The organism is Pseudomonas sp. FSL R10-2964 (assembly GCF_009600035.1).
Classification (GTDB): Bacteria; Pseudomonadota; Gammaproteobacteria; order Pseudomonadales; family Pseudomonadaceae; genus Aquipseudomonas; species Aquipseudomonas bubulae.
This window is the reverse complement of the sequence record NZ_WIWH01000003.1, coordinates 115,344-173,014: the sequence shown is the minus strand read 5'-3', so window position 1 is coordinate 173,014 and position 57,671 is coordinate 115,344. Positions and strand designations below refer to the sequence as shown.

Annotated in this window: 47 protein-coding genes (2 of these 47 cut by a window edge); 21 read left to right on the top strand and 26 right to left on the bottom strand. The window is 58.9% G+C overall.

What is annotated here, in order from left to right; all coding sequences use genetic code 11:
- From GHN92_RS03115 to GHN92_RS03080, 8 genes are all read left to right on the top strand, one after another.
- On the top strand, positions 1-292 hold the end of the coding sequence (locus GHN92_RS03115; protein ID WP_095000355.1) for an energy transducer TonB. 467 nt of this gene lie to the left of the window's left edge; only the last 292 of its 759 coding nucleotides appear in the window; the start codon falls outside the window, past its left edge; its stop codon occupies positions 290-292.
- A gap of 44 nt (positions 293-336) precedes the next feature.
- Positions 337-2,577 (top strand): TonB-dependent receptor, encoded by a 2,241-nt coding sequence (locus tag GHN92_RS03110; RefSeq protein WP_153379351.1) that lies wholly within the window; start codon positions 337-339, stop codon positions 2,575-2,577.
- A 65-nt stretch (positions 2,578-2,642) separates the two neighbouring features.
- The gene (locus GHN92_RS03105) at positions 2,643-3,290 is read left to right on the top strand and encodes a MotA/TolQ/ExbB proton channel family protein (protein WP_095000357.1); all 648 of its coding nucleotides are present in this window, start codon (positions 2,643-2,645) and stop codon (positions 3,288-3,290) included.
- A 19-nt stretch (positions 3,291-3,309) separates the two neighbouring features.
- Positions 3,310-5,043 (top strand): bifunctional UDP-sugar hydrolase/5'-nucleotidase, encoded by a 1,734-nt coding sequence (locus tag GHN92_RS03100; protein WP_153379349.1) that lies wholly within the window; start codon positions 3,310-3,312, stop codon positions 5,041-5,043.
- On the top strand, positions 5,040-5,456 hold the full coding sequence (locus tag GHN92_RS03095; RefSeq protein WP_153326205.1) for a cytidine deaminase: 417 nt from the start codon (positions 5,040-5,042) through the stop codon (positions 5,454-5,456). Before GHN92_RS03100 ends, GHN92_RS03095 begins: the two co-directional genes overlap by 4 nt.
- Before the next feature lie 41 nt (positions 5,457-5,497).
- A complete protein-coding gene (locus GHN92_RS03090) occupies positions 5,498-6,757 on the top strand; it encodes a NupC/NupG family nucleoside CNT transporter (protein WP_095020004.1) in 1,260 nt (419 codons plus the stop codon).
- A gap of 64 nt (positions 6,758-6,821) precedes the next feature.
- Positions 6,822-7,919 (top strand): endonuclease/exonuclease/phosphatase family protein, encoded by a 1,098-nt coding sequence (locus GHN92_RS03085; RefSeq protein WP_153326203.1) that lies wholly within the window; start codon positions 6,822-6,824, stop codon positions 7,917-7,919.
- Positions 7,920-7,974: 55 nt separating this feature from the next.
- On the top strand, positions 7,975-8,595 hold the full coding sequence (locus GHN92_RS03080; protein ID WP_095020006.1) for a TetR/AcrR family transcriptional regulator: 621 nt from the start codon (positions 7,975-7,977) through the stop codon (positions 8,593-8,595).
- A gap of 91 nt (positions 8,596-8,686) precedes the next feature.
- Here the strand turns inward: GHN92_RS03080 and GHN92_RS03075 are convergent, their stop codons facing one another.
- The 4 genes from GHN92_RS03075 to GHN92_RS03060 are packed head-to-tail and all read right to left on the bottom strand — an operon-like array spanning position 8,687 to position 12,379.
- On the bottom strand, positions 8,687-9,553 hold the full coding sequence (locus GHN92_RS03075; RefSeq protein WP_095000363.1) for an ABC transporter permease: 867 nt from the start codon (positions 9,551-9,553) through the stop codon (positions 8,687-8,689).
- Positions 9,554-9,571: 18 nt separating this feature from the next.
- Positions 9,572-10,432 (bottom strand): ABC transporter ATP-binding protein, encoded by an 861-nt coding sequence (locus GHN92_RS03070; protein ID WP_153326201.1) that lies wholly within the window; start codon positions 10,430-10,432, stop codon positions 9,572-9,574.
- Between the two features lie 5 nt (positions 10,433-10,437).
- On the bottom strand, positions 10,438-11,457 hold the full coding sequence (locus tag GHN92_RS03065) for an ABC transporter substrate-binding protein (protein ID WP_095024728.1): 1,020 nt from the start codon (positions 11,455-11,457) through the stop codon (positions 10,438-10,440).
- A 25-nt stretch (positions 11,458-11,482) separates the two neighbouring features.
- Positions 11,483-12,379, bottom strand: coding sequence for a TauD/TfdA family dioxygenase (locus tag GHN92_RS03060; RefSeq protein ID WP_095024729.1), 897 nt, complete (start codon positions 12,377-12,379; stop codon positions 11,483-11,485).
- Positions 12,380-12,644: 265 nt separating this feature from the next.
- Between GHN92_RS03060 and GHN92_RS03055 the strand changes: the two genes are divergently transcribed.
- The 3 genes from GHN92_RS03055 to GHN92_RS03045 all read left to right on the top strand — a co-directional run bounded on the left by GHN92_RS03055 (position 12,645) and on the right by GHN92_RS03045 (position 15,531).
- Entirely contained in the window at positions 12,645-13,082 is a 438-nt protein-coding gene (locus GHN92_RS03055; protein ID WP_153326199.1) for a hypothetical protein, read from the top strand.
- A gap of 375 nt (positions 13,083-13,457) precedes the next feature.
- Complete coding sequence (locus GHN92_RS03050) at positions 13,458-14,516, top strand: aromatic ring-hydroxylating dioxygenase subunit alpha (RefSeq protein WP_150629359.1); 1,059 nt, start codon at positions 13,458-13,460, stop codon at positions 14,514-14,516.
- A 64-nt stretch (positions 14,517-14,580) separates the two neighbouring features.
- Positions 14,581-15,531: a PDR/VanB family oxidoreductase gene (locus tag GHN92_RS03045; RefSeq protein ID WP_153379348.1), complete on the top strand. Its 951-nt coding sequence runs from the start codon at positions 14,581-14,583 to the stop codon at positions 15,529-15,531.
- Between the two features lie 3 nt (positions 15,532-15,534).
- On the opposite strand, the gene GHN92_RS03040 is transcribed toward GHN92_RS03045, so the two are convergent.
- The 8 genes from GHN92_RS03040 to GHN92_RS03005 form a co-directional block, all read right to left on the bottom strand.
- Positions 15,535-16,248, bottom strand: coding sequence for a GntR family transcriptional regulator (locus tag GHN92_RS03040; protein ID WP_095000370.1), 714 nt, complete (start codon positions 16,246-16,248; stop codon positions 15,535-15,537).
- Positions 16,249-16,482: 234 nt separating this feature from the next.
- Complete coding sequence (locus GHN92_RS03035) at positions 16,483-17,709, bottom strand: OprD family porin (protein ID WP_153379346.1); 1,227 nt, start codon at positions 17,707-17,709, stop codon at positions 16,483-16,485.
- Positions 17,710-17,828: 119 nt separating this feature from the next.
- A complete protein-coding gene (locus GHN92_RS03030) occupies positions 17,829-19,160 on the bottom strand; it encodes an MFS transporter (RefSeq protein WP_095026520.1) in 1,332 nt (443 codons plus the stop codon).
- Positions 19,161-19,603: 443 nt separating this feature from the next.
- Positions 19,604-21,361, bottom strand: a complete 1,758-nt coding sequence (locus tag GHN92_RS03025; RefSeq protein ID WP_153326191.1) for an acyl-CoA dehydrogenase — start codon at positions 21,359-21,361, stop codon at positions 19,604-19,606.
- A 9-nt stretch (positions 21,362-21,370) separates the two neighbouring features.
- On the bottom strand, positions 21,371-22,612 hold the full coding sequence (locus GHN92_RS03020) for a thiolase family protein (RefSeq protein ID WP_095023592.1): 1,242 nt from the start codon (positions 22,610-22,612) through the stop codon (positions 21,371-21,373).
- Positions 22,609-24,492: a feruloyl-CoA synthase gene (locus GHN92_RS03015; protein ID WP_095000374.1), complete on the bottom strand. Its 1,884-nt coding sequence runs from the start codon at positions 24,490-24,492 to the stop codon at positions 22,609-22,611. Before GHN92_RS03015 ends, GHN92_RS03020 begins: the two co-directional genes overlap by 4 nt.
- A gap of 97 nt (positions 24,493-24,589) precedes the next feature.
- Positions 24,590-26,038, bottom strand: a complete 1,449-nt coding sequence (locus tag GHN92_RS03010) for an aldehyde dehydrogenase (RefSeq protein WP_095000375.1) — start codon at positions 26,036-26,038, stop codon at positions 24,590-24,592.
- A gap of 72 nt (positions 26,039-26,110) precedes the next feature.
- Positions 26,111-26,941, bottom strand: a complete 831-nt coding sequence (locus tag GHN92_RS03005; RefSeq protein ID WP_019822412.1) for a p-hydroxycinnamoyl CoA hydratase/lyase — start codon at positions 26,939-26,941, stop codon at positions 26,111-26,113.
- A gap of 201 nt (positions 26,942-27,142) precedes the next feature.
- On the opposite strand from GHN92_RS03005, the gene GHN92_RS03000 reads away from it, so the two are divergent.
- Positions 27,143-27,631: a MarR family winged helix-turn-helix transcriptional regulator gene (locus tag GHN92_RS03000; RefSeq protein WP_095000376.1), complete on the top strand. Its 489-nt coding sequence runs from the start codon at positions 27,143-27,145 to the stop codon at positions 27,629-27,631.
- Between the two features lie 245 nt (positions 27,632-27,876).
- Here the strand turns inward: GHN92_RS03000 and GHN92_RS02995 are convergent, their stop codons facing one another.
- Complete coding sequence (locus GHN92_RS02995) at positions 27,877-29,160, bottom strand: OprD family porin (RefSeq protein WP_153326187.1); 1,284 nt, start codon at positions 29,158-29,160, stop codon at positions 27,877-27,879.
- A gap of 297 nt (positions 29,161-29,457) precedes the next feature.
- Between GHN92_RS02995 and mhpT the strand changes: the two genes are divergently transcribed.
- Positions 29,458-30,672, top strand: coding sequence for a 3-(3-hydroxy-phenyl)propionate transporter MhpT (mhpT, locus tag GHN92_RS02990; RefSeq protein ID WP_095000378.1), 1,215 nt, complete (start codon positions 29,458-29,460; stop codon positions 30,670-30,672).
- A 235-nt stretch (positions 30,673-30,907) separates the two neighbouring features.
- Here mhpT and GHN92_RS02985 read toward each other — a convergent pair whose 3' ends face one another.
- The gene (locus GHN92_RS02985; RefSeq protein ID WP_095000379.1) at positions 30,908-32,092 is read right to left on the bottom strand and encodes a sugar transporter; all 1,185 of its coding nucleotides are present in this window, start codon (positions 32,090-32,092) and stop codon (positions 30,908-30,910) included.
- A 290-nt stretch (positions 32,093-32,382) separates the two neighbouring features.
- Here GHN92_RS02985 and GHN92_RS02980 point away from each other — a divergent pair, with 290 nt between their 5' ends.
- Together GHN92_RS02980 and GHN92_RS02975 are read left to right on the top strand one after the other, a co-directional pair.
- Positions 32,383-34,497 (top strand): TonB-dependent siderophore receptor, encoded by a 2,115-nt coding sequence (locus GHN92_RS02980; RefSeq protein ID WP_153379344.1) that lies wholly within the window; start codon positions 32,383-32,385, stop codon positions 34,495-34,497.
- 157 nt (positions 34,498-34,654) lie between these two features.
- Positions 34,655-35,890 (top strand): alkaline phosphatase family protein, encoded by a 1,236-nt coding sequence (locus tag GHN92_RS02975; RefSeq protein ID WP_095018020.1) that lies wholly within the window; start codon positions 34,655-34,657, stop codon positions 35,888-35,890.
- A 49-nt stretch (positions 35,891-35,939) separates the two neighbouring features.
- On the opposite strand, the gene pepN is transcribed toward GHN92_RS02975, so the two are convergent.
- From pepN to GHN92_RS02945, 6 genes are all read right to left on the bottom strand, one after another.
- Positions 35,940-38,597: an aminopeptidase N gene (pepN, locus tag GHN92_RS02970; RefSeq protein ID WP_095018021.1), complete on the bottom strand. Its 2,658-nt coding sequence runs from the start codon at positions 38,595-38,597 to the stop codon at positions 35,940-35,942.
- Between the two features lie 12 nt (positions 38,598-38,609).
- Positions 38,610-39,440 (bottom strand): DUF2797 domain-containing protein, encoded by an 831-nt coding sequence (locus tag GHN92_RS02965; protein ID WP_095000383.1) that lies wholly within the window; start codon positions 39,438-39,440, stop codon positions 38,610-38,612.
- A complete protein-coding gene (locus GHN92_RS02960) occupies positions 39,437-39,697 on the bottom strand; it encodes a YeaC family protein (protein ID WP_016780738.1) in 261 nt (86 codons plus the stop codon). The genes GHN92_RS02965 and GHN92_RS02960 overlap by 4 nt, the downstream gene beginning before the upstream one ends.
- 144 nt (positions 39,698-39,841) lie before the next feature.
- The gene (locus GHN92_RS02955) at positions 39,842-40,714 is read right to left on the bottom strand and encodes a rhomboid family intramembrane serine protease (protein WP_095018023.1); all 873 of its coding nucleotides are present in this window, start codon (positions 40,712-40,714) and stop codon (positions 39,842-39,844) included.
- Positions 40,711-41,682 (bottom strand): metallophosphoesterase, encoded by a 972-nt coding sequence (locus tag GHN92_RS02950; protein ID WP_095000385.1) that lies wholly within the window; start codon positions 41,680-41,682, stop codon positions 40,711-40,713. The genes GHN92_RS02955 and GHN92_RS02950 overlap by 4 nt, the downstream gene beginning before the upstream one ends.
- Positions 41,682-42,572: an NAD(+) kinase gene (locus GHN92_RS02945; protein WP_095000386.1), complete on the bottom strand. Its 891-nt coding sequence runs from the start codon at positions 42,570-42,572 to the stop codon at positions 41,682-41,684. Before GHN92_RS02945 ends, GHN92_RS02950 begins: the two co-directional genes overlap by 1 nt.
- A gap of 101 nt (positions 42,573-42,673) precedes the next feature.
- Between GHN92_RS02945 and GHN92_RS02940 the strand changes: the two genes are divergently transcribed.
- Both GHN92_RS02940 and GHN92_RS02935 read left to right on the top strand, forming a co-directional pair.
- The gene (locus GHN92_RS02940; protein ID WP_153326183.1) at positions 42,674-43,630 is read left to right on the top strand and encodes a DUF1853 family protein; all 957 of its coding nucleotides are present in this window, start codon (positions 42,674-42,676) and stop codon (positions 43,628-43,630) included.
- Positions 43,631-43,724: 94 nt separating this feature from the next.
- Positions 43,725-44,273 carry a cytochrome b gene (locus GHN92_RS02935; RefSeq protein WP_095000388.1) on the top strand — a complete coding sequence of 183 codons (549 nt, stop codon included), beginning with the start codon at positions 43,725-43,727 and terminating at the stop codon, positions 44,271-44,273.
- Here the strand turns inward: GHN92_RS02935 and GHN92_RS02930 are convergent.
- A complete protein-coding gene (locus tag GHN92_RS02930; protein ID WP_095000389.1) occupies positions 44,270-45,193 on the bottom strand; it encodes a 1-aminocyclopropane-1-carboxylate deaminase/D-cysteine desulfhydrase in 924 nt (307 codons plus the stop codon). The genes GHN92_RS02935 and GHN92_RS02930 overlap by 4 nt on opposite strands.
- Before the next feature lie 250 nt (positions 45,194-45,443).
- On the opposite strand from GHN92_RS02930, the gene GHN92_RS02925 reads away from it, so the two are divergent.
- From GHN92_RS02925 to GHN92_RS02915, 3 genes are all read left to right on the top strand, one after another.
- Entirely contained in the window at positions 45,444-47,375 is a 1,932-nt protein-coding gene (locus GHN92_RS02925) for a M60 family metallopeptidase (protein ID WP_178102592.1), read from the top strand.
- Positions 47,376-47,649: 274 nt separating this feature from the next.
- Positions 47,650-49,545 carry a penicillin-binding protein 2 gene (gene mrdA / locus GHN92_RS02920; RefSeq protein WP_095000391.1) on the top strand — a complete coding sequence of 632 codons (1,896 nt, stop codon included), beginning with the start codon at positions 47,650-47,652 and terminating at the stop codon, positions 49,543-49,545.
- 106 nt (positions 49,546-49,651) lie between these two features.
- Positions 49,652-50,707: a tetratricopeptide repeat protein gene (locus GHN92_RS02915; RefSeq protein WP_153379340.1), complete on the top strand. Its 1,056-nt coding sequence runs from the start codon at positions 49,652-49,654 to the stop codon at positions 50,705-50,707.
- A gap of 120 nt (positions 50,708-50,827) precedes the next feature.
- On the opposite strand, the gene GHN92_RS02910 is transcribed toward GHN92_RS02915, so the two are convergent.
- The 5 genes from GHN92_RS02910 to GHN92_RS02890 form a co-directional block, all read right to left on the bottom strand.
- Positions 50,828-51,205, bottom strand: coding sequence for a response regulator (locus GHN92_RS02910; RefSeq protein ID WP_153379338.1), 378 nt, complete (start codon positions 51,203-51,205; stop codon positions 50,828-50,830).
- 66 nt (positions 51,206-51,271) lie between these two features.
- Complete coding sequence (locus GHN92_RS02905) at positions 51,272-52,465, bottom strand: hybrid sensor histidine kinase/response regulator (RefSeq protein WP_153326256.1); 1,194 nt, start codon at positions 52,463-52,465, stop codon at positions 51,272-51,274.
- Entirely contained in the window at positions 52,459-53,046 is a 588-nt protein-coding gene (locus GHN92_RS02900; RefSeq protein ID WP_095000639.1) for a chemotaxis protein CheB, read from the bottom strand. The genes GHN92_RS02905 and GHN92_RS02900 overlap by 7 nt, the downstream gene beginning before the upstream one ends.
- Before the next feature lie 17 nt (positions 53,047-53,063).
- Positions 53,064-53,879 carry a protein-glutamate O-methyltransferase CheR gene (locus GHN92_RS02895; protein WP_178102591.1) on the bottom strand — a complete coding sequence of 272 codons (816 nt, stop codon included), beginning with the start codon at positions 53,877-53,879 and terminating at the stop codon, positions 53,064-53,066.
- Positions 53,880-57,356, bottom strand: coding sequence for a response regulator (locus tag GHN92_RS02890; protein ID WP_153326177.1), 3,477 nt, complete (start codon positions 57,354-57,356; stop codon positions 53,880-53,882). It abuts the gene before it with no gap.
- A 164-nt stretch (positions 57,357-57,520) separates the two neighbouring features.
- Here GHN92_RS02890 and GHN92_RS02885 point away from each other — a divergent pair, with 164 nt between their 5' ends.
- A protein-coding gene (locus GHN92_RS02885) for a response regulator (RefSeq protein WP_095024740.1) crosses the window boundary here: on the top strand, positions 57,521-57,671 show its beginning. The gene runs 215 nt beyond the window's last position; the window shows 151 of its 366 coding nt (coding positions 1-151); the start codon lies at positions 57,521-57,523; its stop codon lies off the right edge, out of view.

The following is a 57,671-nucleotide window of genomic DNA, read 5'->3' as shown; positions in this document are numbered from 1 at the left end:
CTATATCGCCCGGCTGCTGGCGGAGCTGGAGAAATACAAGCAATACCCGCGAGGCCGCGAGGCTTCACTGCAACGCCCGCAAGGCAATGTGGTGGTGTGGTTGCTGGTTGACCGTAGCGGCAAGGTGCTCGACTCGGGCATTGAAAAGAAGGCGACCAACATGCTGCTCAATCGCGCCGCACAAACCAGCTTGCAACGCCTCGATAAAGTTGTGCCCTTCCCCGAGGAAAGTTTCTCGGGCAAGGATAAATACCGTTTCAGCGCCACGCTTGTATACAACACAGAGCCATAACTAAAGCACGTCAGCTCTGACACTTACGCTTAGGGGAAACTGTTTTGAAACTCAATACTTTATTCGCAACGCTACTGGCCGTTGGGGTTGGCGGCTGGACGTTATCAACGCTCGCAGAAGATACCGTTGATATAGGCAAGGTTAATGTCACCGGACAGAGTCTGGGTAATGGGCTTATGGTCGAAGAAGACAGCGCCAAAGGCCGTTCGACCGTAACCAAGGAAGCGATGGACGAAATGGCACCGACTGCCAACGCCATCGACAAGCTCAAGTACACCCCCGGCATCAACGTTTCCAGCACCGACGCATCAGGGGTAAGCGGCACCAGTTTCACCATGCGCGGGATGAACTCCGACCAGGTCGGCGTCTCCTCGGACGGTATCCCGATCAACGATTCCGGGGACTATGCGGTGTATGCCAACCTGCTCGGCGACCCGGAAAACCTCGGTGAGGTCTTCGTTACCCAAGGTTCTTCGGAAATCGACGGCCCGCATATCGGCTCCAGTGGCGGCAACATTGGCCTGGTGACCATGCGCCCGACCAAGGACTTCGGCGTCTATGTCAAACAGTCGGTCGGTTCCAACAGTTTGAACAAATCATTCGCGCGGATTAACACCGGCGATTTGAATGGTTTTAAAACCTTTGTCTCGGCGTCCCATACCGAAGGCGAAAAGTGGCGCGGCAAGGGCACCGTACGCGCCGACAGGGTTGAGTGGAACACCTTGTTCGAAGATGGCAATGGCAACTCGACCAATGCCATCTTCAAATACAGCACCCAGGAAAACTACAACTACAACACCCTGAGCAAGGCACAGTTTCAGAAGTCGGGCCGTGGCCTCGATTATGCCGAAATCCCGATCTACAACAGCAGCGGCAAGTTGACCCAGTACTACAAGATCAACCGCAACCCGTTTGAAAACGCATCAGCCACCCTGACCCAGCGCTTTCAGTTGCGTGACGACCTGGCGCTGACCATCGCACCCTACTACTTCTGGTCCAATGGCGGCAGCTTCAGCGGCCAATCGGCGACCGGGCTGTCTTCGACCAGCGACAAGGCCGGCAACTTTGACCTCAGCGGACTGGCCTACGACACCTACTACCGCCCATCATGGACCGAGAGCTGGCGCCCTGGCGTGACCACCAAACTGAAATGGGACTTCAACGAAGCCCACAGCATCGATGTCGGTTACTGGTATGAACGTGCCCGCCAGCGCCAGACCCAGCCTTTTATCAGCATCACCGAAAACGGTACGCCGGATGATATCTGGGGCGACTACAACAGTGGCAACCAGCTCACCGACAAAAATGGCGCCACGGTACAGGGCCGTCACCAGTACACCGTCACCCCGGCACAGAAAATCTGGGCCCAGGACGTGTGGACGGTCACCCCTGACCTGACCCTCACCGGCGGCATTGCCTACCAGTACGTCGAACGCGATGGCAACAACCTCGGCAGCCTGTACAGCGCCCCCGAGAAGCGTGATGCCAGGTACCACGAGTTTTTGCCCAACTTCAGTGCGCGCTACCAGATCAACGAGCAGCACCAGGCGTTCTACAACGTCACCCGCAATATGCGTACGCCGCCCAACTACGTGCTTTACAACGCCGGCGACTCCATCAGCCTGGCCCCGGAACTGAGCTGGAACCAGGAACTGGGTTGGCGTTTCACCCAGGACGACATGCTGCTGAGCGCCACCCTGTTCCATATCTCGTACAAGGATCGTCAGCTGTCGACCACCAATGCGGACGGTGACTACGAAATGCTCAACGTCGGCAGCGTGGTCAACAAGGGTCTGGAACTGGAGTGGAGCGGCCTGCTGCCCTACAACTTCAACTACTACACCTCTTACACCTATACCAGCGCCGAGCAGCAGGATGACGTGACCACACGCAACAAGGAACTGCCCACCTCCGGCAAGCAACTGGCCAACGTGCCGAAAAACATGCTCAACGCCAGCCTGGGTTACGACAACAAGCGCTACTACGGCAACGTGGCCGCCAAGTATGTGGGCAGCTACTACGGCGACCTGACCAACGACCAGGAAATCTCCGGGCGTACCACCTTCGATATCAACGCCGGGGTGCGCCTGCCGGTGGACAAGAAGATCCTCAAGTCGGCGGCCATTCGCGTTTCGATGCTCAACGTGTTTGACAAGGAGTACCTGTCATCGGCGCGCACCGTGGTGCTCAACGCTGCACCGGTCAACGGCGTCAGCGCCGCCACGCCTTACTACAACGTCGGTGAAGAACGCACTGCCATGGTCTCTTTCGAAGCCAGCTTCTGACCCCCGCACCCGGGCCTGCCAGCACGACAGGCCCGGGTCATGAACGTATTTAGAGGACACCCCGAATGAACATGAATCTGCTCCACGACATCACCTTCTACGTCATGTACGGCGCCGCAGCCCTGGCCGCTTTTGTGGTCGTCGAACGCTGCATCTTCTTCAGCTACTCGCTGCGCAAGGCGCGTCAGCTGGTGCCTGCGGTCAATGGCAAAGTCCGCAGCATCGCCGACCTGCCTGCCGGGCTGACCGCGCGCGACAGCCTGCCCCTGCAACTGCTCTCGCAGATCTACGACGGCCGTCGCCAACTGCATTCGCACCAGGAGCTTGAAGACCTAGGCCAGGCCATTTACATCTCCATGCGCGGCAAGCTGTCCCACAGCCTGTGGATCCTCGAAGCCGTGGTCGCCGGTGCGCCGCTGCTGGGCCTGCTCGGCACCATCATGGGCATCATCGACACCTTCAAGGCACTGGCCGAGGCCGGTGTTTCCGACCCGGGCGAAGTGTCCCGTGGCATCGGTACGGCGCTGTATGCCACCGCACTGGGGATCTCCATCGCGCTGGTGGGCATGGTCTTCAATAGCCATCTGCAAGATCGCCTTGAACTGATCAACGACCACCTCAAGATGCTTTTGCTGCGCGCAGGCCTGGGCACGCAATACGTCACCTCGTCAGCACCTGCCGCCGCCACTGCTGGCCAGCCACGTACCGCCTGACCGGCACCAAGGAGCTTGCATGTCGAATCTTCTCTCGCGTCTGCGCAGTGCCAGTATGGTCATCCCGGCAGCATTGGTGCTGGCCGCCTGCCAGCAACCGATCAAGCCGGTCGCTATCAATATTGCCGCGATCAACGATTTTCACGGCAATATGGCCGCCACCCCGTTCACCTACACCGATGCCACGGCACCGGCTGGCAAAGTGTCGCTCAAGGCGGGGGGTATCAACGCCCTGAGCGGCGTGGTTGGCGAACTGCGCAAACAGGACCCGCAACTGCTGTTGATTGGTGCGGGCGACATGATCGGCGGCAGCCCGCCGATGTCTTCGATGTGGGCCGATGAGCCGACGCTCGAAGCCCTCGGCGAACTGGGGCTCAAGTTCAGTGTGGTTGGCAACCATGAACTGGATCTGGGCAAACTGGAGTTGCAACGCCAGATCAATGGCGGCTGCGTGTCGCCGCGACCGGACAAGGCCTGCCAGTTTGACAACAACTACAGCGGCACGCGCTTCCCCTATATGGCGGCCAACCTGATCGACGCGCAAACCGGCAAACCACTGCTGCCTGCTTACCGTATCGAGCAGGCCAACGGCGCCAAAATCGCCTTTGTCGGCGCGGTGTTGCGCGACCTCCCGGCCTATGTAAGCCAGCAGAGCATGGACGGTCTGTACACCATTGACGAGGCCGAGGCGATCAACGCGCAACTGCCCGAACTGCGCAAACAAGGGGTGGATGCCGTGGTCGCGGTGATCCACCAGGGCGGTGAAACCACCGAACGCTTCGACCAGCAGGATTGCAGCCAGCTCAAGGGCGATATCGTCGATGTGGCCAGGCGTCTGGACCCGCAAATCAAAGTGGTGGTCACCGCTCACACCCACCAGGGCTACCTGTGCCGCCTGGGCGACAAGCTGATCACCCAGGGCAGCTCGTTCGGCCGCCTGCTGACCCATATCACCCTCACCGTGGACCCGGTCAACCACCAACTGCTCGATGCTAAGGCACAAAACATCGTGGTTGACCCCGCGCGCTACACGCCGCTGCCAGAAATTGCCGCGCTGCAGGCCGATATTGAAGCGCGCAGCAACGAACACCTGAACAAACCCGTGGCCCGTATCGCCACCCGCGAAATCAACCGCACCCTCAACGACGCTGGAGAATCGGCCATGGGCGACCTGATCGCCGATGCACAACTGCACGCCACCCGCGCGCTGGGTGCACAGGTGGCACTGACCAACCTGGGCGGCATCCGCACCGACCTGATGCTCGAACCCGGCCAGCAGCACCTGAGCTATGGCCAGGTAGCCTCCGTGCAACCGTTCAACAACACCCTGAACATCCTTACCCTCAGCGGTGCCCAGCTCAAGCAATTGCTGGAGCAGCAATGGCAGAACAACGGCTTCGGTTTTTATCCCCTGCAGCCATCGGCCACCCTCAGCTATCGCTGGGATGCCAGCAGGCCCCAGGGCCAGCGGATCATCGCCGACAGCCTGAAAATCGATGGCAAACCGGTGCTACCCGAGCAGACCTACCGGATCACGGTCAACTCGTTTATGGCCGGGGGCGGTGACAACTTCAGCGTACTCAACCAAGCCAGCCAGCGGGTGGATACCGGCCTCAACGATCTCCAGGCACTGGTCGATTATCTGCAAGCCCAGGACCGCGCCGGGCAGCCAGCGGGAGCAAGCACGCCACAACAACGGATTGAAAAAGTTGCCCAGACCCTGGCTGACGTCACCGCGAGCAACGCCCCATGAACCGCAGCCCCGAAGCTCAGGCGCAGTACGAGCGCCTGTTACCTGAAGCGATCGCCGCAGCCCGGGCAGCCTGGTGCCCGCACTCGAACTTCCCGGTGGGTGCGGCGCTGCTCACCGCCGATGACCGGATCATTCGCGGCTGCAACGTCGAGAACGCCTCATACGGCCTGACCAACTGTGCCGAACGCGGCGCCCTGTTCAGCGCCATTGCCCAGGGCCATGCACCTGCCAGCTTCAAGGCGATGCTGGTGTATGCCCCGAACGTGGCGCTGATCTCCCCGTGCGGCGCCTGCCGTCAGGTCATGCACGATCTGATGAGCCCTCACTGCGTGGTGTATTGCGTCGGCCACGAAGCGGCGGCGGCCCGCGAGTGGACGGTCGAGCAATTGCTGCCCGGTGCCTTCGGTTTCTGAACCGGTGCGATCTTGATGCGTGACATACGGGAATCTGGTCAATGAGTTTCGTTGGAGTGGTGGTATTGATTCTCCTGGCGGTGCTGCTGTCCAGCAACCGCCGGGCAATCAAGTTGCAGACCGTAGTCGGGGCATTTGTATTGCAGGCAGGCCTGGGTGCCTTCGCCCTCTATGTGCCATGGGGCCAGGCAACGCTGGCTGCGATCAGCGATTCGGTTGCCCTGCTGCAAGACTATGGCAATGAAGGCATCAGCTTTGTCTTCGGCCCTCTGGCAGGTAGCAAAATGAGCGAAGTGTTTGGCAGCCAGGGCTTTGTTTTTGCGATCAAGGTGCTGCCGCTGATTGTGTTTTTCAGCAGCTTTATCGCCATCCTTTACTACCTGGGCATCATGAGTGTGGTGATCCGCGTGATTGGCGGCGGCTTGCAGCGGGTGCTGGGCACCAGCCGTACCGAGTCGATGTCGGCCACGGCGAATATTTTTGTCAGCCAGTCCGAAGCGCCCATTGTGGTGCGCCCGTTTCTGGACGGTATGACCCGCTCTGAACTGTTCGCGGTGATGGTCGGCGGCATGGCTTCGGTCGCAGGTTCGGTGCTGATCGGCTATGCCAGCCTGGGCGTGGAGCTTAAATACCTGATTGCTGCCAGTTTTATGGCTGCCCCCGGCGGTTTGCTGATGGCCAAGCTGATGGAGCCGCAAACCGCTGAACCGCGCGACAACTTCAGTGACATCGAGGTATACCCCGACGATAAACCGGCGAATGTCATCGACGCCGCCGCACTGGGGGTCAGTAACGGCCTGCAACTGGCCCTTAATGTGGGCGCGATGCTGCTGGCCTTTATTGCCCTGATAGCCATGCTCAACGGCATCCTGGGCTGGGTGGGCAACTGGTTCGGTTTTGCCCACCTGAGCCTGCAACTGATTCTTGGCCATGTGTTTGCGCCACTGGCTTTTGTCCTCGGCGTACCGTGGAGCGAGGCCATGACGGCAGGCAGTTTTATCGGCGAAAAACTGGTGCTCAACGAGTTCGTCGCCTATGTCGATTTCGCGGCCTATCTTGACCCGGTCCAAGCCGCTGCCAAAGGCATCCAGGTACTGTCGGGGCCCACCCAGGTGATCGTCACCTTTGCCCTGTGCGGTTTTGCCAACCTGTCGTCGATCGGCATCCTGCTCGGCAGCCTGGGCGTCATGGCGCCCTCGCGGCGTCAGGATATCGCCCGCCTGGGCCTGCGCGCAGTAATTGCCGGAACCCTGTCCAATCTGATGAGTGCTGCGTTGGCGGGGGTGTTTATTTCCCTGTGAAGCCCGCCCCCATAAACAAGCCTGCATCCCCCCTCACAGACCTTTATGCCTGGATAGACTGCCAATGAAACTGCTGCGTACCCATTTACTGATCGTCGTCTGCACCCTGCTGCTGACCGCCTGCGCCAATCATGTCGAGCCTGAAGCTGGCCGGGTCTCGCTAATGACCTGGAACGTCGAAAACCTGTTCGACACCGAGCACGACAACGGCAAGGACGACTTCGCCTACCTGCCCTTGAGCGTCAAGCGCGCGCACCCGGAGTACCTGGCCAGCTGCGCAAAAATCCAGGTCCCGGCGTGGCGCAAGGAGTGTGAAGAAAACGACTGGACCCCGACTTTGCTCGATGAAAAACTCAAGCGCCTCAGCGCCATGATCAAACAGATCAATCAAGGCCGCGGGCCGGATATCCTGATGCTCAACGAAGTTGAGAACATCAAGGTTGTCGAGCAACTCAATGCCCGCCTGAACACGTCCGGCTACCAGACCCGCGTACTGATCGAGGGCTGGGACGAGCGCGGTATCGACACCGCAGTACTCAGCCGTTTGCCTCAATGGGACACCGCCCGCCTGCATCCAGTGCCCTACCAGGCGCTGGGGAATGATGACCCGGCACGGGTGAGCAAAACCCGGGGCATTCTCGAAGTTCGCCTGTTGTTGCCTGATGGCCAGAAAGCGGCGATTTTCTCCCTGCACCTGCCCTCAGGCGGTGCGCCGGGCTACCTGCGCCAGCAGGCCGTCGCCTACCTGGCCCGGCTCAAGCGCGAACTGCCGGACGATGTGCTGCCCATTGTCGGCGGCGACTTCAATATCAATGCCGGCGAAGAACAGCAGCACGGCTATATCGCCAAAGACCTGGCCAGCACCTGGGCGGTGTCCCAGTTCATCGGCTGCGCGGGCTGCAAAGGCAGTTACTACTACCACAGCAAACGCGAGTGGTCGTTCTTCGACATGCTTCTGTTCCCGCCACAGATGACCGCTGCCAGCGGTTTCAATGGCTGGCAGGTTGATCCGCAGAGCATTCGCCTGGTGTACAGCAGCCCTTATCAGGTCAACCGCTGGGGCACCCCGGCACGCTTCGATGGCGCCCGTCATGCCCAGGGCGTATCGGATCACTGGCCGTTGTACGCCGAGATTTTCCGCACAGCGCCCCCTGGCAATTGACCTATGCTGTGTCGTCAGCCGCAGCCCTCTCCTGTCGTGATAAATCAGGTACTCGATGAGCAACCCGAAAGTAAAGATCCGCCGCAAAAACGTCGAAAAAATCCTTTTGGCCGCAGAGAAAGTCTTCGCCGAACAAGGCTATGCCGGGACCAAGATGGCCGATATCGCCCTGCAAGCCGCACTGCCGCGCTCCAACCTGCACTACTACTTTTCCACCAAGGACGAGCTGTACCGCGAAGTTCTGGTCAACCTGCTGGACACCTGGGGGCTGGAAGGTGCCTGTTTCGAAAAGTTCGACGACCCGCGGGTGGTGCTCACCAGCTACATCATGGAAAAGATGAACCATTCACGCACCCGTCCCCACGGCTCCAAACTGTGGGCCAACGAAATCATGCGTGGTGCACCGATGTTCCAGGACATGCTCGATGAGCATATGGCCAAGGGTGCCAAACTCATGGAGCAGAAAATACGCCAGTGGGTGGACGAAAAACGCATCAACCCGGTGGAGCCTTCAGCGTTGTTGTACATGATCTGGGCCTCGACCCAGCACTATGCCGACTTCGACTATCAGGTCTGCGCACTCAACGGCCATCAGCCGCTGTCCGACCAGCAATACCATCAGGCGGTACAGACCATCACCTCGGTAATATTGCGCGGGGTGGGGCTGAGCCTGTAGAAACTCGGTTGACGATCAGGCCCTCCTGTGGGAGCGAGCCTGCTCGCGAAGGTCGTTCGCGAGCAGGCTCGCTCCCACTCGGTTTTGCTGGTCAGCGTTGCATGCCCCAGCGCTTGACCGTGACGCGCTCCAGGGTATCGAACACCAGGTTCTCCACCAGCAGGCCGATCAGAATCACCACCGCCAGCCCGGCGAACACCTTGTCGGTGTACAGCTCGTTGCGGTTCTGGAAGATATACCAGCCCAGGCCGCCCTTGCCGCTGGTGGCACCAAACACCAGCTCGGCGGCGATCAGCGTGCGCCAGGCAAAGGCCCAGCCGATTTTCAGACCGGCAAGGATCGAAGGCAGCGCCGCCGGAATAAGAATAAACAGCACAAAGCGAATTCCCTTCAGCCCGTAATTGCGCCCGGCCATGCGCAGGGTCTCCGACACCCCGAGAAACCCGGCATAGGTGTTCAGGGCCAGGGCCCAGAGCACCGAATGCACCAGCACGAAAATCAGGCTGTTCTGCCCCAGGCCGAACCACAGCAGCGCCAGCGGCAACAGGGCAATCGCCGGCAGCGGGTTGAACATCGAAGTCAGGGTACTCAGCAGATCACGGCCCAACTGAGTCGAAACCGCCAGCGTGGTCAGGGCAAACGCCAGCACGATGCCGATCAGATAGCCCTTGAGCAGTACCACCAGGGAAATACCCACCTTGCTCAGCAACTCGCCGCTGATCAGGCCGTCATACAGCGCACTGGCTGTTTGCAAAAACGTCGGCAGCAGCAGGTCGTTGTCCTGATAGCGCGCCACCAGTTGCCAAAGCACAGCCAGCACAATCAGGATCAGACTTTTACGTAACCAGCCCTGCTGCCACAGACGCTGGCTCAACGGCAATTGGCGCTCCAGCGGCACACTTAGCAGCGGCTCCAGGACCACTTCATATTCCTGGCGTACAGATGATGATTGATTCATCGGACAATCCTCCACAGCTCAATAAGCGATACAGATATCGGCGAAATTCAGCGGTTGTTCGTCGGTACCGGCGTGCGCTTCATCAAACAGCAGCCGATGGATGCGCTGCGCCGTGTGCTGAAATTGCGCACCGCCAAGGCTGTGCAGGTTGTACTGATGGCTGTTGATCTCGGCCCGCACCCGCCCCGGATGCGGCGACAGCAGCAGGATACGGTTGCCGACCACCAGCGCCTCTTCGATGGAGTGGGTGACAAACAGCAAGGTAAAGCGCACCTCCTCCCAGAGCAGCAGCAATTCTTCCTGCATCTTGCGTCGGGTCAGGGCGTCGAGAGCTGCAAAGGGTTCGTCCATCAACAGGATTTTCGGCTGCATGGCCAGGGCACGGGCAATCGCCACCCGGGCCTTCATGCCACCGGACAAGGTGTGCGGGTAAGCATCGGCAAATGCCGCCAGACCGACCTTGTCCAGATAATGCAGAGCCCGCTCCTCGGCCTCGCGCCGAGGCAAGGTTTTCGACGCCAGCAACGGGAACATCACGTTTTGCTTGAGCGTTTTCCAGGGTGGCAGCTGGTCGAACTCCTGGAACACCACCATGCGGTCTGGCCCCGGGGCGGTGACGGGTTGGCCCTGCAGGCGGATCTGCCCTTCACAGGGGGCATGAAAACCGGCCACAGCCTTGAGCAAGGTCGACTTGCCGCATCCCGAAGGTCCAAGCAGGATGAAACGGTCGGCCGGATCGATTTCAAAGCTGACCTGATGAGTCGCCCGCACCACACGCTGCGGCGTGCGGTATTCAAGACTGACCTGGTCGACCGACAACAGGGCTGGCCCTGTTGCATTCAAGTGGCTGGCCGTGTGGCCTTGCACCGAGGCATTCATTATTGTCAGCTCCCCTGCAACGGTTTTGCGTCCTGGAAGAAGTAATCCTTCCAGGAGTCAGGTTTATTTTTGATCGCACCCACGCGGTACAAGAACTCGGCCAGCGGATAGGTATTTTTCGGCGTTACGCTGAACTCGTACTGCGGGTTGTCGATGATTTTAAGCAACTCGGCGCGGTCGATATTGGCCTTGGTCACGCGGATATAAGTGTCAGCGGCCGCGCCCTTGTCGTTCTGGGCAAACTCGGCGGCTTCAGCCAGGGCCTCGATAAAGGCCTTGTAGGTTTTCGGGTTGTCGCTACGGAACTTCTCGGTGGCAAACAGCACCGTTGGGGAATTGGGGCCGAGCAAGTCGTAGGTGTTGAGCACCACATGCACATTTGGATTTTTCAGCGCCTGATCCTGGAACGGCGGGTTGGAAAAATGCCCGCTCAGCTCCGTACCACCGGCGATCAGCGCAGCGGTGGCATCCGGATGCGGGACGGCGATGGTGTACTTGTCCAGCCGGTTGAAGTCCTTGTCGCCCCACTGTTTGGCAGCGGCGTATTGCAGGAAGCGCGACTGCACCGAAACGCCCACGGCCGGTACCGCGATACGGTCTTTTTCGGTGAAGTCGGCGATGGTTTTGACCTGCGGGTTATTGCTCAGCAGGTAGTACGGGAAGTTGCCCAGCGAGGCCACGGCCTTGACGTTCTGCCTGCCATGAGTGCGGTCCCAGATGGTCAACAGCGGGCCGACGCCGGCCCCGGCAATATCGATGGAGCCGGACAACAAGGCATCATTGACTGCCGCGCCACCTGACAACTGAGTCCAGTCGACCTTGATATCGATGCCCTCCTCCTTACCGTGCTTCTCGATCAGGTTTTGATCGCGCACCACGTTGAGCAACAGGTAAACAATGCCGAACTGCTCGGCGATACGGATTTCGCCTTCGGCATGGGCGACGTTCGGTGCCACAAGGCTGCCGGCAAGCAGACTAAGGCTCAGGCCCAGACTTGCGGCCACGGTTTTGATGGATGCGGGCATGGCGATGCTCCTTGAAATGAGTCAATCAGAAAGGCGCGTTGCCCTGGATGGTGGTGCGATACAGCTTGCGGCGCAGATGGCTTGGGCATCCGGCGGCGAGATGGATCAGCGAGCGGTTGTCCCAGAACACCAGGTCATGGGGCTGCCACTGATGGCGATAGATGTTCTGCTCCTGCACGCTATGGGCGTAAAGCTCGGCCAGTAACTGCCGGCTCTCGTCCTCGGGCAGGCCGACAATGCGAGTGGTAAAGCCCTCACTGACAAACAGCGCCTTGCGGCCGTTTTCCGGATGGGTACGCACCACTGGATGCACCACCTCGTTCACCTGTGCCAGTTGCTCCGGGGTGAGGGTCGGACGCCAGTTACCCTCGAATTTGCTTTCGCTGTAGCGCGCCGTATAGGAATGTGCAGCCGAACGCCCTTCAACCGCCTTGCGCAAGGCCTGAGGCAGGCCATCCCAGGCCTTGTGCATATCGGCGAACAGAGTGTCGCCGCCCTCGGCAGGCAGCTCCTGGGCATGCAGCATCGAGCCCAGGCTTGGCAGCTCTTTATAGGACAGGTCCGAATGCCAGAACTTGCCTGCATCGCCCAGACCAATGGACTGGCCGTTTTCGATGATGTTGGAGACGATAAGGATTTCCGGGTGACCGGTCAGCAGAAATTGCTTGAGCACATGGATCTGCAAGATGCCGAAGCGACGGCTGAAGTCGATCTGTTGCTGCGGGGTAATGCGCTGATCACGAAACACCACCACGTGATGCTGCAGATGAGCACGATGGATACGCGCAAAGTCCTGGTCATTGACCGGCAAAGCCAGATCCAGGCCCATGATTTCGGCACCCACGGCGCCGCTGAAAGGACGGATTTCAAAGGCTTGAGGCGCGATGCTCGCGGCAATCGCAGAGGCAGACGGTACAGACATAAATCACTCCCACGCAGGGCACGCCCAATGGCGCGCAGATCGATCAGAAACTCACGGTGGCCCCGTGCTGGTTCATTTCGTGCGGCGCGTCGATTGGTCGACCTGTACGCAGGGGTATGACTTTATAGATATAAGAAATTAAATTTAAATACTTTTATTGCATAAGCATATGAGCGCTTGCCCGGCTTTTTTCCGCCGCGCTATTAAAGAGCCAGCGCAACCTGCCGATGTCCTGTAGGACAACGAGTCTAAAGGACGCATCGACATGGTTGGCAGCATCAATCCCCTGGCATCGAGCCTGAATATTCAGAGCACGCCCGCCGCCACGGCCAGCAAGGCCACGGACAGCACAGCCGTGAGTGATGCCGGCGCGACGGCCACCGAGCAGGTCAAGCCACGGGCAGCGCGCGACGCCAATGCGGCACCGCCGGCTGACACTGATGACGACAGCTCGGACACGGTCAAGCAGCTGAAAAAACAGATCGCGCAGTTGCAAAAGCAGCTTCAGCAGCAGATGCAGGCCCTGCAAAGCATCCAGGCCAGCGACCAGAACGAAGCCAGTAAAGCCGCCGCCGTGGCCGGAGCCCAGGCCCAGGTGACTGCGACAGCAGCAGCGCTGCAGGCGGCGACGGCAGCCTTGCTGCAAGCATTGACGGCCCAGGGCAGTGGCAGTTCGGGGTCGATGGTCAGCACATCGGCCTGACAATCCCCCGTAGCTGCTGCCGAAGGGGTACGAACCAGCAGTGAAAAATATACCCTTTTACCTTTCCTGCATCTGTTGGACCTGGGCCTGTCCATGATCTTCAACGGGGTAAAGCCCGATGAAGACAAACCTGATGACAAGCCCAACACCCCTTCTGAATTCTGGCGGTCGCCCATATAGCGCCGCAGGCATCATGCACGCCATCAAAAACCTTTAATGGATCCACTATCAGCGACCACCTTTACATTTTGTGTTCGGTAATCGCCACAAACCCTATTAAAACCCGATATTACTCCAGAGCAAAATTGACTTGAAAGATCCCTATACCGCCTAATGGATCCATAAGAGCAATAACACCTGATCTGGAGATTGGTCATGTACCCAAAAAACACCTGGTACGTCGCATGCACCCCCGATGAAATCACCGACAAGCCTTTAGGCCGGCAGATTTGCGGCGAGAAAATGGTTTTTTATCGCGGCCATGAAAACAAGGTCGCCGCTGTCGAGAACTTTTGTCCGCACCGCGGCGCCCCTCTGTCATTGGGCTATGTCGAAAACGGCAACCTGGTGTGCGGCTATCACGGCCTGGTCATGGGCTGCGACGGCAAAACCGTCGAGATGCCCGGGCAACGGGTACGCGGTTTCCCGTGCAACAAAACCTATGCCGCGGTCGAACGCTACGGCTTTATCTGGGTATGGCCCGGTGATCAGGATCAAGCCGATCCTGCATTGATCCACCACCTGGAGTGGGCGGTGAGCGATGAATGGGCCTATGGCGGCGGCTTGTTTCATATCGGCTGCGACTATCGTTTGATGATCGACAACCTGATGGACCTGACCCACGAAACCTACGTACACGCCTCCAGCATTGGCCAGAAGGAAATCGACGAAGTCGCACCGAACACCACGGTTGAAGGCAACGAAGTCGTCACGGCGCGGCACATGGAAAACATCATGGCTCCGCCGTTCTGGCGCATGGCATTGCGCGGCAATAATCTAGCCGACGATGTGCCGGTAGACCGCTGGCAGATATGCCGCTTCTCGCCACCCAGCCACGTCCTGATCGAAGTCGGGGTCGCTCACGCGGGCAAAGGCGGCTATCACGCAGCTCCCGAGTTCAAGGCATCGAGCATCGTGGTCGACTTCATCACCCCGGAAACAGACACCTCGATCTGGTACTTCTGGGGGATGGCACGCAACTTCAACCCGCAGGATCATGCGCTTACCGCGACCATCCGCGAGGGCCAGGGCAAAATCTTCAGCGAAGACCTGGAGATGCTCGAACAACAGCAACAAAACCTGCTGGACCACCCGCAACGCGCACTGCTCAAGCTCAATATCGACTCGGGTGGCGTGCAGTCACGCCGCGTCCTGGACCGCATCATCGCCAGCGAACGCACGCCCGAATCACAATTGATCGCCACTGCGCAGTAATTTCCGCACGGGGGCGAGCGCACTTTGGCCAGCCCCCTCAATGGCAACGCTTTGAGGAAGCAGCATGATTGATGTGGTGGTGGTATCTCGCAACAACGAAGCGCAGGGCATTTGCAGCTATGAATTGGCCAGCACCGATGGCAGCGCCCTGCCCGCTTTCAGTGCAGGCTCGCACATTGATGTGCACCTGCCCGGCGGACTGATTCGCCAATACTCCCTGTGTAACCATCCTGACGAACAGCATCGCTACCTGATCGGCGTGCTCAAGGATCCAGCCTCACGGGGCGGCTCGCAAAGCCTGCATGAACAGATCAATAGTGGCGATTGCCTGCGCATCAGTGAACCGCGCAACCTGTTTCCGCTGGTCCACGAAGCCCGGCGCAGTTTGCTGTTTGCAGGGGGCATAGGGATCACCCCGATTTTGTGCATGGCGGAGCGTCTGGCCCACAACGGCGCAGATTTCGAACTGCATTACTGCGCACGGTCCGGCGAGCGAGCGGCCTTTGTCGAACGTCTGCGCAACTCGTCTTTTGCTGACCGGGTGTTCATGCACTTCGACGAGCAGCCTGAGACCGCCATGAATGCAGCCCAGGTACTTGCCAACCCGCAGCCCGGCACCCATTTGTACGTGTGCGGCCCCGGTGGTTTCATGCAACATGTTCTCGACAGTGCGCGCGCCCAGGATTGGCAGGAGCACGCCCTGCACCGGGAGTACTTCGCCGCCGCCCCGGTTGACAGCAGCAACGATGGCAGCTTTTCGGTCAAGGTGGGTAGCACCGGCCAGGTCTTCGATATACCTGCGGACAAAACCGTGGTCCAGGTCCTGGAAAGTCATGGCATTGATATACCCATGTCGTGCGAGCAAGGGGTGTGCGGCACGTGCCTGACCCGCGTGCTGGAAGGCGTTCCGGATCATCGCGACATGTTCCTTACCGAAGATGAGCAAGCCTGCAACGATCAGTTCACTCCGTGCTGTTCGCGCTCGAAATCGCCCCTGCTGGTGCTGGATATCTAAGCTTCAATCGGAGCGGTGGATCACTTTCATCCGCTCATTGGCGGTGGCCGAACCGAAGATTTCGGCATAACGCAACGTCGCGTTGGCGTGCTCGCGCATGATGGCTTCGGCGCGAGCGCCCTGACGACTGACCAGCGCATCGAACACCGAATGATGCTGCATATGGGCATAGTTGAAGCGACGGTATTCACGGACCATGTCTTTGCGATCAACCGCCAGCGCCGTCACTGATGCAAACGGCAAATGATCATTGCGTGCCAGGGCATCGGCTATGGCCGGGTTGTGACTGCCCTCAACGATAACCTGATGAAAACGCATATTGAGGTCGTGATAGATCTCAAGATCGTCCTCGGTGACGAAGCCTTTATCGAACAGCTCATCCCCCTGCAGCAGGCACAACTCCAGGGCGGCCCGCGCATCTCCCGACAGCCCGCGCTCAGCCGTCAAACGTGCCGCCAGGCCTTCAAGCACCCCGCGTACCTCCACCGCACCGGCGATATCATTGGCACTGACCGAACGCACCTGAAAACCGCGCCCGCCGAAACGCACCAGCAAGCCTTCCTGCTCAAGCGTGCGAAAGGCCATGCGTACCGGCATGCGGGAGACGCCGAACAACTCGGCAGTGGGAATTTCCATGAGGCGTTCGCCAGCGGCAAGCTCGCCTGAGGCAATCATCTTGCGCAGTGCAATCAGCACCAATTGACCGGGTTTGCTCATCCAGGCAGCATCCAGAAAACATGAGCGGCCATAGTAACGCATGAGCAGCTATAGAGATTGAGCGGCGCACAAATCGGCCCTGGCGAGCACGCCATCGCAGGCAAGCCCGCTCCCACAGGCAGTGCGCCGTTCTCAAAACCTACTGTTTGGCACACCTCATTGTGGGAGCGGGCTTGCTCGCGAGGGCATCGACGCAATTCGGCAGACATTCCGAGCTGCCTGCATCGCAGCCCCCTACATCGACAACGGATAACTCACGATCACACGGGTCTGGTCGAAGTCGCTGTTGAAGCTGCGACGGTTGGTGGCGTTGTTGACGCGCAAGCTGAGGTTCTTCAGCGTGCCGCTCTGGACTGTATAGCCAACCTCGGTATCGCGCTCCCACTCCTTGCCGTTAGCCCCCTGTTTGGTGGTGGCGTTGTCGCCATGACCATAGCGAACCATCGCCAGCAACCCGGGCACCCCGAACGCGGCAAAGTTGTAGTCGTAACGCGCTTGCCAGGAGCGCTCGTCGGCATTGCTGAAGTTGCCGTTGAACATGTCGTTGCCCAGCGTGCGCCCGCTACTGCCGTACACCGACATCCAGCCGCTATCCCCGCTGACCCTCTGCAACCCCAGGTACAACGTGTGTCCGCCCGTAGCCGCCGAGAACAACCCGTACGCTGTGCGACTGCTGACCCGACCGATACGCGCGCTGCCATCGTCCTTATCAATGAAGTAACCCAGATTGGCGCCCAGCACCCAGTCACCCACCGGCTGTTTGTGCAGCAGATTGAAATAGCTCTGCTGATAAATATCCGCCAACTGCGAATGCCACGCCCCCACCTGGGTACGCTGTTCATTGAAACGGTACTCAGCCCCCGCGTAGTTGAATCGGTCCGAGGTCACACCCGGCGCAGCCCACGTCGCGAGATCCTGCATGTCCGAAGAATTGCGCAAACTCACGGCCCGGTATTGCCCTGCCTGCAGCCCCAGGCCTTCAATCTCCCTGGACACCAGCATGGCGCCACGGAAGGTCTGCGGCAGCAGTCGCCCATCGTCGTAACGCAACACCGGAACATCCGGCAGCAGTTCGCCAACCTTCATTTCCGTTTGCGAAAAACGCGCCTTGGCCGCCAGCCCTGCCCGGCCAAAGTTATCGGCCGCGCGACCATCGCTGTTCACCGGCAGCAGTTCTGAACCGCTGGCCACGCGACTGCTGTCGAGCTTGATCCCAAGCATGGCAATCCCTTCCAGGCCAAAACCCACAGGCCCCGGGGTGTAACCGGAGCTGAATTTCAGGATAAAGCCCTGCGCCCATTCATCCACCTTGCTTTTGCCTGCGCTGTGGTCACGAAAATCTCGATTGAAGTAGTAGTTGCGCAACATCAAATCTGCTTTCGCACCGTCAAAAAAACCTTCACCCTCGGCCATTGCCGAGGCACAAACAGACAACGACAGCAAACCTGTAAGCATCTTCATTATTATTGTTCTCCGAATTTTGGGCGCAGTCGCTCCCCGCAGCGGACACAGCCCGCCCAGACAGATAGATAGACATGGGAATGCGCCCGGCCAGGCCGGGCTTTGATCAGAAGGTTGAATCAGGCCTGCGCCAGCGCCGGTTGGGCCTGCGAAGTAGACGGCTTGAGCAGCAGCAAGCAACCGGCCGCGATCACGAATACGATTGCAAACACGCCATACAGGTGCAGGGGCTGCCAGCCGGCATCCAGCAGAAAACCGGCCACAATGGGCGACAGGATAGCGCCGATACGACCAATGCCGATCCCCCAGCCCACGCCCGTCGCTCGTACGGATGCGTCATACACTACTGGCGACAATGCATAGAGCCCGGCAACGCAGCCGTTGGAAAACAGCCCGATCAGCAACCCAAGCCCCAACGCGGCCATGACCGAAGACCCCGAGCCGACAAACAGCACCAGCAAGCCCGCGGTAATCAGCATGAACAGCGACAATACCCGGGTCAGCGGCCAGCGCGATGACAAGCCGCCGATCAGCGCCGCGCCAAAGATCCCCCCAACGCTCAACAGCACGCCACCGGTAATGCCCTGTTGCGCCGAAAGCCCGGCCGAGACCAGCAGTTTTGGCGTCCAGCTCATCACAAAGTAAAAGCCGAACATTACCAGGAAGAACAACAGCCAGATCAGCAGCGTAGTGCGGCGCAAGGCAGGCGCCAGAAGTTTGCTCAGACCGGTACTGTGACCCGCCGGATTCACCACTGCAGCAGGCATCTGGCTCAAGACTGGCTGCCCCAGGCGCCGGGCCAGGCTATTGATACGCTGCAAGGCCGTGGCCGGGCGGCGCGCAAGCAAAAAGTCCAGCGACTCGGGCAGCCACAACAGCACCAGCGGGATCACCGCAAAGGTCACAGCCCCGCCGAAAACAAACACCGAACGCCAGCCCCAATGGGTCAACAACCAGACTGCCAGCAACCCCCCCAGCGTTGCGCCTAGGGCATAGCCGGTGGATTGCAGACTCACTGCCAGGCCACGCCAGCGCTTGCTGGCATACTCGCTGGCAATCACGTTGCTGCTGGCCAGAATCCCGCCAATCCCCAGCCCCGTAAGCCCGCGCAGAAACGCCAACTGCACCGGTGTCTGGCTCAATGCCGAAAGCAGCATGCCCGTGCCGCTGACCACCAGGCACAACAGGATCAATGGGCGTCGACCAATGCGATCCGCCCAGGGGGCGAGAAACAGTGAACCCGCCGCCATGCCAAACAACCCGGCACTGAGCAACATGCCGATTTGCGCTCCACTCAGGCCCCACTCGGCCGACACCGAAGCCGCCGTGAACGCCATCACCAGCACATCAAAGCCATCGATCATGTTCAAAACAATGCAGATCCCGATGGCGAGCCATTGAAATCGCACCATCGGACCGTTATCAACGCGAGCTTTCAGATTGATATCCATCATTGCACCTGCCTGTCGCAAGCAACCCGGGCAAGGCAAGCGCAAAACACGGCAGTACGCGCAGACATAAAGCGGACAGAACTGTGACAGTTCTGTGCTCTGGATAAGCCTTTCATGACGAGACCCTTTTTTGTAATTTTTATGGGCGACGGTCAGGAAGGAATCCAGCCAACGCCAGGGCGCTAGTCAACCCGTTAATGGATCCACAGGCAATATGAGGGTTTGTCAGAATTTCAATAATTCGGTCCATCAGATACAGAACCCAACACATAAAAACTGTTTTTATCTTTTAAATTCAACGTGTTAGCACATCAGGACCAGATAAACTTTAGGGTGCGATTATCGACCAATCTCGTGGCCAGAGATCTTCTCTGGCCAGAAACCCATTATTACTCACTTTAAAAACCGCTTATTGGATCCACTGAAACAATGCTTTCCGGGTATCACTCGACAAACGCCAGCCTCGCCATTGCGCCACGGATGGAGGCAATGCGGTAGTCGGCTTCTGGCAATACATAGGCAAAAAAGAACTGCGCAGTCTGTAGTTTACTGGCCCGTACCGGGTCGCTGTCGGGCAGCAAACGGGACACACGCGCCCCTCGTACCCAGGCAAACCCCAGCAGAGCCACCCCGCACAACCGCAGAAAGTCCCCGGCAACCCGATAGGGATACTCGACGTCCTCGCCAGCGCGCTCACGAACTGCAGCCACCACCGCTTCAAGCTTGTCGCACAGTCGCTCCAGCTCAGCGGCAAAACCGGCACACTCCGAGGCGTCCAGGGCCAGCGCGGACTCCTGGCGCATCACCGCCAGCAACGCGGCAAACGCCCGACCGTCATCGCCCAGCACTTTGCGCAACAGCAAGTCATTGGCCTGGATCTCGTTGCTGCCCTCATAAATCATCGCAATACGGCTGTCGCGCAGGGTTTGCTCGATAGCGAATTCGCTGACATAGCCGTAGCCGCCGAACACCTGCAAAGCGTTGCTGGCCTGGCGAAACCCCTGATCCGTGAAAAATGCCTTGATCACTGGCGTCAGCATTTCTGCCAGCTGCAGGGCGTGCTGACGGTCAGCCTGGCTCCCTTGGTGCTCTGCCTCATCGAGCAGATGCGCCACCCAATAGCCCACGGCCCGCATGCCCTCGGTACAGGCGCACAACTCCAGCAAGGTACGACGCATGGCCGGGTGAAAATGGATCGGGTCGGCGGCGTCAGCACTGATCCCGGCAGGCCGAACCGGCGCACGCATCTGCTTGCGTTCCAGGGCATAGTCGCGAGCGTTCTGCCACGCCGCTTCGGCGTGCCCCAACCCCTGCAGCCCCACATGCAGCCGCGCCGAGTTCATCATCACGAACATCGCCGCCAAGCCTCGGTTGGCCTCACCAATCAGCCAGCCTTGTGCCTGCTCGAACACCAGCGAACAGGTCGCGCTGCCCTTGATCCCCATCTTGTGTTCGATACCGTCGCAACGCACGCTGTTGACCTGATGGTGGTCCAGCAGCTTGGGCACCAGAAACAGCGAAATGCCCCGACTGCCAGCAGGCGCACCGGGCAATCGTGCCAGCACCAGATGCAGGATATTTGCGCTCAGGTCATGATCGCCACCAGAGATAAACAGCTTGCTGCCGCTTACCCGATAACTGCCGTCGTCTTGCGGTTCGGCACGACAGCGCAGCAGGCCGACGTCGCTGCCTGCCTGCGGTTCGGTCAGGCACATGGTGGGCAAGACTTCACCGCTGACAATCTGCGGCAAATAACGCGCCTTGATCCACTGCGGGGCATGGGCCTTGAGGCACAGATAGGCACCGTGGGCGATGCCGGTGTACATGGCCCAGCCATGGTTGCTGGCATAGAGCATCTCCTGCAGCGCCGCGTCGAGTAGCTGTGGCAAGCCCTGACCGCCGTAGGCCTCATCGCAGGCCAGGGCTGACCACCCGCCTTCGGTGTAGGCAACATACGCCTCGACAAAGCCAGCTGGCGTTGTCACCCGGCCAGCTTCGAAGCTGCACCCCTGGCGGTCGCCACTGCTGTTGATCGGCGCAAGCACCTGGGAGCTGAACCGCCCGGCTTCTTCAAGCACCTGGCGGGCCAGCGCCAGATCGAGATCCTGGAATCGCTCTGTTTGTGCCCAGGCCTGCGGGGCCTCGAGCCAGTGTTCAATGACAAATTGCATGTCGCGCAGCGGTGCCTGGTATTGCCACATGGGAAAACCTCAAATCTTGGAAAAATGCGGATTCTCGATCAGTACCGCCATGCCCTGCCCACCCCCGACACACGCAGCGGCAATGCCATAACGCAGATTCTGCTCGCGCAGCTGCCGCGCCAGGGTCAGCACCAGGCGCAGGCCGGTGGCAGCCAGGGGATGCCCCAGAGCAATGGAGCCGCCACGGCAGTTGAGTTTTTGCCGGTCCAGTTCCAGTGCCTGTGCCACTGCCAGAATCTGTGCGCCCTGCGCCTCGTTGATTTCAAACAGATCAATCGCGTCCAGCGCCAAACCGCTGCGCTTGAGCAGCAACTGGATCGCAGGTACCGGGCCGATACCCATCCGTTGTGGCGCAACACCGACCACCGCCGTCGCCAGCAAATTTGCCAGGCCCGGCTGCCCCGCCGATGCACGGGCGACCAGCGCGGCAGCGGCGCCATCCACCACTGCGCAACTGTTACCCGCCGTTTGCACACCATCAGGGTGAATGGCTCCCAGCCTGGCAAGGGCCACGGCGTCGGTGGCACGCGGATGACTGTCGAGGCTGACAGACTCACATCGACGCGGCAGGCTGATACCACGCGGCTGACAGCCCTCCAGTTCAAACACTTCATTGCGCAGGGTGACGATTTCATCCCCCAGCCAGCCGCTGGCCTGGGCGCGAAGTGCCTGCTGGTGACTATTGAGGGCATAGCCGTCCACTGCCTCACGGCTCAGGCCATAATCCTTGGCCAGGTTTTCCGCCGTGGCGATCATGTCCACGCCGGGAGCCGGGTCGTACAGCGCTTCCCAGAGAAAATCCTTGAACTCGACCGGCGCCCCCAGGCGGAATCCACCACGATGGGTGTAGGCGGCAATCGGGTTGCGGGACATGGACTCGGTGCCCACACACAGCGCCAGTTCCATGCCGTCATGCAACTGCCCGGCAGCCTGGCGCAACAGTTCAAACCCTGTGGCGCAAATACGCTGCACCGCCAGGGCAGGCACCTGTTGTGCCACACCGCTGTAGAGGCCGATATGACGCGGCAACATGTACGCATCAAAACTGGCCTGAGCCATTGAACCCGCCAGTACCGAGTCCACTGCCTGCCCGCCCAGCCCGGCACGGGCCAGCACTTCACGGGCGACCTTGATTCCCATATCAATCGGTGAAACCTGGGCCAATGCCCCACCCAGGTCGACCCATGGTGTACGAACCGCCTCAAGAATGGCGACATCGGTGAATGCCGAGTACTGCCCTCCAGGGCTCACGACGGCTTGCCTGCACGCAGGATCGAAGGCGCCTGCCCGCGATAAAGTGCTTCCACATGCGCCGCTCGCCATTGCAGCACTGCACGCTGATTGATCGAACCCTTGTCGGTGATTTCACCGCGATCGATCGACGCGGCCTCATCCTGCAGCGCGATCCATTCCAGGCGACTGGCATTGCCACTGGCCTGGAGATTGAGCCGCTGCAACCAGTCAGCAAACCACTGGCGTACCGGTTCACTGGCCAACACCTGCGCATCGCTGGCGTCCGCAGGCAAGCCCGACAACTGTCGGCACTCGTACAGACGGGCAAATACCAACGCACCAAGACACTCGCGATCCGGCGCTGCGATCACCAGATCCTGAACATAGGGCGAACCCTCGAGCACGGCCCGGTTTCGCAGCGGCCCCACGCTGACAAATACCCCGGAGGACAATTTGAAGTCCTCGGCCAGTCGTCCATCGAACATCAACCCCCATTGCGGGTTGCAAGGATCGGCCAGCTTGATGGCATCACCTGAGCGGTAAAAGCCTTCATCGTCAAACGCCTCGGCACTCTGCTCGGGGGCGCGCCAGTAACCGGGCATGATGTGCGGGCCGCGAAAGCGCCCCTCCAGCTTGCCGTCCACCGGCACCAGCCGGACCTCACAGCCCGGCGCCGGCAGACCGATATAACCGGCCATCGACAACGGCCCGGTGGTGAAGGTGCATGAAGGCGAAGCCTCGGTCATGCCCAGCCCGGCCATCATGCGGATGCGCTCGCCACAGTGTTGCTCGGCAACCCGGTCGAGCCGGTCCCAGATACTTTGCGAAAGGCCCGCTGCGGCGAAAAAGAACAGTTTGATGCGGGCAAAAAATCGTGCCCGCAAGTCGCTGTCAGTTTCCAGCGCAGTGACCAGCTCTTCCCAGCCCTTAGGCACGGTGAGGTAGGCAGTCGGCGAGATTTCCTTGAGATTGCGCAGGGTTTCGGCAAAGCCCTGAGCCGTTGGTTTACCGCCATCCAGGTACAGCGTACCGCCGTTGTACAGAACGATACCGAGGTTATGACTGCCGCCAAACGTATGGTTCCAGGGCAGCCAGTCCACCAGCACCGGGGGCTCTTCGGCAAATACCGGAAAGGTCTGCAACAGCATTTGCTGATTGGCACAGAGCATGCGTTGGGTGGTAATCACCGCTTTGGGCAGTTTGGTAGAGCCTGAAGTGAAGAGGAATTTGGCGATGGTGTCCGGGCCTGACGCCATGAACGCAGCCTGGGCCTCGGCGCCGCCCGCCTGCTCCAGCAAGCTGGCAAAGCTCACCTGGGGCCGCCCAGCCATCTCGCCACGTACCGCTACCAATGGCGTCCCTGCGGGCAATACTGCGTGCACGGCACGTTGATAGACCGCCGCATCACTGACAAAGATCAGGCCTGGCTGCAACAGGTCGCAGACATGGCGCAACTTGGCAAAATCCTGGGACAGCAACGAATAGGCAGGTGAAACCGGGCAGTAAGGAATACCGGCGTACATCGCCCCCAACGCCATCTGCAAATGCTCAATATCGTTGCCTGACAGGATTGCCAGCGGACGCTCTGCCCCCAGACCATACACCAGCAGGCTTTGCGCAATGGCGCGAACGTCTTCCAGCATTTGGGCATAGCTGATGCGACGCCACTCGCCATCACTGTCCCGTGCAGCGATAAAGGTGTGCTCGGGCCGGACCTGCGCCCAGTGCACCAGGCGATCAAGCAAGCGTTCGGGCATCGGCTCCAGGGTTTCCAGGGAGCGCATGTGCAAGATGCCGCCGACCTCAAGCACTTCGACCGCCGGGTGACCGATAGCCACCTCGCGATAACGTGCCGGGGACGTAGGGGACTTGGCCGGGGATTTGAATTCGAAACTCACGTCATGCTCCTCCAACAAGGCATGCGCGGCCCGTCCGACACTTAAGCGGCATGGCGCAGGCATGACTCCTTATTATTGTTATGCCTTGTGCAGACAATCAGATCGGGTAGTGGCGCGGCCCGTTCTGCAAGGTGATCCAGCGCAACTGGGTGAATTGCTCGATCGACGCCTTGCCGCCAAAACTGCCGTAACCGCTGGACTTGACCCCACCAAAGGGCATTTGCGCTTCATCGTGGACCGTAGGGCCGTTGATATGGCAAATGCCCGATTCGACCCGCTGGGCCAGTGCCAGGGCACGCCCGGTGTCCCGACTGAAAATCGCCGCCGACAAACCGAACTCCGAATCGTTGGCCAGACTCAGCAAGGCCTCATCGCCGTCCCCGCGCAGTAGCACGGCAACCGGGCCAAAAGACTCTTCGCGGTACAGGCGCATACTCGGGGTCACACCATCGAGCAACGTTGGTTGCATGATGCTGCCATCGACCTGACCACCCACCACCAGCCGCGCGCCTTTACCGACCGCATCGTCGATCAGCGCCTTGATCCGCACACCGGCGCTGGCGTCCACCAGCGATCCGAGTACCGAGTCGTCCGCCTGGGGATGACCGGCGCGCAAGGTGGCAACCTTGGCTGCCAGCTTGTCGATAAAGGCATCCGCCACCTTGCTGTCCACGATCAGCCTCTCGGTGGACATGCAGATCTGGCCCTGATTGAAGTAAGCGCCAAAGGCTGCGGCGTCGACTGCGGCGTCAAGGTCAGCGTCATCCAGTACCAGAAACGGCGCCTTGCCCCCCAGCTCAAGAAGGGCCGGCTTGAGGTGACGGGCTGCCAGCTCGGCAACAATGCGCCCCACGTGGGTTGAGCCGGTAAAATTGACCCGGCGCACCGCCGGATTGGCGATCAGTCGCTCTACAATCGCCGGCGCATCTACCGGAGCATTGCTGATCACGTTGACCACGCCATCGCCCAGTCCCGCGTCCTGCAATACCTGGCCAATCAGCCGGTGAACGGCCGGGCTCAGCTCGGAAGCCTTGAGCACCACGGTGTTGCCGCACGCCAGCGGCATGGCCAGAGCACGGGTTGCCAGAATCACCGGGGCATTCCAGGGCGCGATGCCCAGGATGACGCCACAGGGTTGGCGCAAGGCCATCGCAAAACTGCCGGGCACATCGGAGGGGATTACTTCGCCGTTGATCTGGGTGGTCATGGAGGCGGCTTCACGAAGCATGCCGGCCGCCAGCTTGACGTTGAACCCGTACCAGTTGGCCATAGCCCCGGTTTCACCCGCTGCCTCGATAAACTCGCTCGCCCGTGCCTGCATCAACTCGGCAGCAGCGAGCAACCGGGTACGCCGTTCATTGGGCGCCAACGCGGCCCACACGGGAAAAGCAGCCTGAGCCGCGGCAACTGCGGCATCGGCATCTTCCAGGGTGGCGGCGGCCACGCGTGACACCACCTCACCCGTCACCGGGTTGCAGCGTTCGAACGTTCGACCATCACGGGCCGGGCACGACTTTCCGCCAATGAGCAGGGGCACGTCCAACATGGTGATTCCTCTTTATTGTCGTTATCGGGAATTCATTTACAGGGTGCGACCGGCGCACCCTGAACAGCGAGATTAGCGCTTGTAGGCTTGCAGGCCTGGCTTGATGCTCTTGTCATCGAGGAACTGCTTCATGCCCTGCTCACGCCCGCCTTCGGTATCCAGCAGTCGCGACTGGTCGAGCTTGGCGTACAGATAATCTTCGTTCTGCTCCCAGGTCAGTTCGCGGCAACGCTTGAAGCCATGCTTGGCCGCACGCAGTACAACCGGGTTTTTCTCCAGCAGATTGCGCGCCAGCTCAATGGTGACTTCACGCAACTGCGCCAGCGGTACGCTCTCATTGACCAGGCCCATCTCGGCGGCTTTACGCCCGTCGAAGGTCTTGCCGGTCATGATGTAGTACAGCGACTGGCGATGGCCTACGGTGTCTGCCATAGCCTTGCTGACCAGGTTGCCCGGTGGAATGCCCCAGTTGATTTCCGACAGGCCGAACGTTGCCTCGTCAGCGCAGATGGCCAGGTCGCACGCCACCAGCGGGCTGAAACCACCACCAAAGCACCAGCCATTGACCATGGCAATCGTTGGCTTGGCGTACATGCGCAGCAACTTCCATTGCCACTGCGACGCTTCACGGCGGATTTTCTCCTGAAGAATCTCGGGACCGGCGTCCACTTCGCGAAAGTACTCCTTCAAGTCCATGCCCGCCGTCCAGGCATCGCCCGCGCCGGTCAACACCAAAACACCCGCCTGCGGGTCCTGCTCGAGGGTTTCCAGCACGTCGATCATTTCACGGTTCAGGGTCGGGCTCATGGCATTGCGTTTTTCCGGACGATTGAGTATCACCCAGGCGATGCTGTCTTCGATTTCGACTTTGACGGTTTTCCAGCGGCCTTCGTATTGGCTCATAGCGATTGCTCTCTTGTTGTTCGCTTGAAGATGAGTGAAAACTAACCGGCATAGTTAGTTATGTCAATTAACCATTAATTAAATTAACCAATTTTTTTTGCGGCAAACGCTCGTAAAATAACGCAGCGATGGCTATCAACCAGCAACCGCGGCAAACTAGATACGTTTATTAACTTCATTCGAGCAAGGACCCCTCTATTTATGGCCAAGCCAGCCACCCCTGTCGTCGCCCAAGAGGCCATGCCTGAAAGCCCGGACGTACAGGCTCCTCTGGACACCGCGCTGGACGAACTGATCGGCTATGCCATGCGCCGCGCCCAGCTCAAGCTTTTCCAGAACCTGATCAGCCGGCTGTCGACCCACGACCTGCGTCCGGCGCAGTTTTCGGCAATGGCGATCATTGACCAGCATCCCGGGCTGATGCAGGCGGACCTGGCCCGGGCGCTGGCGATTGAGCCCCCGCAAGTGGTGCCATTGTTGAACAAGCTGGAGAGTCGGGCGTTGGCGGTACGGGTTCGTTGCAAACCCGACAAACGCTCCTACGGCATATTCCTGAGCAAGACCGGCGAAGCCCTGCTCAAAGAGCTTAAGGCTATTGCTGCGCAAAGCGACATCGACGCGACCTCGGCGCTGGATAGCGCCGAGCGTGAAGAACTGCTGCGCCTGCTGAAAAAGGTGTATCAGGAATAGCCCAGCGCTGTAGCTACCAAATCCGCAACATGCGCAGTGCCTGATCAATAGTGAAAGCTGATTTCACGACTGCTGCGCAGCCGAACGCAGCCTCGCACGGCTCGGCAGCTGCTACGATTTTCACAACTCATGCCACTGCGTAGCAGTTGACGAGTAGAACGAGGCTACGTTCGAGCGTGAAGCGGTCGCAAAACCGCAACACGCGCAGGGCCTCGCACGGCTCTCCAGCAAATAGACAATTGGCCCTACCAGATCGGCAAGGTATAGATGGCCAGGAAGCGGGTCTGGTTTTCGTCGCGAAAGGCCGCACCTGCCGGGAAGTCATTGCGGTAAATAGACTTCCTCGCCAAAAGGCCCAGGTTTTTCAGCGGCCCGCTCTGTATCACGTACCCCAGCTCCATCTGAAACTCGCGCTCCTTGCGATCATCCGCATTCAAGGACACCAGTTCGATATTGTCACCGCGCACATAACGCAACCGCCCTTTCAATCCCACTACCCCCACCGCCGTGAAGTCGTAGTCGTAAATGGCCTGCCAGGTGCGCTCCTTGGCATTGAGAAAATCCGAACTCATGGTCATTTCGCTCATGCCCATCAACTCTGTACCCGAGATGTAAGGCGTCGCCGTATCACCGCTGGAATGCATGTAGCCCACACTTAAACGATGCCCTCCCAGCCGATACCCCAACAGCGCCGATGCGTTGATGTTGTCGACCTTGCCTGCTTTGGCACTGCCCGCCTCATCACTGAAAAAACTGCGCAGGTCGGTGGTCAGCACGCCATCACCCAGGGGCAGATCGTGCAGCAATGCCAGGGTGCTTTGCTTGTACAAATCCGCCACCTCGACATGGTAGGCGCGCACGCTCAGGTTCTTGTTGACCTGATAATCACCACCGCCGTAAGCCAGGTGCGAGGTTTCAGCCGAGCCCTTGAATCGGCCATTGGGCGACGCGATAGTCATGGCCTGGTAGTTGGTGGAGTCACGTTTATTGATCGCGTCGATATATCCGGTGTTGAAGGTCAGACCGTCAATTTCTTTGGAGCTGACGGTGGTCCCGCGAAAGGTCTGGGGCAAAAGCCGCGACGGGCTGGCAAAGGCAAACGGCAGAAAAATCGACACATCACCGGTCTTGAGCGTGGTCTGGCTAAAACGCAGCTTGCCGGTGAAGGCCAGTCGCGAGTACTCATCCGCAGCCTGTTTGTCACTATTGACCGGCAGCAGTTCGGTGCCGCTGCGGTCAGGCGAAGAGTCCAGCTTGACCCCCAGCAGACCACGCACATCCAGCCCGAAACCGACCGTGCCCTCGGTAAAGCCCGACTCCATGTTGGCAATGAAGCCCTGGGCCCATTCCCGCGCTGCGGTCTTGACGCCATCGTCCTTGTAATCACGGTCCATGTAGTAGTTGCGCAAGGTCAGGGTGGCGTGACTGTCTTCGATAAATCCCTGGGCCCAAACAGGGGTACTGAGCAGGCACAGGGCAATGCACGAAAGCGGGAACAAGCGCAGGGCGCCTTGGTTGAGCGTATGCATATTGAATGTCCATTTATTGTTGTTTTTGACAGAACCAGAACGCTCTCATGGCGTTTCCTGGGCCAGAGAATGGAAACAAGTCAAAGCAACGTCAATCTTAAATGATCGATAATCGAACATTATGTTTCTTATCTATTTTTGATAATTACAGGCACGCACTGGCTAAAAGCCTGTTTTAAACACGTTTAAGCTGATTTTTTAGCAAATACCTTCGCAGCTTCTTTTTTTAGTTATCTTTGTTAATCTTTATTTGGCTCGCTGAAAGCCCCCCTACAAAAACAATAACGAGGTTCGTCCATGAACACTCCACAGCATCGTTCGACGCTGACAATCGCTTTGTGCTTTATCGTTGCGCTTATCGAAGGGTTTGACCTGCAAGCCGCGGGCACTGCCGCCGCCGGCCTGCGTCAAACCTTTGACCTGGACCCGAAAATGATGGGCTGGGTGTTCAGTGTCGGGATCATCGGCCTGCTGCCCGGTGCATTCTTCGGCGGCTGGATTGCCGATCGAGTCGGCCGTAAAAAGATCCTCATCGGCGCGGTCATCCTGTTTGGCGTCTTCTCCCTGCTGACCGCCTATGTAGACAGCTACTACCACTTGCTGCTGGTGCGATTCATGACGGGCCTTGGTCTGGGAGCTGCCCTGCCCAACCTGATCGCCCTATGTGCTGAAGCGGTAGACGAACGCCGTCGTGGCACAGCGATCAGCATCATGTATTGCGGCGTGCCACTGGGTGGCGCAATGGCAGCGGTAGTGGCGATGTTCTCCCATGACCACTGGCAAACCACCTTTATCATCGGCGGGCTAGCCCCGTTGCTTGTCGTGCCGCTGATGATCATCCTGCTGCCCGAGTCCCGGGTTTTCCGCCAGGACGCCAGCCAGGCTTTGCGCGTGTCTACGGGCCAGGCACTGTTTGGTGAAGGTCGTGGCCGTTCGACCCTGGCGTTGTGGCTCAGTTACTTCTTTACCCTGACCGTGATGTACATGTTGCTGAACTGGCTGCCCACACTGCTGCTCGCCCAGGGTTTCACCAAGCCGCAAGCGGGCATGGTGCAAATGCTGTTCAACATAGGCGGTGCTTTGGGCTCCTTGCTCGGCGGCCTGCTGCTGGACCGCTGCAACCCGATCAAGGTGGTTCTGGGCGTCTATGCCGGGCTACTCGCATCACTGGCCGGGATCGGCTTTTCGGTAGGGATTGTGCCCGTGGCCACTGCAGGCTTTGCTGTGGGCCTGTTTGTAATGGCGGCGCAGTTGGTGCTCTATGCAATGGCTCCGCCGCTGTATCCGACAGCCGTACGGGCAACCGGCGTCGGCGCTGCAGTCGCTATCGGGCGCCTGGGTTCGGTTGCAGGTCCCTTGGCAGCAGGTCAGATCCTCGCCGCCGGGGCCGGAACGACCGGGGTGCTGCTGGCGACTTCACCGGGACTGGTCATTGCGGCATTGGCGGTCATCACGGTGATTACCCGTGCCAATCAAAGTGCAAGCCTGAAACCGGGACTTTGTGGCCGCTGACAAGTACCTCCAGGCTGCACTCTATGGCCTGGAGCATCTCGACAGCGTGTTTGTTCAGGTTCTGCCGATCTCAGGATTCAAAGGTTTGAATCCTGAGATCAGGGGTTGTCTCTTCTGCCTCGCCACCAACTCCATGTTGTAGTCGTTGACGAGTGGAACGAGGCTGCGATCGGGAGGGTGCTGATCATCGTGTAAACCTGCCGGGGCTCTGGCCTTGCGCCAAAGCCCCGGTATGTCAGGCCTGTGCGGCGCTGCGGTTTAGCCGGTACATGGTCCAGGCGTAGAACACCAACGCCAGCCCCGCCAGCGAACCACCTGCCAGCCCGATCCAGGCAAAACCGAAATGGCTGCCCACCGAACTGCCCAGCAATGCCCCGCCGCCAATGCCGATATTGTAGATACCGGAAAACATCGCCATCGCCACATCCGTCGCGTCCGGCGCCAGGGTCAGTACTTTGGACTGCATCGCCAGGCCAAAGCCCATGATCGCCATCCCCCAAATGATGCTCAACACCCCCAGGGATTCAATCCAGTTGCTGGCCGGCAACAGCAACAGCAGGCTCAGCGCGATCAGGCCCACAGCGGTCAGCAGGAAGCCCAGCGGGCTGTATTTGTGGAACCAGCTAAAACACAGCGAACCGAAAATCCCCGCACCGCCGAAGAGCAGCAGGATCAGGGTCACGGTAGCGCCGCTCATACCCGCCACGTTCTGCACAAAGGGTTCGATATAGCTGTACGCGGTAAATTGCGCCGTGATCACCACCGCCGTCAACAGATACACCGCCACCAGCGCAGGGCGCTTGAACAGCACCGGCAAGCTTCTGAGCGAGCCGGAATTCTGGCTTGGCAGCAACGGCAAAGTGCGCGCCAACCACAGCACCAGCAACACCGCCAGCGCTGCGATCACCAGAAAAGTGGTACGCCAGCCCATGGCCTCGCCCAGCAAACGGCCCAGGGGCACCCCCATCACCATCGCCAGCGAAGTACCGGTGGCCAGCAACCCCAGCGCTTGCACCTGCTTGCCCTCAGGCGCCAGACGCACCGCCAGAGAGGCTGTTATCGACCAGAACAGCGCATGGGACAGCGCCACGCCGATCCGGCTAAGCAACAAAATGCCGAAGCTGGTCGCCAGACTCGACAGTACATGACTGGCGATAAACAACCCGAACAGCACCAGCAGTAACTTGCGCCGCTCAACGTTGCGCGTCACCAGCATGATCGGCAAGGAAGCCAGTGACACCACCCAGGCATAGATGGTGAGCATCAGCCCGACCCGGGCCGTGGCCATGTCAAAACTTGCGCCAATCGCACTCAGCAGCCCCACCGGCACAAACTCGGTGGTATTGAACACAAAAGCGGCCAGCGCCAGCGCGATTACAGGCTGCCAGTTGGCTTTAGAGGTAGAGGTGGGGTTGCTCATTTAATGAATGCACTACTCGCTATCGATGATGAACCGGCTCCGACGCTTCAAGCCGGAACCACACAGGCTGACAGTTTATAGCCTTCACGCAGAGCCGTTGGCGAGATTTTGCAGATACTCGGCAGGCGGCGTTTGGTCGAGGCGCCGAGGTGCCCGATAAAAAGACCGCAGCAAGGATTTTGCAACAATGCGTAAAGAATAGTTAAGAGCATTGATTATCATTTGCACAAATGTAAAACTTTGTAACTAATTCTCGTTTACGCAGTTCCAGCCCGGAGTATCCGCAGATCATGCGCTCACTGTTCAGCCTTCCGACGTCCGCCCTTACACTTGTCGCACTGGGCATGCTCAATTCGGCATCAGCCGACGAATACACCTTGAACCTGCCTTCCACCAGCGTCACCGGCACCGCCGACAGTGAAGATGCACCACCGGGCTATCAAGCCAAACCCGCCGCCACTACGACGCGATTGAACCTCACCGCCGGGCAAACACCCCAGGGCATCACCAGCATCAAGCGCGAGCAACTTGACGACTTCAAGCTCAACAGTATTCGCGATGTGCTGGACAGTACCCCCGGAGTCAACGTGCAAAAGGTCGAGACCGACCGGACTTACTTCACTGCCCGCGGTTTCGACATCACCAACTTCCAGTACGACGGCATGGGCATGGGGCTCACCGGCGGCGTGCTGGTGGGTGATATCGACACCGCACCCTACGAGCAGGTTGATGTCTTGCACGGCGCCAACGGCCTGATGACCGGCACTGGCAACCCGTCGGCCACGGTTAACTTTATCCGCAAACGCCCCACCTATGAGCCTGAGGCCAAGGTCAGCGTCAGCGCCGGCTCCTGGGACAAGCGCCGGGTCGATCTCGACGTCTCCGGGCCGCTGACCGATTCGGGCAATGTGCGCGGGCGAGTGATCTATGCCAACGAAGTGGGCAACTCTTATCTGGATCGTTATTCCCGGGAAAAGAACATCTTCAGTGGCATGCTCGCCTTCGACCTGAGTGACGACGACACGCTGACCGTCGGTTATGAAGACCAGAAAAGCAATGCCAACGGTGCCAGCTGGGGCTCCCTGCCGCTGACCGACAGCAGCGGCAACGCCCTGCACTACAGCAGCACCAGTGCCAACATTGCCCAGCCCTGGGTGTACTGGGATGTACGCACCAGTCGCGCCTTCGCCGAGTGGCAGCACCACTTCGCCAATGACTGGAAGTCCACGCTGACCGTAACCGCCATGGAGCATCGCGAAGACACCGACATGTTCTACATCTATGCCAACAGCGCCTCTAGCACCGGCTATACCGGGCTGGCCTCCAACTACAAAGGCAAGACCCGCGAGCTGGATGGCGACCTCTCGTTCAGCGGGCCTTTCAGCCTGGGCGGCCGCGAGCACCAGTTGACCTTCGGCGCCAACGTGGCCCGTTCCCGTACCCAGGAAACCTCGCTGTACGGCACCTCCTCGTACTACACCCCGGTGTCGCTGGAAGATGCCCTCAACGGCGTCATCCCCAAGCCTACTTACAACATGGCCAATGCCGACGCGACCTCCAATTACACCGACCGCCAGAAGAGTCTCTACGCCGGTACACGGTTGAGCCTTACCGACGACCTGCACCTGATCGTCGGTGCGCGCATGCTCAGTGCCGACAGCGACGGTGAAAACTACGGTTCGGGGCGGGACGTGAGCATTCATGGCAAAGTCACCCCGTACGCTGGCGTAGTCTATGACCTGACGCCGCAGTACTCGCTGTATGCCAGCTACACCAAGATTTTCAACCCGCAGTACTACCTCAATACCCAGGGCCAGGTGCTCGACCCGCTGGAAGGCAAGAGCTACGAGGCCGGGATCAAGGGGCATCTGCTGGACAAGAAACTGGACGTTTCGGCAGCGGTATTTCATACCAAGCAGGATAACGTTGCCACCTACTCAGGTTTCAACCCTTCCCTGGGCGGTTACCTGTATGACGGCATGTCGTACAAGAGCAGCGGTGTAGAACTGGAAGCTTCGGGCGAACTGGCGCCGGGCCTGCAAATCAGCGGGGGCTATACCTACGTCTATATCACCGATGCCGACAACAACCGCGGACGCAAGTTTATACCGCGCAATGCCCTGACCACCTCCATGGCCTACAAGCTGCCGATGGCACCGCAGGTGAAAGTGGGCGGCAGCCTCAAGTGGCAGAGCAAGGTCGAGAACGACGACACCCCGGCAGCAAACCAGGCTGCCTATATGCTGGTGGGCCTGATGGCCAGCTATGATATCGACCCGCACTGGAGCACCCAGCTCAACCTCGACAACCTGACCAACGAGAAATACCTGCAAAGCGTACGTTACGGGCAAAGCAACTACGGCTCCCCGCGCAACGTCACGGCATCGGTGAGCTGGAAGTTCTGATGAAGTGCCGGGCCAGTTCCCCTGGCCCGACATGAACTGCGTATGAACGTGCCGGGTACTGAAATATCCTGCATTTAAAGCTGGCAATAACGTAATGTCAGTGACATACAGCCCTTACATATTCGTCTCGTGTTCAACTCACTGAGTGAGATCTGCCATGAGCCATACCCATTTTGCTTTATCTATCGCTACCGGCCTGGGTTTGACATTCACCGTCATGTTGTCCCATGCCGCGCCCCCTGATACCTCCGACGCCCAAAACTACAAAAGCCACAAGGCCTTGTTGATTGGTGTCGACGGCATGCAATACGAAAAACTTCAGCAAGCCATTCAAAATAATATGGCCCCCCATATTGCCGGCCTGAACCCCGCCAAAAGTTACATCGGAGGGATTGACGGCACTGCGACAGAGCAAACTACCGGTAGCGGCCCGGGCTGGACGACAATACTGACCGGCACCTGGGTAGACCGACATAAAGTCCCCTCCAACAACAACGCATGGCGCAACAAAGCGCCCAGCCTGTTCAAGCAACTCAAGCAGGCGGATCCTGAACGCAAGACGAGCAGCATTGTCAGCTGGAATACCATCAACAACAACTTCGCCGATGATATTGCCCAAGGCTTTATCGACCTTGCCATCAAATGCTCCGACGTCGATCAATGCGTCGCCGACAAGGCCAGCTATGAGCTTGAATATGGTCGCTCGGACCTGGTTTTCGCGCACTTCGACGAGCCTGATAATGTCGGCCATCGATACGGTTTTTCAACCCGCTATCAGACCGCAATCCAGGGCGTCGACGACAAGGTCGGCCAGTTACTGTCCGCACTCAAGCGCCGTAAACAAAGCAACCCCGATGAAGACTGGCTAGTCCTGGTGACAACTGATCATGGCCGGCGCCTGCCCGATGGGCGTAATCATGGCGCCCAAACCCTGAGCGAGAAAACCACGTTTATCGCACTCAACAAACCCGCCAACGAGCAACTTACCCGCCCCATCACCAATCCGGACAATCCGGGCCACGACAACCTCTACGGCTTTGCCAGCCAGGCGGATATTACTCCGACCCTGCTGGCCCATTTTGGCATCGAGCCCGTACCTGCCCGGCATGCCATGGACGGTCTGCCCCTGACCGGGCCTCTGGGTGCAAGGCTATTCTCTGCCCGGTTAGCGCCTGATGCGGCACAGGTGAATCTGACCTGGAATGGCGATGGCAGCGCAGACAAGCCCGTGCACATTTATCGCAATGGCAAGCAAATCGCCTCTGTCGACTACTCCCGGCGTGGTTATATCGACAACGACATCAAGGAACTCAAAGGGCCAGTCAATTACACGGCAGTGATTGATAAAGTGCCTGTGTCACGCTTGATCACTCTGGGCGACAAAAAACCATAAAAAAAGCGCTGCCCGATCACTCGGACAGCGCCTTTTTTACGTCCAGGCGTTACGCCAGACTTTTGCTGACCACTTCAAACACATCGCTGGACAGTTCGCCCGAGCTGCGGATGCGCTCAAGCTCTGCCTTCATCAGCGCCTGTCGCGCAGCGTCGTACTTGCGCCAGCGGGTCAGCGGCGCCAGTTGCCGAGAGGCAATCTGCGGGTTGAAACCATTCAGTTCGATCACCAGGTCCGCCAGGAAACGATAGCCCGAACCGTCCGCAGCATGGAAGTTGATCAGGTTTTGCCCGGCAAAGGCACCCACCAGGGCCCGCACTTTGTTCGGGTTCTTGATGGTGAACGCCGGATGTTGCATCAGCTCGCGCACGCGCTGCAAACCGCCGGGCAAGGTGCTGCCCGCCTGCACGCTGAACCATTGATCCATGACCAGCGGGTTGTCCTTGAATTGCTCGGCAAAACTGGCCAGCGCCGCAGCTTTTTCCGCCTCGTAGGGCGAGTTGACCAGCACGGCCAGCGCCGTCAGGCGTTCGGTCATGTTGTCGCTGTGCTCGAACTGCTCCAGCGCCGCCGCCAACACTTGCGGCTTGCCGCTGAGCATCAGGTAGGACAGCGCGATATTTTGCAGTGCGCGACGGGCAAAGTGCTCGGCTTCAGCCACATAAGGCGTGGCTTTGGACACTTCGCGGTTGGCCTGGTAACGCGTCCACAGGGCGTCGAACAGGCTGTCTGCCAGTTGCTTGCGAGCGAACTCGCGGGCAACGTGGATGGCTTCGACATCGGCCACATCACTGATTTCGGTCAGATAGGCTTCGCCCGGCAGCGAGAGCATCTCTGCCACCATTGCCTGATCCAGTTGCTCATTACCCAGCACCGTGCGCAACGCCTCGACCAGACGCTGATCCATGACCAGTGCTTCACCGCGCTGATGCTGTGCAATCAACTCTTGCAGCACCTGTACCGCCAGTTGCTGACCAGCATCCCAACGGTTGAACCCGTCGCTGTCGTGCTGCATCAGGAACATCAACTGGTCACGGCTGTAATCGAAGCTCAGCTTCACCGGTGCCGAGAACCCGCGCAACAGGGACGGCAGCGGTTTTTCGTTGATGCCGACAAAGGTGAAGGTCTGTTCGGCTTCAGTCACTGACAGCACGCGGCTGGTGCCCGAGGCCGCAGCTTCGCCCGCCAGTTGCAGGGCAATTTCACTCCCCCCGGCGTCCAGCAGGCCGAGTTCGACCGGAATGACGAACGGCAGTTTTTCGATCTTGTCCGGAGTTGCCGGGCAGCTTTGCGCAAAAGTCAGGCTATAGGTGTGTTGTTGCGCATCGTAGTGCTCGCTGACGGCCAGCCGCGGTGTACCTGCCTGGCTGTACCAGCGCTTGAACTGGCTCAGGTCGGCGCCATTGGCATCTTCCATGGCCTTGATAAAGTCGTCGCAGGTCACCGCCTGGCCATCATGACGCTCGAAGTACAGGTCACTGCCTTTGCGAAAACCCTCGGCGCCCAGCAGGGTGTGGATCATGCGCACCACCTCAGAACCCTTCTCGTAAACGGTCAGGGTGTAGAAGTTGGAGATCTCGATAAAGCTCTCCGGGCGCACGGCATGGGCCATGGGGCCGGCGTCTTCGGCGAACTGGTGAGTGCGCAGGTAGGCCACGTCCTGGATGCGCTTGACGGTGCGCGAATTCATGTCGGCCGAGAACTCGGAATCACGGAACACCGTGAAGCCTTCCTTGAGCGACAGCTGGAACCAGTCGCGACAGGTCACGCGGTTACCCGACCAGTTGTGGAAGTACTCGTGGGCGACGATGGCTTCGACCCGCTGGTGCGCGGCATCGGTGGCGGTTTCGGCGCGGGCCAGTACGGCGCTGGAGTTGAAGATATTGAGACCCTTGTTCTCCATGGCGCCCATATTGAAGTCGTTGACGGCCACGATCATAAAGATGTCCAGGTCGTATTCACGACCGTAGGTCTCTTCGTCCCAGCGCATGGATTTTTTCAGGCTGGTCATGGCGTGCTGGCATTTGTCGATGTTTTCCGGCTCGACATAAATGCGCAGCGCCACGCTGCGCTCGCTCATGGTGGTGAACGTGTCTTCGACGCACCACAGGTCACCGGCCACCAGTGCAAACAGGTACGCCGGTTTCATGAACGGGTCTTCCCAGGTTGCCCAGTGCCGGCCGTCTTCGTCGGGGCCGCTGGCGATCGGGTTGCCGTTGGACAGCAGAATCGGGTAACTGTGCTGCTCGGCCACAACGGTGGTGGTGAACTTGCTCATCACGTCCGGGCGGTCGAGGTAATAGGTAATCTTGCGAAAGCCTTCGGCCTCGCACTGGGTGCAGAACATCCCGCCGGACTTGTACAGGCCTTCCAGCGCGGTGTTGGATTCGGGGTGGATGCGCACGCTGGTATCGACCACGAACTGTTCGCTGGTCGGGTGCAGGATCAGGTGGCTGTCGCTGAGCTGATAATCCTCGGCGGTCAATTCGATATCGTCGAGGCTGACCGACAGCAGCTCCAGCTGCTGGCCATCCAGCGCCAGAGCCGGCAGGCCGGCGCCACGGGCCGGGTTGCGGCGCATCAGCAGCTGCGCATGAACCAGGGTGTGATCCTCGAACAACTCGAAGGTCAGGTGCGTCTCGTCGATCAGGTAATCGGGCGCCTGGTAGTCCTTCAGGTAGATCATTTGCGGTTGTTCGGTGCGCATGCTGGAGTCCTTTTACTGATGCACGGCCAGCTGGTAGGCCGTGTATTTGCGGATATTGATAACGCCGGTGTCAAAGATCAGGTATTGGCCCTTGATCCCCATCAGCGTGCCTTCGACGATCGGATCTTTATCCAGATTGAAGCTGACAATCTTGGTCGGATACTGCTCGACCGGGTAGCAAATCTCGATGGGCTCGACGCTATGCAAAGGCTGTACCGCTTGCAGGCCGAAACGTTCCTGCAGGGTGTGCAGGCCTTCGGCGCAACTCTCGAACAGTTGCGCACGCACTGCGGCGAGGTCTACCGGCGCTGCGTCGCCCTTGAGCAGTGCACGCCAGTTGGTCCGGTCAGCCACTTGCGAGCGGAACAGATCTTCGACAAACCCCGATTGCTGACGGGTCGCCACGCGCACGATCGGCAATGCCTGGCTGGCACCCTGGTCGAGCCAGCGGGTCGGCAACTGGGTGGCACGGGTAATGCCCACCTTGACCCCGGAGGAGTTGGCCAGATACACCACATGATCGGTCATGCAGAACTGCTCGCCCCACAACGGATCACGGCAAGTGCCCGCGTCATAATGGCAACGCTCCGGGCTCATGATGCACACATCACATTGTGCCAGCTTGGTCATGCACGGGTAGCAGTAGCCCTGGCTGAAGCTCTTCTTGGTTTTACGCCCGCAGTGAGAGCAGTTGATCTCCCCCAGGTATTCCAGACGCAGTTTAGTGCCGATCAAGGGATTGACCGGCACCTCGGTATCGCCCAAACGGAACGCATATTGAACGGTCGGCGTTTCCAGGCTTGCCGACATCTTGCTGATTGCACCGCGACCAATCTCAATCAATGGATGGCATCCGACTTGAACAGGATATTGGGCACCGGCGCCGATTTCGAGCTGCATTCCTGCGGGCCCATATAACCGGTGCGCTGGTCTTCAGGCAGGTTCTGCACTTCCCAGGCAATCATCGCCTGCAACGACAGCTCGCGCTGTTCGGCAGTGAGTTTGTTGCCGTCCGCCCATTTACCGATTTCCACGGCCAGTTTCAGGCTCTGGTAGATCTCGGGGGTGATGTTTTGAATCATTTCGTTGAAAGAGGACATGGTTCTGTTTCCGCTCTTTAAAAATCAGATGGCATTTCTATCTGTGGGCGCGGGCTTGCTCGCGATTCAGGCAACTCGGTGCATCTGAATCAACGGGTTGAACCCATCGCGAGCAAGCCCGCTCCCACGCGACAATTCGAAACTTTATACAGCCTGCCTGCGCCGCGCCCAAAGCCCGCCCAGCAAGCCGGTCAGGCAACCGATGACCAGTCCGCCCACATGGGCGGCATTGGCGATCTGGCCAAAGCCGATCATCGACACCAGCCCCGACATGCACAATGCCAGCCACACCAGCATCATCACCAGCACACCGCGCGGCAGGTTATACAGGGGGTTTGGCGCCATCAACTGATAGATCCAGACATGCCCCAACAGCCCGTACAACACCCCCGACAACCCGCCAAACAGGCTCGGGCCGCCCACCAGGTACTGGGCGAAGTTGGACACCAGGCTGAACAACAGGCTCAGGCCGATCAGGTTGACGCTGCCCTGGCGCATTTCAATGCGCCGCCCCAGCTCCCAGTACCACATGCCGTTCATGGCGATATGCAGGAAACCGAAGTGAATCAACATCGGCGTAAACAGTCGCCACCACTGCCCGGACGCCAGGCTGTCAGACAAGGGGACAAAGTCGATGTACTGGCCATAAATGCTGAAGTCCAGAAACGTGAAAAACCTCAGGGCCGACAAATTGTCACCCAGTTGCGTCACCGCAGCCACGATTACGCACAGCAGCAACACGATGGCTGTGGCCGGGCTATCGCGCAGCTGCTGCGCAAAACCCGGGCGGGCCATGGCCTGCGGCCGTTCGACAACGGGTAAGGCGTGATCGGGGTCACCCAGCGGAAAACGCTGGTACAGGCTGCGCACGTCGTCGGCAATGGACTCAGGTGCCCACAGCACCTGCTCGCCTGCCTCTTCACTGACCCGATGGGGCACCTGCATGCGCCGCAGCAAAGCAACAAAACCGCTCAGGTCCACAGACAACGGCAAACGCAATACCGCTACAACACTCATTGAATGGCCTCAGGGCGATCTACATTCACCCATACAAATTTGTCCGGATCGAGCCGGGTTTCCTGGTCAAGGCGATAAGCCACCAGTTTGCCGTACAACACCGCGCTGTAATCCAGGCACGCCAGGTTCGGACGGATCGGCGCGGGCCGGCCGCTGCGCCAGTAGTGCCCGACAAACAACAGCGGTTCATCAATGCCGTAACGTAACAGGGCACTTTTTTCAGTGGAGGACAGCGGCTGCTGTGCCACCCGTTCAGGCAGCGCGTCCGGCTGGAAAACGATATCGCCGTAGGTCTTGGGGTCGTCTTCCCAGAACTTGGTGCGAAAGAATGCCCGCGTCAGGCCGTCGCCACCGGTCAGGGTCATGCCCCCCGGCAGGCGCATGTCAGTGCCACGCAACAGGCGGTTGAAGCTCAGGCTGGCAAAGCTGTCCGACACCGCCGCGGCCTGCAAGAAGGCCTCGTCAATGCAGCCGTCGGGGTATTGCGCACGCAGGGTGGCGATCACTTCGCTGTCCCAGCAGGCATGTACCACCCGGAAGCGCCCGGCATCGACAAACAGCGGCATGTCGTAAAACCACTGCACAAACTCGCGCCATTCAGCGGGATACTTGTCGAACTGTTCGAGGGTTTCGTGGATCAGCCGGGCATGGCGCGGCGTGTGCTCGCGCACAAACTGCTTGCCACTTCCGGCTGGCGCGGGTGTGCACCAGCCCAGCGCGTTGAATTCATGGTTACCCATCAGGCACAGGGCCTGACCGCTGCGTACCATGTCGTAGACAATATGCAGCGACTCGCGAATGCGCGGGCCGCGATCAATAATGTCACCCAGAAACACCGCCATCCGTTGCGGGTGTCGCCAGATACCGGCGAGTTTTCGATAGCCCAGACGCTCCAGCAGGTGCTCAAGGGTATGAGCACAGCCATGCACGTCACCGATCAGATCGTAACTGCGCGCTGGATCGAGCATCAGTCAGCCCTGCCGCCCAGTCGGCTACCCCAGCCAAGCTTGGTCCGACACACTTCGTAGTAGTTGTGGTCCAAAGGATGAATCAGGCGCAGTTTTTGCGCTTTTTTGCTGACGTTGATGGTGTCGCCCGGCGCACAGGTGAAGTGGTTCTGACCATCACACGAAACCTGCGGGTAGATCTGCATGTCCTTGGCCACCACTATTTTCAACTCACTGTTGCCATCGACCACGATCGGGCGGCTGCTCAGGGTATGCGGGTACATGGGCACAATCACGATCGCGTCGAGCTTGGGGTGCATGATCGGGCCGCCCGCTGACATGGCATAGGCCGTTGAGCCCGTGGGCGTGGCCACGATCAGGCCGTCGGCCTTCTGGCTGCAGACGAACTGGCCATCGATATGCAGTTCGAACTCGATCATACGCGTGGACTTGCCCGGGTGCAGCACCACATCATTGAGGGCATCGCCCTGGCCGATGGCTTCGCCGTGACGGCGCACTTCGGCCTGCAGCAGAAAACGGTTTTCAACCAGGTAGTGGCCGTCAAGCACCTCAGCAACTTTGACTTCCAGTTCATCGGGACGGATATCGGTCAGAAAGCCCAGACTGCCACGGTTGATACCCAGCACCGGTACATTGTGCCGGGCCAGCGCGCGGGCGGCGCCCAGCAAACTGCCATCGCCGCCGACCACAATCACCATGTCGCAGACTTCGCCAAGCATTTTGCGTGACGAAGTTTGCAGGCCGTGACCGGGCAACACCTCGGCGATCGTGTCTTCAAGGATCACGTGCATATGCCGCTCGAGCAGGAATTTTTTCAGTCGGCGAACCGTATCGAGCACTTGCGAGCTGCCCAGACGACCTATGATGCCGATATTACGAAATTGCTCCATGGGGCTCCTGCGGGATTCTATGCGTGCGAAAATAACGATTATGGGCGAAAGACGACGATAGACAAAACCCTTTCAGCCCCGTGAACGGCTATGCTCGCACAATGACCCTCTTCCCCGACTTGCTCAACCTGCCCCATCAATTGCGCCACCCCGAGGTGCGCGATCTGGCGTGGGTGATCCTCGCACCACCGATGCTGACCCATACCCCCTGGCCCCAACGCCATCCATTGGCAGGCAGCGACTGGGTCCAGGCGCCGGAGCAACTGGAGCACTGGCTGCGCGAGCTGGACCGCAACTGCCAACCACTCCTGCACTGGCTCGAACTGGCCACCACCCGACGCCTGGGGCGCTATTACGAGCGCTTGTGGCAGTTTGCAGTGCAGCATGCCCCGGGCGTCGAGCTGATTGCCGCGAACCTGCCGATCCGCCTGGGCGGGCATACCCTGGGTGAGCTCGATTTAGTGCTGCGAGACCGCGACGGCGTGCATCATCTGGAACTGGCGATCAAACTCTACCTCGGCCCCCAGGACGGTGATGGCGCAGACCCTGCGCAATGGCTAGGCCCCGGCAGCAATGACCGCCTGGACCGCAAGCTCAAGCATTTCTGCCAGCACCAGCTACCCATGTCCAGCCGCCCGGAAAGCCGTGAAGTGCTGGCCGGGCTGGATGTGCAGGCGTTCAGCGCCCATTTGTGGCTTGGCGGCTACCTGCTGTATCCGTGGCCAGGGCAGGCCCGACCACCAACCGGTGCCAACCCGCAACACCTGCGCGGGCGCTGGTTGCATCAGCGCGACTGGCCGGCGTTTATCCGCCAGAGCGCCACCGGTTGCTGGCAACCCCTGCCCCGGCATGCCTGGCTGGCTCCGGCGCGCTATGGTCCTGAGGGGATATGGGCGGCACAACAGCTGGATATCTGGCTGGCAGAACTGCACCCGCAAGCACCGGCGCAGCTGCTGGTTCGCCTGACTGAAAACGATGAGGGCGACTGGGAAGAGGCTGAACGCCTGTTTCTGGTTTCCGATCTTTGGCCTAATGTGCCGGGAAGCCCTGAAAACTGACACATCTCAAGTGCAAGATTGCTCAAGCCACTTAGAGTAAAGGAACTCCGTCAACAAGAACGGGGACTTTAGACCTGAACCGTGAGGAACCACCATGACCTGGAAAAGCACCGCCCATCACTACAGCCGGATGTCCATCGCCCTGCACTGGCTGATGGTGCTGCTGTTTATATTGATCTACGCCTCGATCGAGTTTCGCGGGATCTTCCCCAAGGACAGCGACGGGCGCAACCTGATGAAGGATGCGCACTTCATGCTCGGGTTGACGGTGTTTGCACTGGTCTGGCTAAGGCTGTTGGCCCGAACCCTGGGCGTTGCGCCGAAAATCACCCCGACACCACCCGCCTGGCAGACCGCTCTGGCCACTTTGATGCACTGGGCGTTGTACCTGTTCATGATCGCCATGCCGGTGCTGGGTTACCTGGTGCTGAGCTACAACGACAAGCCGGTGTACTTTTATGGTTTCGATATCCTGCCCCTGACCGCCAAGGACCCGGACTTCGCCAAGCAGATCAAGAGCTGGCATGAACTGGGCGGTACCATCGGTTACTGGCTGATCGGCCTGCATGCCGTGGCCGGTCTGGGGCATCACTACTTGATCAAGGACAACACTTTGCTGCGCATGTTGCCCGGGCGTTCTTAAAGCCCCAGGTCAAACCCCCGGCGGCCTTGCAGGCCGCCGGTGTGAACAAACACCACACGCATTCCCCGTGTAATAACCCCCTTTTCAACCGCCTGGGCCAGTGCCATCAAAGCCTTGGCCGTGTAAAGCGGCTCCAGTGGCATGCCACTGGCCACTTCATTGGCCCGCATAAACGCCAGCAAGGCGTCGTCCACCTTGGCAAAACCGCCACGACTGGCATCGACCAGCTCAAAATTTCGCTCCTGCAGCCCGCCAGCCTGCAAAATGGCCTCAACCTGCGGGGCCACGCCGTGGTCCTCGGGAACCGCCAGCGCGCCATATACCCGACGCCTACCCTCCTCGCCCAGCACCAGCCCGGCCAGGGTGGTGCCGGTCCCCGCGGCCAGCCACCAAGCGTCGTAATCTTGCCAACCTATAGTCGCCAATTGCTCGCGCACCCTGCTTACCAACGGCATGCAACCCAGGGCCCCCGCCAGCCCGCCGCCACCCTCGGGCACCTGATGCAGGTTCGGGTACAGGGCCTGCCACGGTTGCCAAAAGTCCGGCTCATGCCGCGCCCGATACCCGGCAAATCCCAGCCAGTGCAGTTGCATGCCAAAGCGCTCAAGGTCGAGCGTGGTGGGGGTTTGTTGAGGGTGACCGCGCAACAGCCCCACGGTGGCAAAGCCAAAACGCTTGCCGGCAGCTGCCAGGGCATGCAAATGATTGGAATGGGCGCCGCCCAGGCTGATCAGCCCGTCAGCCCCTGCTGCCCGTGCCCTGCGTAAATGGTCAGTGAGCTTGAACCACTTGTTGCCGCTGATCAGCGGGTCGATAAGGTCCAGCCGCAATACGGCTGCTTCGATCCCGGCCTGCTGCAGCCACTCTACGTTTAAAGGCTGCAAAGGTGCATGAGGGTACCAGTCGATCAGAGACAGCATTAAGGGTCGATTTCCTCTAAAAACAGGGATTTTACTTCATTGCCCCGTATTCAACATGCTTTTTGATACAGGCCGCTTACATATCAAGCCTGGCTAACTTTACCTACAACTTACGACTACAACATTAAAATGCCTACTAAATCACAAGAAAAAAACTCTATTTCCCAAGACCAAGCTCATGCAATCTGAGGGAGCTGGCAGACTACGCCGGTATCTTTCCCTACAAACAACTATGAAAAGACCGAAAGATATGAACATCAACTGTATTAGCGCAATGTTACTTGGCAGCCTATGTTCCTTGAGTGCATTCACCCCTGCTCTAGCGCAGGAGCAAACACTGTGGTGGAGAAGTCACGAGTCAAAGCCCGGATTCGTCGAAGCCCTGGCAGAATTCAACCTTTCACCACAATTATTGAACAGCGATCCCGACAAGGCCCTCACAGACAGCAATGATCCTCTGACACCCCTCTACTGGATCCGCAAAACACTAGAGCAATATACTGGCGACACCTCAGGAAATTACAAAGTACCTGTAACCGAAGGTCATACTAATGGACGAAACAGGACAAGCATGCATGGCAGGCATGGTTTTTTTACTACCCCTGTATTTTTGAGCACCTCACAGTCTGTAGAAATCACAAGAGCCCCATCCGACAGCAATATATCTTGCAGTGCCTGGACCATCCCAGACTTCAATGTGCCTTCAAGTTTACATGATGAGCTCAGGCTCCCTGCTGCCCCGACCGAGTACACGGTCACTTACACAGCCTCCAGAAATGGGACTCTGCTGCTTTCGTGCCAAGACCCGACACGCGACATGCAGAACGCCGGAAAAATGATTCCCCTACACGTCAACAAGGGCAATGCACAACATGTACCGATGTTTATTTTTGGCATAACAACAAAAGAAGAATGGAAAACAACCCTCAGCCAACAGCCCAATCCATCAGGAGAGGTGCTGTTATTCGACGGGCGGACCCGCTTCTACATGCCAGCTAAAGTCGCTAACCGCAACAAGAACATTGACATTATGCGGTTAATGCGCGAGCACCTGCTCATGACACTGGTAAACGACCGGCTCAATGGATTTGACAGTCAGTCGATAGCGGCCCCGCTCGACTTGCCCACGCCAGGCTTGATCAATGCTTCTTATGCTGCATGTTGCAGTGCATCAGGTGGCCAGGGACTCATCAAGATCAACTTTGGCGGAGCTGCCGTTCCCACCTCATGGGGTTACTGGCATGAATACGGCCACATGAATCAGGTCGGATGGACGTGGGGGGGGCTCTCGGAAGTTACGGTCAACCTTTACTCAGTCGCCGCTTGCCGTCGCCTTCAAGGGTCGTATCAATTGAAGGACTGTCATCCGGGCGCTGCCTACTCGGACAAAACCTGGGATCGGGAATCCGTGGGCAACTATTTAAAATCAGGCAAGGCTTATAACTTTGACGGCGCAATTGAAGGAGGAGACTTTAATCGCTCGGTCATGTTCAACCAATTGGCGGCCTCCTATGAGAACCTTTACCCCCAACTTGGAAAAGCTTTTCGTAAAGAGTTCAACTATGCAGACAACGCGACTGCTTTCAATACCAACGCCAAGAAAAAAGATTGGTTCGTTGTCAATGCCAGTCGTTTTTCCGGCCGTGACCTAAGAAGCTTTTTCGACAAATGGGGGGTGGCTTACTCAGCCGAAGCCAGCAAGACCATCGCAAACATGGAACTGGCACAACCTTTACAACCTGTAGGAGCTGACACCCGCAATAACTGGGCTATCGCGGCAAACAGTGCAAGTTCAACACATGGCCAGATGCAGGATGGTAGTGCAAAAAATATTGCATACGTCGCATACAACATCAATGAAGGCCCTGTGGACTTGACATGGGCAGACTCCAACTACACGAAACTGATCGTGCCTGCCTGGGATCAATCAAATAAAATCAGTTACCTCACTTTCCGGGGCACACGCAGCAACGGGGGCTGTGCAAAACGCTCTTTAAACTCCGCGACTGGCTGTGCTCAACCGGGTTACAGCTATTGGAACATCGAATACCACCCTCAAGACAATCCTAGGCTTAAAGGCAACCTAAGAGGCCGTATTCAACTCGCTGCAAGGGATTGGAAGTTACCTGCCTGGGGTGCCCAACTGGATATCCCGTTTACAGTGGCTGATACATTTCAATAAATGTATTAACAGTCTGCGGGCACGTGTATCCCCGCCAGCTTAAGCGTGGCTTGGCTGTAGTCCTTTTCGCTCGAAGGGAGGAGAGGACTACACGCTTTCTTGGTCGGAGTCCAAAGCCACTCAGCAGGCCCACTGCCCGTCGGCTTTCATCCACATTTCGGCCAATAAACTGACTCAAGCACAGGCTTCTTGGTAAGGTGTGCGCCGAATTTCGTAGCCAGCTAACGACCTGCTGGCTGCTGCTATCTGTTTTCTGACGCGAGACACCCCGGATATGCCTGAGCCGATCCCTCTTAAAGATCACGATTCCGAAAAACGGCTGGTCAATAAAAGACTGATCGCCTGTGCGGCGCTGGTGCTGGCTATCAGCTGCGCCCTGATCGGTCGCATGTATTTTCTGCAAGTCACCGAGTTCGACTACAACTCCACGGTCTCCGAGAACAACCGGGTGCACGTGTTGCCCATCCCCCCGGAGCGCGGTTTTATCTATGACCGCAACGGCGTGCTGCTGGCCGATAACCAGCCCAGCTTCAATATGACCATCACCCGCGAGCGGGCTGGCGATACCGCCAAGGTGCTGGATTCAGTGATCAGCATCCTGCACTTGCCCGAAGAAGATCGCGCCGTATTTGCCAAGGCGATGAAACAGGCGCGCCACCCGTTTGACCCTTCAACCCTGCTGTACGAGCTGACGGAAGATCAGATCGCCCTGCTGGCCGTCAACCAGTTCCGCCTGCCGGGTATCGATGTCGAGGCGCAATTTGTACGCCACTATCCGCAGGGCGATCACTTTGCCCACTCAGTCGGTTATGTCGGGCGCATCAACGAGAAAGAAGCCAAGCAGCTGAATGCCACTCAATACCGTGGCACCCAATCGATCGGCAAAACCGGCATCGAACGCTTCTATGAGAACGAACTGCACGGCCAGGTCGGTTTTGAAGAAGTCGAAACCAATGCACAGGGCCGGGTCATGCGCGTGCTGCGCCACACCGATGCGGTGGCGGGCAAGAACATCGTGCTGAGCCTGGATATCAAATTGCAGGAAGCCGCCGAGGATGCCCTGGGCGACCGCCGTGGCTCGATCATTGCCCTGGACCCGAAAACCGGCGAGGTGCTGGCGATGGTCAGCAAACCGAGTTTCGACCCCAACCTGTTCGTGACCGGTATCAGCTCCAGGGACTACTCGGGCTTGCGCGATTCCATCGACAAACCGCTGTTCAACCGGGCCCTGCGCGGGCTGTATGCACCGGGATCGACCATCAAGCCCGAAGTGGCGATTGCAGGGCTGGACAGCGGCGTAATTTCCGCCTCGACCCGGGTGTTTGACCCCGGCTATTTCCAGTTGCCCAATGTCGACCACAAATACCGCAACTGGAACCACAGTGGTGACGGCTGGGTGGATTTGAACGCGGCGATCATGCGCTCCAACGACACCTACTTTTACGACCTGGCATCCAAGCTGGGCATTGACCGCATGCACGATTACATGGCCGAATTCGGGCTGGGGCAAAAAGTCTCGCTGGACATGTTTGAAGAGTCATCTGGCCTGATGCCGTCCCGCGAGTGGAAGCGCAGCACCCGCCGTCAAGCATGGTTCCCTGGCGAAACAGTGATCCTGGGCATCGGCCAGGGTTATATGCAGGTTACCCCGCTGCAACTGGCCCAGGCCACCGCGCTGATTGCCAACAAGGGCGTATGGAACCGTCCGCACCTGGCCAGGACCGTGGACGGTACGCCGCCGGTGGATGAACACCCGATCCCCAATCTGGTGCTGCGTGATCCGCGGGACTGGGATCAGGTCAATCACGCCATGCAGTTGGTGATGCACGACCCGCGCGGTATTGCCCGGGCAGCAGCCCAGGGCGTGCAATACCGGATTGCCGGCAAAAGCGGTACGGCGCAGGTGGTGGCAATCAAGCAGGGCGAGCGTTACAACCGCCTCAAGACCGCCGAGCGCAATCGGGACAACGCCCTGTTTGTTGGCTTTGCCCCGGCGGAAGATCCGCAAATCGTGATTTCGGTGATGATCGAGAACGGCGAAGCCGGTGGCCGGGTGGCCGGCCCGGTGGTGCGCAAGGTGATGGATGCCTGGTTGCTGGACAACCAGGGCCTGCTCAAGCCGCAGTACGCCAGCCCGCAGGTCAAGGGCCATGCCACGCCGCATGTGTGAAAGCCGCACCCTCGCCCTCAGGGTGAGGGTGGCCATGGCGATTTGACTCAAGCTCCCGAGTCACCCACTCTTGCACCCCATATGCATGCCTGTTTCTGGATATTGGATGACCCAGCCCCGCCGTTACCTCGTAATCAGCCTTGTGTCAGCACTTGTTGCCGGCGGCCTCTGGTATTCGATGCGCCCTGATCCTGCCGCCCCTACTCCTTCGGTAAACCAGCGCTACTCCATCGCACTGGATATGGCCCATAACGGCAAACCCGGTGCCGCCCGCGTGCTTTACCAGCAACTGGCTCGCACCGACTTGACCGATACCCGCCGCGCGGGCCTGCATGCCGAACTGCCCAACTACCCGAGCCCGCAAGCGCTCAAGCTGGCCGACGCCGATTTGCATAACCCTTCACCCCTGGTACGCAAAGCCGCGATCCAGAGCATAGTCGGGCTGGTGCCCAACGCCCAGCGCACGCTATTGCTGGGACCATTGCTCGATGACAGTGAACAGAGTGTGCGTTTTGCGGCTGCCAATGCCCTGCTTGGTCTGTCGCCAGATGAACAGGGGCTGTACTTCGGCCCCTTGCAGCAAGTGGTCGACGAGTTCGAACGCGACCTCAAGACCCGCCCCGATGATCCGCAGGCTCAAGGCCAACTTGCCCGGCTGTACCTGCATGAAGGCCAGCTGGACGACGCCCAGGCTGCACTGGAACAAGTCACCCGCCTGGACCCCGACAACCTCAAGGCCGTCGTCGCGCAAATCGAACTGCTGGACAAGCGCGGTAAAGCCGACCAGGCCCGGCAATTGCTGGCCAGACAACTTCAAGCCCATCCTGACGCAGCCTATCTGCAGCATGCCCTGGGCATCTGGCTGCTCAATCACGGCCAGACCGAGTACGCCCTGCTTGGCCTGGCCAGGGCCGTTGAGCTGGAGCCCGACAACAGTGATTACCGTTACAAACTGGCCACAGCCCTGCACGACCTCGACCAACTGGAAGCCGCGCAACGTCAGCTCGAAGAGCTGCTGCAACGCCAGCCTGCCAATCGCAAGGCACGCGTATTGTTGATTCGCTACTGGAAGGAGGCCGGGCAATTGCAGAATGTGCAGGTGCTGCTCGCGCAACTGGAGCAGCAAAACCCGGATGACCCGGCGTTGCAGCAGGGCTTGTGAAGCACTGAACCTGCAGTGGCGGGCTTGCTCGCAATGCAGGCAAGCCGGCCTGTCTGAGGGGCGCGGGTGATGCCATCGCGAGCAAGCCCGCTCCCACAGGTTTCGGCATGAATCAGATGCTCAGGCCAGCAGCTTCTGGATCTGCGCCTGCAAGGTGTCGAGGTCGAACGGCTTGGTCAGGATCGGCGCCGTCAGGGTAATGGGGCTGCCCGTGTCGCGGATCTCGGCCGGGTAACCGCTGATAAAAATGACTTTCAGGTCCGGGCGCAGCTTGAGCGCAGGCTCGGCGATCTGTACCCCGGAAATCCCCCCCGGCAAACGGAAGTCGGTAACCATAAGGTCCAGATGCGGCTTGCTCGCCAGGATCTCGAACGCCTGTTCGCCGTTTTCGGCCTGCAAGACCCTGTAGCCCTCGCCCGACAGATAGGCGCTCAGGACCATCAGGATTGAAGGATCGTCTTCGACAATCAAAACAACATCTTGCGCATCTTCACTCATAGGAAACCTTAATTCATGCCATCGCTGCCAGTATGACCCCAGGCGCGGTCATAGGTTGCGCCCAATTTATGTCTTTTGTACCAACGGCAGGCAAACCCTGAATAATGCCCCCTCACCCAACGTACTCTGCACGCTGATGGTGCCGCTGTGCGCAGCCACAATCTGCTCCGAGATAAACAGCCCCAGGCCTAGACCTGCAGTGACATGGCTGGCTGAAACCCGTTCGAATTGCTGAAAAACCCGCTGCTGGTTTGCTTCGCTGATGCCGATGCCCTGATCGCGCACATCGACCACGGCTTGATCGTCGTCAATGTAAACAGATACCTCAATGGGCTTTTTCGCACCATAACGTAGGGCATTAGTCAGCAGGTTGCTGATTACCTGCTCGATCCGGAACTCATCCCACTGCCCCACCACCGGCTGCACCGCCGTGAAGTTGACACTTGATTGCGCTGCGCTGATCTGTGCGGAGAAGCTCTCCAGCAACTGTGCAACGACCTGGGCCAAATCAACCGGCGCAGGGCGGATAGACAGCTTGCCGGTGCGAATACGCGACACATCGAGCATGTCTTCAATCAAGCGAATCAGGCTCTGGATCTGGCGTTCGTCACGCTCGACCATGGCCTGCATTTTGTCCAGGGTAAATGCCGCGGCGTTGTCGCGGGCCAGGTGCATCTTGCGCAGCTGGGTCTCGAGAATCAGCCCGTTGAGCGGCGTTCGCACCTCATGGGAGACGATCGACATAAAGTCATCACGCATTCGCACAGCATGCTCCAGCTCCACCTGGGTCAACTGGAGCTGCGCCAGCAGGGTCTCCTGCTCGCGGCGGCTCTGCTCCAGTGCTTCGACCTGCTGCTTCATGGCCTTGCTCTGACGATACAGCTCAACGAACACGCTGACCTTGCTTTTGACCGCATGGATATCCAGCGGCTTGTGCAAAAAGTCCACCGCACCGCTTTCGTAGCCCTTGAAGGCATAGTTCATCTCACGGCCGGCGGCACTGACAAACACGATGGGGATGTTTTTGGTCTTGGCCGTACCACGCATCATCTCGGCCAGTTCAAAACCGTTCATCCCGGGCATTTGCACATCCAGAATGGCCATTGCGAACTCGTTCTGCAACAGCAGCGACAACGCCTCGTCGGCAGACAGGGCCTTGTAGACGAGGCGATCCTCACGCTTGATCAGCGCTTCAAGGGCCAGCAGGTTTTCCGGCAGATCATCGACGATCAGCAGTTTGGCTTGAATATCATTTAGCAGCATTGGATATGTTCCAGCTCGACAAGCAGACGGCCAATGCCGCGCAAGGGAAGGATGCAGTCCGGTTGAAAAAGCTCCAGGGCTGCGCGGGGCATGGTCGATACATGGGCTTCGTCCGGGTCCTGGATAATGGTCAGGCCGCCCGCCTGCTTGACCTGGCTCAGCCCCAGCGCACCATCGCGATTGGCACCTGTGAGCAATATCGCGGCCAGGCGTTGTTGATACACGTCGGCCGCAGACTCAAAAAGGTAATCAATCGCAGGTCGCGAAAAATGCACCCTCTCCTCCTGGCTCAGGGAAAAACTCTGATCCTGCTCCACCGAGACATGGTAGCCGGGCGCGGCAAAATACAAGGTACCCGGCTCGATCGGCTGCTTGTCCTGAACCTCCCGCACCGGCAGGGCCACGCGCTTGGCAAACACTTCTGCCAGCTGGCTGCGGCGCTCGTCGGGCAAGTGCAACACCACGATGATCGGCAGACAATAGCCAGGTCGCAAATCGCCCAGCAGGGCCAGCAAGGCTTCGACCCCGCCCGCCGAGGCACCGATCACCACGGCTTCTACTGGTCTGTGTGCAGCCATCAGGCTGTGCCGGGCTGTCATAGCTTGCGGTAGATCCGTTCTTGCTTGAGCACCGGGGTGAACTGTTTGCTGTAGTTCGAAAAATCCAGGGTTTCCTTGCTGCCCAGCATCAGAAAGCCACGGTGGCAGAGCGATTCATGAAACAGGCCAAAGGCTCTGTTTTGTAAATCTTTATTGAAGTAAATCAATACGTTACGGCATGAAATTAAATTGGTTTCTGAAAACACGCTGTCCGTTGCCAGACTGTGGTCGGCAAAGGTCACGTTCTCACGCAGCGTCTTGTCAAAAATCGCGTAGTCGTAGGCGGCGGTGTAGTAATCGGCAAACGAGCGCTGACCACCGGCTTTCTGGTAGTTGTGGGTATAGGCGCGAATATTCTCCAGGGAAAAAATCCCCTGCTTGGCTTTTTCCAGAGACCGCGGGTTGATATCAGTGGCGTAAATGATAGTGCGCTCCAGCAAGCCTTCTTCGCGCAACAGGATGGCCATGGAGTAAACCTCCTCACCGGTGCTGCACCCCGCAATCCAGATTTTCAGCGACGGGTAGGTCTTGAGGATGGGCACCACCTCCTGGCGAATGGCCAGGAAGTGTTCCGGATCGCGAAACATCTCGCTCACTGGAATGGTCAGGAACTGCAATAACTGCATAAAGGCCGTAGGGTCATGCAGGATGCGCTCCTGCAAGGCCGAAATGGTCTGGCAATCGAACTGACGCAATGCATGATTGACCCGGCGCTTGATCGAAGCGCCGGAGTAATCGCGAAAGTCGTAACTGTATTTGAGATAGATCGCTTCAATCAGCAACCGTAACTCGATATCGGTGTTTCGTTGCACTTAGAGTCGTTCCATTTTCGGTAGCCAGACCCGGATCAACGAAAACAGTCGATCCAGATCGATAGGTTTGGCCAGGTAATCATTGGCGCCTGCCTGCAGGCAACGCTCCTGATCGTCCTTCATCGCCTTGGCCGTCACCGCAATGATTGGCAGCTTGCGCCAGCGCGGGTTCTTGCGAATTTCGACGGTGGCCTCGTAGCCATCCATTTCCGGCATCATCACGTCCATCAACACCAGGTCGATGTCTTCAACTTCATCCAGGCGTTCGATGGCTTCGCGGCCATTACGGCCGATCACCACAATGGCGCCTTTTTGTTCCAGTGCGCTGGTCAGGGCAAAGATATTGCGGACATCGTCATCCACCAACAGAATCTTGCGCCCTTCGAACACCTTGTCGCGGCTGCGGGCGGTCTTGAGCATTGTTTGCCGCTCATGGGACAACTGAGATTCAACTTTGTGCAGAAATAATGTCACTTCATCGAGCAAGCGCTCCGGTGAGCGGGCGCCCTTGATGATGATCGAGCGCGAATACTTGCGCAGTTCAGCCTCTTCATCGCGGGTCAGGTTACGCCCCGTATAAACAATAACCGGCGGGAACGAGCAGATTTCCTCGGTGGACATGCGCTTGAGCAAGTCGTTGCCGAGCATGTCCGGCAGTTTGAGGTCGATGATCATGCAGTCGTAGATCGTGTCGCGCAGCAGGTTCAGTGCCTCCTGGGCAAAACCTACGGCGGTGATTTCAATGTCATCGTCGCCGATCAGGCGGGCAATGCTGTCACGCTGCAGGTCGTCGTCCTCTACCAGCAGCACGCGCTTGACCTTCTGGGTCAGCTTGGCTTCCAGGCGGGCGAAGACGTTTTTCAGCTCTTCACGGGTGGTCGGCTTGACCGCGTAGCCCACTGCGCCCATATGCATCGCGGCCTCGACCCGATCCTCGACGGAAATCACATGCACCGGTATATGCCGGGTCGGCGCAAGGGCCTTGAGGCGCTGCAACACGGTGAGCCCCGAGTGGTCCGGCAGGCGCATGTCCAGCAGGATGGCATCGGGAATAAACTGTGCGGCCAGGCTGAAACCTTCGTCGGCACCGTGGGCGACCAGGCAACGATAGCCAAGTTCATGTGCAAGATCGAAGAGGATATGCGCAAAGTTGGGCTCATCTTCAATCACCAGGATGCAACGCGTGGCAAACGGCGCCTGCTCGCGATCATCCATAAAGCGCGCAATCTCTACCGGTGGCACAACGACGGGTAACGGCTGAGACCTGAGGGCCGCGGGTGCTGGCCGTGGCGCGGCAGTGGCGGACAGTTGCGCCAACTCCTCGGCCGACTCCACATATTGCTCCGGCAGCACCAGGGTAAAGGTGCTGCCCTGCCCCGGCTCGCTGCTGACCGTGATCGAACCACCGAGCAAGGTCGCCAGGTCGCGGGAAATCGACAGGCCCAGGCCAGTTCCGCCGTAGCGGCGGTTGCTGGTGCCATCAGCCTGGCGGAAGGCTTCGAAAATGCTTTCCTGCTGATCCGCGGCGATGCCTATGCCCGAATCGGTCACAGCAAAGGCCACTCCTTCTCCCGGCTCACGGGACACGACCAGGCTGACCTGGCCTTTCTCGGTGAATTTGACCGCATTGGACAGCAGGTTTTTCAGGATTTGCTCCAGACGCTGACTGTCGGTGTAGATCATCGGCGGCGTGCCGGGTTGAACTTGCACGTCAAAGCCCAGGAATTTTTCACCTGCCAGTGGCTGAAACATCCCGCGCAAGCCTTCAACCACACGCCCGACGCTGGTGTTCTCGGGGCGCACTTCAAGCTTGCCGGCTTCGACCTTGGAAATATCCAGAATGTCGTTGATCAGGTTGAGCAGGTCATTGCCCGCCGAGTAAATCGACTCGGCAAACTTCACCTGCTCTGCGCTAAGGTTTTGCTGCGGGTTCTCGGACAGCAGCTTGGCCAGAATCAGCGAGCTGTTCAACGGCGTGCGCAGCTCATGGGACATGTTGGCGAGGAACTCCGACTTGTACTTGCTGGAGCGCTGCAACTCATCCGCGCGGTCTTCAAGCTGGATCTGGACCCGGTTCAGCTCGGTGTTCTTGCGATCCATCGCGTCACGCTGGCCAGCCAGCTCTTCGTTGGTCTGCTCAAGTTCGGCCTGCTGGGTTTCGAGGCTGGTTTGCGACTCTTTGAGGATGCGCGACTGCTCTTCGAGTTCTTCGTTGGCGGTTTTCAATTCTTCCTGCTGGACTTGCAGCTCCTCGTTGAGCTGCTGGGTTTCGGCCAGCACTTCCTGCAGGCGCTGACGATAGCGGGCAGCTTCGATCGAAGTGCCGATATTGTCGGCAATCAGTTCGAACAGCTCGATATCGCGCGCGCTCAGCGGGCGCAGAAACCCCAGCTCAATCACCCCGTTGACCCGGTCATCATCACTGGTCGGTACCACCAGCACACTGTGCGGGCTGCCCTGGCCCAGCCCGGAGGTTACTTTGAGGCTGTAGTCGGCAGGCACATTGTCCAGACGAATCAGCTTGTCCTGCTGCGCGGCCTGCCCGACGATGCCTTCGTCGTTGTGAATCAGCTGGTCCTGTACCTCTTGCTCACGGGAAAAACCGTAGCTGGCCACACGCTTCAGGCCGCCATGATCTTCACGCACGTAAACCGCCGCCACCACCGACCCCAGATACTGGGCGCAGAATTGCAGGATATTGCGCCCCAGCATATTCAGGGTCAGACGCCCCAGCACCTGTTCGGCCAGTTCAGTCTGACCGTTGCGTAACCACGCCTGCTGCTCCAGGCGCTGCGCAGTCTTGATCTGCGACTCGAAGACATTGTTGTAACTATTTGAAAGCTCTATTAAATCTCGACGCCCTACATAGGCCAGAAAGCCGCTCAAGCCCAGTACAAAACACAGGTACAGGGCGATACAGATAATCGTGGTACGGCTGACGTCTTCACTGCGCGCCATGCGCAGTTGCTGCTCCATTTGAATAAAATCGTCATATTCCTTACGGATTTCATCACTCAGGCGCTTGCCGCGTCCGGCCTGCACTGCCGAACGGTAGTCACCGTCCTGGCGGCGCAGGTCGACCATCGACTGTGCGTAGACATTCCACTCATCCTGCAACGCTTCAAGACGCTTGAGGCGGTCAATCTGCTGGGGGTTATCGCTGACCAGCTCCTGCAAACCTTTTAATTGCACATTGATTTGCGGCTTGGCGACGGCATAGGGGTCGAGGAAATGCTCATCACCGGTGATGAGAAAACCGCGCATGCCGGTTTCGAGGTCGACCGTCAGGCGCACCGCGTCATTGGCATTGCTGATGACCCGATCACTGTGCTCGACCCACCTGATCACCGACAGCAAATAGCTGACCATAACCACAAACAATGCAGCACTGAGCACACCGACGGCCAAAGGCAAACCGACGTTGCGACTCAGGAGCTTGCGAAAGCTTCGCTCGTCGATTGATGCAGGTGCGTTCATTTTCAGGCCCGTGACAGTCATAAAAAACTGGAGTTTGCCGGATTATCGAGCAATAGTTCTAATTTCTTACCTTTAAATACGTTTTTACACACATAGGGAGGCAGGTGAAGGCTATGCTTACTCGCTGTGGCAACTGCGCTTAAATTTTTATCGAGATCATGATTATGTCCGCAACACCCTCCACCATCCTTGTGGTCGAAGACGACGCCATTGTTCGCATGCTGATCGTTGATGTACTGCAAGAACTGGAGTTCAGCGTGCTTGAAGCCGATGGCAGCGAGCGCGCTCTGGAACTGCTTGAGGACACAGCCCGCA

What these genes read in the sequence shown, in the direction of transcription:
- GHN92_RS03105 (WP_095000357.1), top strand. Translation starts at nt 2,643, where the DNA reads ATGAACATGAATCTGCTCCACGACATCACCTTCTACGTCATGTACGGC.
- GHN92_RS03100 (WP_153379349.1), top strand. Translation starts at nt 3,310, where the DNA reads ATGTCGAATCTTCTCTCGCGTCTGCGCAGTGCCAGTATGGTCATCCCG.
- GHN92_RS03095 (WP_153326205.1), top strand. Translation starts at nt 5,040, where the DNA reads ATGAACCGCAGCCCCGAAGCTCAGGCGCAGTACGAGCGCCTGTTACCT.
- GHN92_RS03090 (WP_095020004.1), top strand. Translation starts at nt 5,498, where the DNA reads ATGAGTTTCGTTGGAGTGGTGGTATTGATTCTCCTGGCGGTGCTGCTG.
- GHN92_RS03085 (WP_153326203.1), top strand. Translation starts at nt 6,822, where the DNA reads ATGAAACTGCTGCGTACCCATTTACTGATCGTCGTCTGCACCCTGCTG.
- GHN92_RS03080 (WP_095020006.1), top strand. Translation starts at nt 7,975, where the DNA reads ATGAGCAACCCGAAAGTAAAGATCCGCCGCAAAAACGTCGAAAAAATC.
- GHN92_RS03075 (WP_095000363.1), bottom strand. Translation starts at nt 9,553, where the DNA reads ATGAATCAATCATCATCTGTACGCCAGGAATATGAAGTGGTCCTGGAG.
- GHN92_RS03070 (WP_153326201.1), bottom strand. Translation starts at nt 10,432, where the DNA reads ATGAATGCCTCGGTGCAAGGCCACACGGCCAGCCACTTGAATGCAACA.
- GHN92_RS03065 (WP_095024728.1), bottom strand. Translation starts at nt 11,457, where the DNA reads ATGCCCGCATCCATCAAAACCGTGGCCGCAAGTCTGGGCCTGAGCCTT.
- GHN92_RS03060 (WP_095024729.1), bottom strand. Translation starts at nt 12,379, where the DNA reads ATGTCTGTACCGTCTGCCTCTGCGATTGCCGCGAGCATCGCGCCTCAA.
- GHN92_RS03055 (WP_153326199.1), top strand. Translation starts at nt 12,645, where the DNA reads ATGGTTGGCAGCATCAATCCCCTGGCATCGAGCCTGAATATTCAGAGC.
- GHN92_RS03050 (WP_150629359.1), top strand. Translation starts at nt 13,458, where the DNA reads ATGTACCCAAAAAACACCTGGTACGTCGCATGCACCCCCGATGAAATC.
- GHN92_RS03045 (WP_153379348.1), top strand. Translation starts at nt 14,581, where the DNA reads ATGATTGATGTGGTGGTGGTATCTCGCAACAACGAAGCGCAGGGCATT.
- GHN92_RS03040 (WP_095000370.1), bottom strand. Translation starts at nt 16,248, where the DNA reads ATGAGCAAACCCGGTCAATTGGTGCTGATTGCACTGCGCAAGATGATT.
- GHN92_RS03035 (WP_153379346.1), bottom strand. Translation starts at nt 17,709, where the DNA reads ATGAAGATGCTTACAGGTTTGCTGTCGTTGTCTGTTTGTGCCTCGGCA.
- GHN92_RS03030 (WP_095026520.1), bottom strand. Translation starts at nt 19,160, where the DNA reads ATGGATATCAATCTGAAAGCTCGCGTTGATAACGGTCCGATGGTGCGA.
- GHN92_RS03025 (WP_153326191.1), bottom strand. Translation starts at nt 21,361, where the DNA reads ATGTGGCAATACCAGGCACCGCTGCGCGACATGCAATTTGTCATTGAA.
- GHN92_RS03010 (WP_095000375.1), bottom strand. Translation starts at nt 26,038, where the DNA reads ATGTTGGACGTGCCCCTGCTCATTGGCGGAAAGTCGTGCCCGGCCCGT.
- GHN92_RS03005 (WP_019822412.1), bottom strand. Translation starts at nt 26,941, where the DNA reads ATGAGCCAATACGAAGGCCGCTGGAAAACCGTCAAAGTCGAAATCGAA.
- GHN92_RS03000 (WP_095000376.1), top strand. Translation starts at nt 27,143, where the DNA reads ATGGCCAAGCCAGCCACCCCTGTCGTCGCCCAAGAGGCCATGCCTGAA.
- GHN92_RS02995 (WP_153326187.1), bottom strand. Translation starts at nt 29,160, where the DNA reads ATGCATACGCTCAACCAAGGCGCCCTGCGCTTGTTCCCGCTTTCGTGC.
- mhpT (WP_095000378.1), top strand. Translation starts at nt 29,458, where the DNA reads ATGAACACTCCACAGCATCGTTCGACGCTGACAATCGCTTTGTGCTTT.
- GHN92_RS02985 (WP_095000379.1), bottom strand. Translation starts at nt 32,092, where the DNA reads ATGAGCAACCCCACCTCTACCTCTAAAGCCAACTGGCAGCCTGTAATC.
- GHN92_RS02980 (WP_153379344.1), top strand. Translation starts at nt 32,383, where the DNA reads ATGCGCTCACTGTTCAGCCTTCCGACGTCCGCCCTTACACTTGTCGCA.
- GHN92_RS02975 (WP_095018020.1), top strand. Translation starts at nt 34,655, where the DNA reads ATGAGCCATACCCATTTTGCTTTATCTATCGCTACCGGCCTGGGTTTG.
- pepN (WP_095018021.1), bottom strand. Translation starts at nt 38,597, where the DNA reads ATGCGCACCGAACAACCGCAAATGATCTACCTGAAGGACTACCAGGCG.
- GHN92_RS02960 (WP_016780738.1), bottom strand. Translation starts at nt 39,697, where the DNA reads ATGTCCTCTTTCAACGAAATGATTCAAAACATCACCCCCGAGATCTAC.
- GHN92_RS02955 (WP_095018023.1), bottom strand. Translation starts at nt 40,714, where the DNA reads ATGAGTGTTGTAGCGGTATTGCGTTTGCCGTTGTCTGTGGACCTGAGC.
- GHN92_RS02950 (WP_095000385.1), bottom strand. Translation starts at nt 41,682, where the DNA reads ATGCTCGATCCAGCGCGCAGTTACGATCTGATCGGTGACGTGCATGGC.
- GHN92_RS02945 (WP_095000386.1), bottom strand. Translation starts at nt 42,572, where the DNA reads ATGGAGCAATTTCGTAATATCGGCATCATAGGTCGTCTGGGCAGCTCG.
- GHN92_RS02940 (WP_153326183.1), top strand. Translation starts at nt 42,674, where the DNA reads ATGACCCTCTTCCCCGACTTGCTCAACCTGCCCCATCAATTGCGCCAC.
- GHN92_RS02935 (WP_095000388.1), top strand. Translation starts at nt 43,725, where the DNA reads ATGACCTGGAAAAGCACCGCCCATCACTACAGCCGGATGTCCATCGCC.
- GHN92_RS02930 (WP_095000389.1), bottom strand. Translation starts at nt 45,193, where the DNA reads ATGCTGTCTCTGATCGACTGGTACCCTCATGCACCTTTGCAGCCTTTA.
- GHN92_RS02925 (WP_178102592.1), top strand. Translation starts at nt 45,444, where the DNA reads ATGAACATCAACTGTATTAGCGCAATGTTACTTGGCAGCCTATGTTCC.
- mrdA (WP_095000391.1), top strand. Translation starts at nt 47,650, where the DNA reads ATGCCTGAGCCGATCCCTCTTAAAGATCACGATTCCGAAAAACGGCTG.
- GHN92_RS02915 (WP_153379340.1), top strand. Translation starts at nt 49,652, where the DNA reads ATGACCCAGCCCCGCCGTTACCTCGTAATCAGCCTTGTGTCAGCACTT.
- GHN92_RS02910 (WP_153379338.1), bottom strand. Translation starts at nt 51,205, where the DNA reads ATGAGTGAAGATGCGCAAGATGTTGTTTTGATTGTCGAAGACGATCCT.
- GHN92_RS02900 (WP_095000639.1), bottom strand. Translation starts at nt 53,046, where the DNA reads ATGGCTGCACACAGACCAGTAGAAGCCGTGGTGATCGGTGCCTCGGCG.
- GHN92_RS02890 (WP_153326177.1), bottom strand. Translation starts at nt 57,356, where the DNA reads ATGAACGCACCTGCATCAATCGACGAGCGAAGCTTTCGCAAGCTCCTG.